The organism is Mycobacterium palustre (assembly GCF_002101785.1).
Taxonomy (GTDB): Bacteria; Actinomycetota; Actinomycetes; order Mycobacteriales; family Mycobacteriaceae; genus Mycobacterium; species Mycobacterium palustre.
In genome coordinates this window covers 1-55,198 of the sequence record NZ_LQPJ01000008.1, presented here as the reverse complement: position 1 = coordinate 55,198, position 55,198 = coordinate 1, and the positions used below count along the sequence as shown (strand labels likewise).

General features: G+C 70.4%; 59 protein-coding genes and 3 pseudogenes (1 of these 62 cut by a window edge). 28 read left to right on the top strand and 34 right to left on the bottom strand.

Annotation, left to right across the window (positions count from 1 at the left end):
• Positions 1-1,349 carry the 5' portion of a malate dehydrogenase (quinone) gene (gene mqo, locus AWC19_RS01100; RefSeq protein WP_085076260.1) on the bottom strand. 148 nt of this gene lie to the left of the window's left edge, so only the first 1,349 of its 1,497 coding nucleotides appear in the window; its start codon is at positions 1,347-1,349; its stop codon lies off the left edge, out of view.
• Positions 1,350-1,498: 149 nt separating this feature from the next.
• Between mqo and AWC19_RS01095 the strand changes: the two genes are divergently transcribed.
• Positions 1,499-2,524: an alpha/beta hydrolase gene (locus AWC19_RS01095; RefSeq protein WP_085076259.1), complete on the top strand. Its 1,026-nt coding sequence runs from the start codon at positions 1,499-1,501 to the stop codon at positions 2,522-2,524.
• Positions 2,525-2,534: 10 nt separating this feature from the next.
• Positions 2,535-3,914: a mycothione reductase gene (gene mtr, locus AWC19_RS01090; protein WP_085076258.1), complete on the top strand. Its 1,380-nt coding sequence runs from the start codon at positions 2,535-2,537 to the stop codon at positions 3,912-3,914.
• On the opposite strand, the gene AWC19_RS01085 is transcribed toward mtr, so the two are convergent.
• A complete protein-coding gene (locus tag AWC19_RS01085; protein WP_142280905.1) occupies positions 3,897-4,337 on the bottom strand; it encodes a Fur family transcriptional regulator in 441 nt (146 codons plus the stop codon). The two genes, mtr and AWC19_RS01085, sit on opposite strands and share 18 nt — an antisense overlap.
• A 166-nt stretch (positions 4,338-4,503) precedes the next feature.
• On the opposite strand from AWC19_RS01085, the gene AWC19_RS01080 reads away from it, so the two are divergent.
• The 19 genes and pseudogenes from AWC19_RS01080 (at position 4,504) to AWC19_RS00995 (ending at position 21,610) form a co-directional block, all read left to right on the top strand.
• Complete coding sequence (locus tag AWC19_RS01080) at positions 4,504-4,839, top strand: hydrogenase maturation nickel metallochaperone HypA (RefSeq protein WP_085076256.1); 336 nt, start codon at positions 4,504-4,506, stop codon at positions 4,837-4,839.
• Between the two features lie 200 nt (positions 4,840-5,039).
• Positions 5,040-5,810 (top strand): hydrogenase nickel incorporation protein HypB, encoded by a 771-nt coding sequence (hypB, locus tag AWC19_RS01075; RefSeq protein ID WP_085076275.1) that lies wholly within the window; start codon positions 5,040-5,042, stop codon positions 5,808-5,810.
• Positions 5,811-6,108: 298 nt separating this feature from the next.
• Positions 6,109-7,164 (top strand): NADH-quinone oxidoreductase subunit B family protein, encoded by a 1,056-nt coding sequence (locus AWC19_RS01070; RefSeq protein WP_085076255.1) that lies wholly within the window; start codon positions 6,109-6,111, stop codon positions 7,162-7,164.
• Between the two features lie 72 nt (positions 7,165-7,236).
• On the top strand, positions 7,237-9,036 hold the full coding sequence (locus AWC19_RS01065; RefSeq protein WP_085076254.1) for a nickel-dependent hydrogenase large subunit: 1,800 nt from the start codon (positions 7,237-7,239) through the stop codon (positions 9,034-9,036).
• 6 nt (positions 9,037-9,042) lie between these two features.
• Positions 9,043-9,918: a NifU family protein gene (locus AWC19_RS01060; RefSeq protein ID WP_085076253.1), complete on the top strand. Its 876-nt coding sequence runs from the start codon at positions 9,043-9,045 to the stop codon at positions 9,916-9,918.
• A complete protein-coding gene (locus tag AWC19_RS01055) occupies positions 9,915-10,547 on the top strand; it encodes a DUF5947 family protein (RefSeq protein ID WP_085076252.1) in 633 nt (210 codons plus the stop codon). Before AWC19_RS01060 ends, AWC19_RS01055 begins: the two co-directional genes overlap by 4 nt.
• A complete protein-coding gene (locus AWC19_RS01050; protein ID WP_085076251.1) occupies positions 10,544-11,197 on the top strand; it encodes a DUF6084 family protein in 654 nt (217 codons plus the stop codon). The genes AWC19_RS01055 and AWC19_RS01050 overlap by 4 nt, the downstream gene beginning before the upstream one ends.
• Positions 11,194-12,522, top strand: coding sequence for a hypothetical protein (locus AWC19_RS01045; RefSeq protein WP_085076250.1), 1,329 nt, complete (start codon positions 11,194-11,196; stop codon positions 12,520-12,522). Before AWC19_RS01050 ends, AWC19_RS01045 begins: the two co-directional genes overlap by 4 nt.
• 12 nt (positions 12,523-12,534) lie before the next feature.
• A pseudogene (locus AWC19_RS31475) lies at positions 12,535-12,636 on the top strand (DUF6893 family small protein); the annotation flags it as partial.
• Positions 12,637-12,672: 36 nt separating this feature from the next.
• Positions 12,673-13,170 (top strand): hydrogenase maturation protease, encoded by a 498-nt coding sequence (locus tag AWC19_RS01040; protein ID WP_085076274.1) that lies wholly within the window; start codon positions 12,673-12,675, stop codon positions 13,168-13,170.
• 3 nt (positions 13,171-13,173) lie between these two features.
• Positions 13,174-13,440 carry a HypC/HybG/HupF family hydrogenase formation chaperone gene (locus tag AWC19_RS01035; protein ID WP_085076249.1) on the top strand — a complete coding sequence of 89 codons (267 nt, stop codon included), beginning with the start codon at positions 13,174-13,176 and terminating at the stop codon, positions 13,438-13,440.
• A gap of 1 nt (position 13,441) precedes the next feature.
• Positions 13,442-15,838, top strand: a complete 2,397-nt coding sequence (gene hypF, locus AWC19_RS01030) for a carbamoyltransferase HypF (RefSeq protein WP_085076248.1) — start codon at positions 13,442-13,444, stop codon at positions 15,836-15,838.
• Positions 15,816-16,541 (top strand): hydrogenase assembly protein HupF, encoded by a 726-nt coding sequence (locus tag AWC19_RS01025; protein ID WP_085076247.1) that lies wholly within the window; start codon positions 15,816-15,818, stop codon positions 16,539-16,541. Before hypF ends, AWC19_RS01025 begins: the two co-directional genes overlap by 23 nt.
• Positions 16,538-17,215: a D-sedoheptulose-7-phosphate isomerase gene (locus tag AWC19_RS01020; RefSeq protein WP_085076246.1), complete on the top strand. Its 678-nt coding sequence runs from the start codon at positions 16,538-16,540 to the stop codon at positions 17,213-17,215. Before AWC19_RS01025 ends, AWC19_RS01020 begins: the two co-directional genes overlap by 4 nt.
• On the top strand, positions 17,212-18,312 hold the full coding sequence (hypE, locus tag AWC19_RS01015; RefSeq protein ID WP_085076245.1) for a hydrogenase expression/formation protein HypE: 1,101 nt from the start codon (positions 17,212-17,214) through the stop codon (positions 18,310-18,312). Before AWC19_RS01020 ends, hypE begins: the two co-directional genes overlap by 4 nt.
• Before the next feature lie 19 nt (positions 18,313-18,331).
• A complete protein-coding gene (locus AWC19_RS01010) occupies positions 18,332-18,604 on the top strand; it encodes a HypC/HybG/HupF family hydrogenase formation chaperone (RefSeq protein WP_085076244.1) in 273 nt (90 codons plus the stop codon).
• Between the two features lie 12 nt (positions 18,605-18,616).
• On the top strand, positions 18,617-19,744 hold the full coding sequence (gene hypD / locus AWC19_RS01005) for a hydrogenase formation protein HypD (RefSeq protein ID WP_085076243.1): 1,128 nt from the start codon (positions 18,617-18,619) through the stop codon (positions 19,742-19,744).
• A complete protein-coding gene (locus AWC19_RS01000) occupies positions 19,741-20,487 on the top strand; it encodes a DUF6390 family protein (RefSeq protein WP_264072931.1) in 747 nt (248 codons plus the stop codon). The genes hypD and AWC19_RS01000 overlap by 4 nt, the downstream gene beginning before the upstream one ends.
• 10 nt (positions 20,488-20,497) lie before the next feature.
• Positions 20,498-21,610 carry an alkaline phosphatase family protein gene (locus AWC19_RS00995; RefSeq protein ID WP_085076241.1) on the top strand — a complete coding sequence of 371 codons (1,113 nt, stop codon included), beginning with the start codon at positions 20,498-20,500 and terminating at the stop codon, positions 21,608-21,610.
• A gap of 544 nt (positions 21,611-22,154) precedes the next feature.
• On the opposite strand, the gene AWC19_RS00990 is transcribed toward AWC19_RS00995, so the two are convergent.
• The 9 genes from AWC19_RS00990 to dxr form a co-directional block, all read right to left on the bottom strand.
• A complete protein-coding gene (locus tag AWC19_RS00990) occupies positions 22,155-22,904 on the bottom strand; it encodes a gamma-glutamyl-gamma-aminobutyrate hydrolase family protein (protein WP_245848622.1) in 750 nt (249 codons plus the stop codon).
• A gap of 15 nt (positions 22,905-22,919) precedes the next feature.
• Positions 22,920-23,471, bottom strand: coding sequence for an alpha/beta hydrolase (locus AWC19_RS00985; protein ID WP_085076240.1), 552 nt, complete (start codon positions 23,469-23,471; stop codon positions 22,920-22,922).
• A gap of 64 nt (positions 23,472-23,535) precedes the next feature.
• Positions 23,536-25,035, bottom strand: a complete 1,500-nt coding sequence (locus tag AWC19_RS00980) for a cobyric acid synthase (protein WP_085076239.1) — start codon at positions 25,033-25,035, stop codon at positions 23,536-23,538.
• 4 nt (positions 25,036-25,039) lie between these two features.
• Positions 25,040-25,897 (bottom strand): type I methionyl aminopeptidase, encoded by an 858-nt coding sequence (gene map / locus AWC19_RS00975; RefSeq protein WP_085076272.1) that lies wholly within the window; start codon positions 25,895-25,897, stop codon positions 25,040-25,042.
• A gap of 178 nt (positions 25,898-26,075) precedes the next feature.
• A complete protein-coding gene (locus AWC19_RS00970; protein WP_085076238.1) occupies positions 26,076-27,893 on the bottom strand; it encodes a penicillin-binding transpeptidase domain-containing protein in 1,818 nt (605 codons plus the stop codon).
• 101 nt (positions 27,894-27,994) lie between these two features.
• Positions 27,995-28,849 (bottom strand): GNAT family N-acetyltransferase, encoded by an 855-nt coding sequence (locus tag AWC19_RS00965; RefSeq protein ID WP_085076237.1) that lies wholly within the window; start codon positions 28,847-28,849, stop codon positions 27,995-27,997.
• Between the two features lie 38 nt (positions 28,850-28,887).
• Positions 28,888-30,060: a flavodoxin-dependent (E)-4-hydroxy-3-methylbut-2-enyl-diphosphate synthase gene (gene ispG, locus AWC19_RS00960; protein WP_142280903.1), complete on the bottom strand. Its 1,173-nt coding sequence runs from the start codon at positions 30,058-30,060 to the stop codon at positions 28,888-28,890.
• Positions 30,057-31,271: a M50 family metallopeptidase gene (locus AWC19_RS00955; RefSeq protein ID WP_085076236.1), complete on the bottom strand. Its 1,215-nt coding sequence runs from the start codon at positions 31,269-31,271 to the stop codon at positions 30,057-30,059. The genes ispG and AWC19_RS00955 overlap by 4 nt, the downstream gene beginning before the upstream one ends.
• 6 nt (positions 31,272-31,277) lie before the next feature.
• A complete protein-coding gene (dxr, locus tag AWC19_RS00950; RefSeq protein ID WP_085076235.1) occupies positions 31,278-32,453 on the bottom strand; it encodes a 1-deoxy-D-xylulose-5-phosphate reductoisomerase in 1,176 nt (391 codons plus the stop codon).
• A 96-nt stretch (positions 32,454-32,549) separates the two neighbouring features.
• On the opposite strand from dxr, the gene AWC19_RS00945 reads away from it, so the two are divergent.
• Positions 32,550-32,804: a DUF2631 domain-containing protein gene (locus AWC19_RS00945; RefSeq protein ID WP_085076234.1), complete on the top strand. Its 255-nt coding sequence runs from the start codon at positions 32,550-32,552 to the stop codon at positions 32,802-32,804.
• A gap of 46 nt (positions 32,805-32,850) precedes the next feature.
• Here the strand turns inward: AWC19_RS00945 and AWC19_RS00940 are convergent, their stop codons facing one another.
• From AWC19_RS00940 to pyrH, 6 genes are all read right to left on the bottom strand, one after another.
• The gene (locus AWC19_RS00940; RefSeq protein WP_085076233.1) at positions 32,851-33,717 is read right to left on the bottom strand and encodes a cytochrome c biogenesis CcdA family protein; all 867 of its coding nucleotides are present in this window, start codon (positions 33,715-33,717) and stop codon (positions 32,851-32,853) included.
• A gap of 1 nt (position 33,718) precedes the next feature.
• Positions 33,719-34,228 carry a disulfide bond-forming protein DsbE gene (gene dsbE / locus AWC19_RS00935; protein ID WP_085076232.1) on the bottom strand — a complete coding sequence of 170 codons (510 nt, stop codon included), beginning with the start codon at positions 34,226-34,228 and terminating at the stop codon, positions 33,719-33,721.
• Positions 34,229-34,375: 147 nt separating this feature from the next.
• Positions 34,376-35,470 (bottom strand): dual-specificity RNA methyltransferase RlmN, encoded by a 1,095-nt coding sequence (rlmN, locus tag AWC19_RS00930; protein ID WP_085076231.1) that lies wholly within the window; start codon positions 35,468-35,470, stop codon positions 34,376-34,378.
• 42 nt (positions 35,471-35,512) lie between these two features.
• Complete coding sequence (locus tag AWC19_RS00925; RefSeq protein WP_085076270.1) at positions 35,513-36,436, bottom strand: phosphatidate cytidylyltransferase; 924 nt, start codon at positions 36,434-36,436, stop codon at positions 35,513-35,515.
• A gap of 32 nt (positions 36,437-36,468) precedes the next feature.
• Positions 36,469-37,026, bottom strand: coding sequence for a ribosome recycling factor (frr, locus tag AWC19_RS00920; protein ID WP_085076230.1), 558 nt, complete (start codon positions 37,024-37,026; stop codon positions 36,469-36,471).
• Between the two features lie 60 nt (positions 37,027-37,086).
• Complete coding sequence (gene pyrH / locus AWC19_RS00915) at positions 37,087-37,911, bottom strand: UMP kinase (protein ID WP_085076229.1); 825 nt, start codon at positions 37,909-37,911, stop codon at positions 37,087-37,089.
• A 304-nt stretch (positions 37,912-38,215) separates the two neighbouring features.
• Here pyrH and mbp1 point away from each other — a divergent pair, with 304 nt between their 5' ends.
• Positions 38,216-38,452, top strand: coding sequence for a microaggregate-binding protein 1 (gene mbp1, locus AWC19_RS00910; RefSeq protein ID WP_085076228.1), 237 nt, complete (start codon positions 38,216-38,218; stop codon positions 38,450-38,452).
• 213 nt (positions 38,453-38,665) lie between these two features.
• Positions 38,666-39,409: a response regulator transcription factor gene (locus tag AWC19_RS00905; RefSeq protein ID WP_085076227.1), complete on the top strand. Its 744-nt coding sequence runs from the start codon at positions 38,666-38,668 to the stop codon at positions 39,407-39,409.
• A gap of 51 nt (positions 39,410-39,460) precedes the next feature.
• On the opposite strand, the gene AWC19_RS00900 is transcribed toward AWC19_RS00905, so the two are convergent.
• Together AWC19_RS00900 and AWC19_RS00895 are read right to left on the bottom strand one after the other, a co-directional pair.
• Positions 39,461-40,393, bottom strand: coding sequence for a lysophospholipid acyltransferase family protein (locus tag AWC19_RS00900; protein WP_085076226.1), 933 nt, complete (start codon positions 40,391-40,393; stop codon positions 39,461-39,463).
• Between the two features lie 94 nt (positions 40,394-40,487).
• Positions 40,488-41,057, bottom strand: coding sequence for an MPT63 family protein (locus AWC19_RS00895; protein WP_085076225.1), 570 nt, complete (start codon positions 41,055-41,057; stop codon positions 40,488-40,490).
• 314 nt (positions 41,058-41,371) lie between these two features.
• Here AWC19_RS00895 and AWC19_RS29795 point away from each other — a divergent pair, with 314 nt between their 5' ends.
• Together AWC19_RS29795 and AWC19_RS28730 are read left to right on the top strand one after the other, a co-directional pair.
• Positions 41,372-41,548 carry a hypothetical protein gene (locus tag AWC19_RS29795; protein WP_169718059.1) on the top strand — a complete coding sequence of 59 codons (177 nt, stop codon included), beginning with the start codon at positions 41,372-41,374 and terminating at the stop codon, positions 41,546-41,548.
• A gap of 56 nt (positions 41,549-41,604) precedes the next feature.
• Positions 41,605-41,700, top strand: a pseudogene (locus AWC19_RS28730) (NAD(P)-dependent oxidoreductase); the annotation flags it as partial.
• On the opposite strand, the gene AWC19_RS00890 reads toward AWC19_RS28730, so the two are convergent.
• Genes AWC19_RS00890 through AWC19_RS00880 form a run of 3 tightly spaced genes read right to left on the bottom strand, consistent with a single transcriptional unit; the run spans position 41,685 to position 42,836 of the window.
• Complete coding sequence (locus AWC19_RS00890) at positions 41,685-41,828, bottom strand: DUF2795 domain-containing protein (protein ID WP_085076224.1); 144 nt, start codon at positions 41,826-41,828, stop codon at positions 41,685-41,687. The pseudogene AWC19_RS28730 and the gene AWC19_RS00890 overlap by 16 nt on opposite strands.
• A 44-nt stretch (positions 41,829-41,872) precedes the next feature.
• A complete protein-coding gene (locus AWC19_RS00885) occupies positions 41,873-42,286 on the bottom strand; it encodes a ChaB family protein (protein ID WP_085076223.1) in 414 nt (137 codons plus the stop codon).
• 13 nt (positions 42,287-42,299) lie between these two features.
• A complete protein-coding gene (locus AWC19_RS00880) occupies positions 42,300-42,836 on the bottom strand; it encodes a DUF1360 domain-containing protein (protein ID WP_085076222.1) in 537 nt (178 codons plus the stop codon).
• Between the two features lie 138 nt (positions 42,837-42,974).
• Between AWC19_RS00880 and AWC19_RS00875 the strand changes: the two genes are divergently transcribed.
• Entirely contained in the window at positions 42,975-43,394 is a 420-nt protein-coding gene (locus AWC19_RS00875; RefSeq protein ID WP_085076221.1) for a MarR family winged helix-turn-helix transcriptional regulator, read from the top strand.
• A gap of 1 nt (position 43,395) precedes the next feature.
• Here AWC19_RS00875 and AWC19_RS00870 read toward each other — a convergent pair whose 3' ends face one another.
• From AWC19_RS00870 to rpsB, 3 genes are read right to left on the bottom strand one after another with little or no spacing between them, the layout of a single operon-like run.
• Positions 43,396-44,796 carry an amidase gene (locus AWC19_RS00870; protein WP_085076220.1) on the bottom strand — a complete coding sequence of 467 codons (1,401 nt, stop codon included), beginning with the start codon at positions 44,794-44,796 and terminating at the stop codon, positions 43,396-43,398.
• A gap of 31 nt (positions 44,797-44,827) precedes the next feature.
• Positions 44,828-45,667 (bottom strand): translation elongation factor Ts, encoded by an 840-nt coding sequence (gene tsf, locus AWC19_RS00865; RefSeq protein WP_085076219.1) that lies wholly within the window; start codon positions 45,665-45,667, stop codon positions 44,828-44,830.
• 12 nt (positions 45,668-45,679) lie between these two features.
• The gene (rpsB, locus tag AWC19_RS00860) at positions 45,680-46,525 is read right to left on the bottom strand and encodes a 30S ribosomal protein S2 (protein ID WP_085076218.1); all 846 of its coding nucleotides are present in this window, start codon (positions 46,523-46,525) and stop codon (positions 45,680-45,682) included.
• 251 nt (positions 46,526-46,776) lie between these two features.
• Here rpsB and AWC19_RS00850 point away from each other — a divergent pair.
• Positions 46,777-47,254 (top strand): annotated as a pseudogene (locus AWC19_RS00850) (M23 family metallopeptidase); the annotation flags it as partial.
• A gap of 17 nt (positions 47,255-47,271) precedes the next feature.
• Here AWC19_RS00850 and AWC19_RS00845 read toward each other — a convergent pair.
• From AWC19_RS00845 to AWC19_RS30225, 9 genes are all read right to left on the bottom strand, one after another.
• Positions 47,272-48,168, bottom strand: a complete 897-nt coding sequence (locus AWC19_RS00845; protein ID WP_085076216.1) for a tyrosine recombinase XerC — start codon at positions 48,166-48,168, stop codon at positions 47,272-47,274.
• A 32-nt stretch (positions 48,169-48,200) separates the two neighbouring features.
• Entirely contained in the window at positions 48,201-49,364 is a 1,164-nt protein-coding gene (locus AWC19_RS00840) for an alpha-hydroxy-acid oxidizing protein (protein ID WP_085076215.1), read from the bottom strand.
• Positions 49,365-49,366: 2 nt separating this feature from the next.
• Positions 49,367-50,215, bottom strand: coding sequence for a siderophore-interacting protein (locus AWC19_RS00835; RefSeq protein WP_085076214.1), 849 nt, complete (start codon positions 50,213-50,215; stop codon positions 49,367-49,369).
• A gap of 287 nt (positions 50,216-50,502) precedes the next feature.
• Entirely contained in the window at positions 50,503-51,453 is a 951-nt protein-coding gene (locus tag AWC19_RS00830; protein ID WP_245848620.1) for an asparaginase domain-containing protein, read from the bottom strand.
• A complete protein-coding gene (locus tag AWC19_RS00825) occupies positions 51,450-52,430 on the bottom strand; it encodes an ABC transporter substrate-binding protein (RefSeq protein WP_245848625.1) in 981 nt (326 codons plus the stop codon). Before AWC19_RS00825 ends, AWC19_RS00830 begins: the two co-directional genes overlap by 4 nt.
• The gene (locus tag AWC19_RS00820) at positions 52,427-53,218 is read right to left on the bottom strand and encodes an ABC transporter ATP-binding protein (protein ID WP_085076212.1); all 792 of its coding nucleotides are present in this window, start codon (positions 53,216-53,218) and stop codon (positions 52,427-52,429) included. The genes AWC19_RS00825 and AWC19_RS00820 overlap by 4 nt, the downstream gene beginning before the upstream one ends.
• A complete protein-coding gene (locus AWC19_RS00815) occupies positions 53,215-54,042 on the bottom strand; it encodes an ABC transporter permease (protein ID WP_158090816.1) in 828 nt (275 codons plus the stop codon). The genes AWC19_RS00820 and AWC19_RS00815 overlap by 4 nt, the downstream gene beginning before the upstream one ends.
• Positions 54,020-54,970, bottom strand: coding sequence for a TauD/TfdA dioxygenase family protein (locus AWC19_RS00810; protein ID WP_085076210.1), 951 nt, complete (start codon positions 54,968-54,970; stop codon positions 54,020-54,022). The genes AWC19_RS00815 and AWC19_RS00810 overlap by 23 nt, the downstream gene beginning before the upstream one ends.
• Positions 54,971-55,081: 111 nt before the next feature.
• Positions 55,082-55,198, bottom strand: a 117-nt coding sequence (locus AWC19_RS30225) for a hypothetical protein (RefSeq protein ID WP_245848624.1), incomplete at its 5' end; no start/stop codon positions are given.

The following is a 55,198-nucleotide window of genomic DNA, read 5'->3' as shown; positions in this document are numbered from 1 at the left end:
AAGCAGCGCGCCAGCACGTCGAGCATGGCCGAAACGGCGGTCGACGCCCCCGGGGAGCCGCCCAGCAGCCCGGCGATGCTGCCGTCGGCGGCGGCGAGCACGGTCGTGTCGAAGTCGAGCACCCCGCCCCTGCGCCTGTCCCGCCGGATCACCTGCACCCGCTGGCCGGCGACCGTCAGCTCCCAGTCGGAATCGGCGGCGCTGGGGACGAATTCGCGCAGCGCGCGCACCCGGTCGGCCTCGGAGAGCCGCAGCTGGCCGATCAGGTAGTTGACCAGCCTCAGCTGGGTGATTCCAACGCCGAGCATCGACAGCGCGTTGTCCGGCCTGATCGAGCGGGGCAGGTCGCTGAAATGGCCGTGCTTCAAGAACTTCGGCGACCAGCCGGCATACGGCCCGAACACCAGCCACGCCTTGCCGTTGACGAGGCGAAGATCGAGGTGCAGGGCGCCCAGCGGCGGCGCTCCCGGCGCCGGGACGCCGTAGACCTTGGCGCGGTGGGCGGCGGTGAGCGCGGGCTTGCCGGCGCGCAGAAAGCGGCCGCCGATCGGGAAGCCGGCGAAGCCCTTGACCTCGCCGACGCCCGACCGCTGCAGCAACCGCAGCGCGTCGCCGCCGGCGCCGACGAAGACGAATCCGGCGTCCAGCCGCCGCTTTTCACCGGTGCGGCGGTTGCGAACGAGCAGGGTCCAGGTGCCGTCGGACTGGCGGGTCAGGGTGCGGACCTCGTGGCCGAAGAGCGCGGTGGCGCCGCCCCGCACGCAGAAGGCGACGAGCTGTCGTGCGAGCGCGCCGAAGTCGACGTCGGTGCCGTCGGGGGCCCAGTTGAGCGCGACCGGCTCCGAGAAGTCGCGCCCGGCGGCCATCAGCGGCAGCCGGCGCGCGAACTCGTCCGGGTCGTCGATCAGCTCGGTGCGCGCGAACAGCGGGTTGCCGGCCAGCGCCCGGCGGCGGCGCCGCAGGTAGTCGACGCCGTGCGCCCCGCGCACGAAGCTGACGTGCGGGATCGGGTTGCAGAAGCCGCGGTCTGTCAGGATGCCGTTGTCGACGGCGTACGCCCAGAACTGGCGGGTCACCTGGAACTGCTCGTTGATGCGGACGGCCTTGCCGATGTCGATCGACCCGTCGGGGCGCTGCGGGGTGTAGTTCAGCTCGCACAGCGCCGAGTGCCCGGTGCCGGCGTTGTTCCACGGGTCGCTGCTCTCCCCGGCGACGGCGTCCAGCCGCTCGATGAAGGTGATCGACCACTGCGGTTCCAGCCGCCTCAGCAACGCCCCGAGCGTGGCGCTCATGATCCCGGCGCCCACCAGCACGACGTCGGAGCGTGCCGTCCTGGCTAGCTGTGACACCGGATCGCTGGTCCTTCCCTCGCAGAACGCCGGTCCCAGGTTATCCCGCCGCGATCGGAGGCTCTGACGTCGTGCGGCCTCCCCGTGGCCAGCAACACCTTTAAGCTGGCCTCGTGACTGGCGGGGTGACTGGCGGGGCGACCGGCTGGGTGCCCGATGTGCTGCCCGACTATTGGCAGCGCACGATCCCGCTGGGGGCCGACCCGGCCGGCGAGGGCGACATCGTGGCAACGCTGGTCCGTCGCGGCGAGCCCGCCAAGGCGCGTGGCTCGTCTTGGACCCGCCACGCGGTGCTGGCCGTGCACGGCTACACCGACTACTTCTTCAACACGGCGCTGGCCGATCACTTCGCGGGCCGGGGCTTCGCCTTCTACGCGCTGGACCTGCAGAAGTGCGGCCGCTCGCGCCGCGACGGGCAGACCCCCCACTTCATCACCGACCTGGCCCACTACGACGCCGAACTTAAACGCGCCCTGTCGATCCTCCAGGAAGACGGCCCCGCCCGGGTGCTGGTGTACGGCCACTCCTCGGGCGGGCTCGTCGTGTCGCTGTGGCTGGACCGGTTGCGCCGGCGCGATCCGGCGGCGCACGCCACCGTCGGCGGCCTGGTGCTCAACAGCCCGTTCCTGGACCTGCGGGGCCCGGCGGTGCTGCGCCTGCCGGTCACCACGGCGCTGCTGGCCGGCCTGTCCCGGGTGCGGTCCAAGGGCGTGGTGCGCTCGCCCGCCGTGGGCGGCTACGGGACCACCCTGCACCGCGACTACCACGGCGAGTTCGATTACAACCTGCAGTGGAAACCGGTGGGCGGCTTCCCCATCACCGCGGGGTGGTTGCACGCGATCCGCCGCGGCCACGCCCGGCTGCATCGCGGGCTCGACGTGGGGGTGCCGAACCTGATCCTGCGCTCGGATCACACCGTCCGCGAATCCGACGATCCGGCGGCCATGCAATGCGGCGACGCGGTGCTCGACGTCGCCCAGATCGCCCGGTGGGCCGGCTGCATCGGGAACCGCAGCACCATCGTGCCGGTCACCGACGCCAAGCACGACGTCTTCCTGTCGATCGCGGGCCCGCGCGAGGCGGCCTACCGCGAACTCGACGCGTGGCTCGACGCCTACCTGCGCACCGACCGCACCGGCGACAGCCGAGCCTCGGCGCTTGCGTGGAAGGAGTGACGGCCTGGACATGGAAACCTACGACATCGCGATCATCGGAACCGGCTCGGGCAACAGCATTCTCGACGACCGCTACGCCCGCAAGCGGGCCGCGATCTGCGAGCAGGGCGCCTTCGGTGGGACGTGCCTGAACGTCGGGTGCATCCCGACGAAGATGTTCGTCTACGCCGCCGAGGTCGCCGCGACGGTTCGCGGCGCGGCCCGGTACGGCATCGACGCCCACGTCGACCGGGTGCGCTGGGACGACATCGTCTCGCGCGTCTTCGGCCGCATCGACCCGATCTCGATGAGCGGTGCGGACTATCGGCGCGCGTCCCCCAACGTCGACGTCTACCCCCAGCACGCCCGGTTCGGGCCGGTGCAACCCGACGGCCGCTACCTGTTGCGCACCGACGCCGGAGAGGAATTCGCCGCCGACCAGGTGGTCATCGCGGCGGGTTCGCGCCCGGTGATCCCGGCCGCGATCCTGGCCTCCGGCGTCCGCTACCACACCAGCGACACCATCATGCGGATCGCCGAGCTGCCCGAGCACCTCGTGATCGTCGGAAGCGGTTTCGTGGCAGCCGAATTCGCGCACGTGTTCGCCGCGCTGGGGGTGCGGGTCACGTTGGTGATCCGGGGCGCCACCATGCTGCGCCACTTCGACGACACCATTTGCGAACGATTCACCCGCATCGCCTCGACCAAGTGGGAGCTGCGCACGCACCGCAACGTCGTGGCGGCGGCGAACCGCGGCCCCGGCGTGGCGCTCGAGCTCGACGACGGTTCGGTGATCGACGCCGATCTGCTCCTGGTGGCCACCGGCCGGGTATCCAACGCCGACCTGCTCGACGCCGAGCAGGCGGGCGTCGACGTCGAGAACGGCCGCGTGGCGGTCGACGAATACCAACGGACCTCGGCGCGCGGCGTTTTCGCGCTCGGCGACGTCTCCTCGCCGCATCAGCTCAAGCACGTCGCCAATCACGAGGCCCGCGTGGTGCAACACAACCTGCTGTGCGACTGGGACGACACCGACGCCATGGTGCGGACCGATCACCGCTTCGTGCCGTCGGCGGTGTTCACCGACCCGCAGCTGGCGACCGTCGGGTTGACCGAAAACCAGGCCATCGCAAGGGGATTCGACATCACCGTGGCCATCCAGGACTACGGCGACGTCGCGTACGGCTGGGCGATGGAGGACACCACCGGCATCGTCAAGCTCATCGGCGAGCGCAACAGCGGCTGCCTGCTGGGCGCCCACATCATGGGCCACCAGGCCTCGTCGATCATCCAGCCGCTGATCCAGGCGATGAGCTTCGGGCTGACCGCCCGCGAGATGGCGCGCGGCCAGTACTGGATCCACCCGGCGCTGCCCGAAGTGGTCGAAAACGCGCTACTCGCCCTGTGCTGAGCCGCCGCCGCCCTGACACCGCGGGCACAACCCGCGCAGCGTGAGGCCCGCGGCCTCCGACAGGGCGAACGAACTGCCCGCCATCGCGTGCTCGAGCGCGGAGCTCAGCTGCCGGGCGGGCACCTCGATGATCGACCCGCACCGCGTGCACACCGCGTGGTGGTGCGGGGCGGTGGCCAGGCCGTAGGTGGTGATGCCGCCGTCGAGGGTGAGCGCGTGCAGCAGGCCCTGCTCGACCAGCGTGGTCACCGTGCGATAGATGGTCGCCACGTCGGGCGGCTGGGTGCCGGGCGGCAGGCAGGCCCGCACCCGCCGGTGGATCTCGGCCACCGGCAGGTGCCCGTTGACCGGCTCGAGCACCGCCAGCACCTGGATCCGCGACGCCATCCGCCGCAGCCCGCGGGCGCGCAGGAAGTCACCCATCCGCTCGGTGACGGCGGGGTCCAGGGCCGACGGCTTGGGCGTCACCCGTTCAGTGTCGCGCCCCGCACCCGCGATTGCCAGTTATCGCCGGAACCGTGGCCGGCCGGCCGTCGCGGTGTAGACAGTGCTCATGGGCGAAGCTTCCGGCGGGCACGGGTGAGGCGCGATGCATGAGCTGTCGCTGTGCCAGGCGATCGCCGGCGTGGTCAAAAGCCACGCCGGCGACCGGCACGTCGACGTGGTGCGGGTGCGGATCGGGGCGCTGCGCCAGGTGGTGCCGGAATCGCTGGCGTTCTGCTGGACGCTGGTCCGCGACGCCGAGGACATGCCGGACGCCGAACTGGAGCTCGAGTGCGTGGGCGCGGAAGTCAAATGCCGGTCCTGCGGGCGGCACTCGGCGATCACCTCGGCCTGGTCCATCTGGTGCCCGCGGTGCGACAGCTCCGATGTAGAGGTGTTGCACGGCAACGAGTTTCTGGTGACCTCGCTCGACGTCTCCTAGAGCACCCGCTCGCTTGAGCGTTGCCGGCGGCGCGTGGCCGTCGCTTTGTCCGCGCGGCTTCAAAGCGGTCCTGGGCCGCAGGCATTGCGTTATCGGTCACCGGGTTTCGCCGATCGGTCGGCCGGCGGACCCTCGGGGCTTTCGCCGGGCGTTAGGATTTCGGCATGCGCTTTGCGAATCCAGACTGAATGGATTGCATGATGGGTAGATTTCACCGCCACGACGACGGGGCCGTGCACACCCACGGACGCGACGAGCCGGGCCACGGGCACGGCGACCACGGCGGCTACCGAACGGGCGCGCAGCGCATCGACGTGCTCGAGGCGATCTTCGCCGAAAACGACCTTCTCGCCGAAACCAACCGGGCGGCATTCGACAGCAACGGGATCCGCACGCTGAACCTGATGAGCTCCCCCGGGTCGGGAAAGACGACCATCCTGGCGGCCACGCTCGACGAGCTGGCCGCCGAATTGGCCATCGGCGTGATCGAAGGCGACATCGCCACCGACCTCGACGCGGCCAAGCTCGGCGGCCGCGGCGCCCAGGTGTCGTTGCTGAACACCAGCAACGGGTTTGGCGGCGAATGCCACCTGGACGCGCCGATGGTCAACCGGGCGCTGCCGGGCCTCGACCTGTCCCGCCTGGACCTGGTGATCATCGAGAACGTCGGCAACCTGGTCTGCCCGGCGGAGTTCGACGTCGGCGAGCACGCCAAGGCGATGGTGTACTCCGTGACCGAGGGTGAGGACAAGCCGCTGAAGTACCCGGTGATGTTCCGGGCGGTGGATGTGGTGCTGCTGAACAAGATTGACCTGGTGCCGTACCTGGATGTCGACGTGGACAGCTGCATGGCGCACGTGCGCAAAGTCAACGCGACCGCCACCATCCTGCCGGTCAGCGCGCGCACCGGAGCCGGCATGGGCGCCTGGTTCGGGTGGCTGCGGCGCTTCGTGCGCGAGCCCGATTCCTGATGCGGCCCGGTCGCGGGATGACTTTCCTGCGAACCGCTCGCATGAGGGCCGAAGCGCCGTTGCCGTGCGGGCACACCCGTCGCCGAGCGGTGCCATCGCGCGCCGGAATCCGCTGCGGTGCAAGGGGTTGCGGCCCTCGCCGAAACCTATGGAACCGCTGTGTGGCTGCCGGCGATCCGCGGACCGTTGACAACGCTGGACGGCGGGAGTAGACCCAGATTCAGCGCTGCGCAAGTGGGCCGATGGTCGACTCCGGCGGCGCGAGGAGCCATTCAGCCCGGCTCCGGAAAGCTGCAACATGCCAACGGAAGCGGCGGTCAAAGCGGAAGAAACATTGATTCACGTTCTATGGATCAATGCGGGGCTAAGTTGCGACGGCGATTCGGTGGCGTTGACTGCCGCCACCCAACCCAGCGTCGAGGAAATCGCCCTCGGCGCGCTCCCGGGCCTGCCCAAGGTCGCGGTGCACTGGCCCCTGATCGATTTCGAGTGCGGGCCCAGCGGGGGGGCCGACGACTTTCTCGCCTGGTTCTTCAAGGCCGACCGCGGCGAGCTGGAGCCCTTCGTCCTCGTCGTCGAAGGGTCGATCCCCAACGAGAAAATCAAGGACGAGGGCTACTGGTGCGGCTTCGGCAACGACCCGGCCACCGGCCAGCCGATGACCACCAGCGAGTGGCTGGACCGGTTGGCGCCCAAGGCCACCGCGATCGTGGCGGTGGGCACCTGCGCCACCTACGGCGGCATCCACGCGATGGCCGGCAATCCGACCGGGGCGATGGGCGTGCCGGACTACCTCGGATGGGGCTGGAAGAGCAAGGCCGGCATTCCGATCGTCTGCGTCCCGGGCTGCCCGATCCATCCCGACAACCTGTCGGAGACGCTGACCTACCTGCTCTACATGGCCACCGGCCAGGCGCCGATGATCCCGCTCGACGACGCGCTGCGCCCGACGTGGTTGTTCGGCAAGACCGTGCACGAGGGCTGTGACCGTGCCGGCTACTACGAGCAGGGCGATTTCGCCCACGAGTACGGGTCCCCGAAATGCATTGTCAAGCTTGGCTGTTGGGGGCCCGTCGTGAAGTGCAACGTGCCCAAGCGGGGCTGGATCAACGGCGTCGGGGGTTGCCCCAACGTCGGCGGCATCTGCATCGGGTGCACCATGCCGGGCTTCCCGGACAAGTTCATGCCGTTCATGGACGAGCCGCCGGGCGGCAAGATCTCCAGCGCGGCGTCGGGACTCTACGGGGGCGTGATCCGCAGCCTGCGCAACATCACCGGCCGCACCCTCGACAAGGAACCGCGCTGGCGCCACAACGGCGACCAACTCACCACCGGGGCGCGCCGCACCTGGTAGGTCGGCGCCCCACCTCAGTTCGTACCGGAGCCGTCGGGCGGCACCACAGCCTAAAGCGGAGAGAAGATTGCTATGACAACCATCGTTCCCGAGCCGACACACGCCACCCGCGAACCCGGCCAGCTCGTCGAGATGGCGTGGGACCCGATCACCCGGATCGTGGGCAGCCTCGGCATCTACACCAAGATCGACTTCGAGAACAAAGAGGTCGTCGAGTGCCACAGCACGTCGTCGATCTTCCGCGGCTACTCGATCTTCATGAAGGGCAAGGACCCCCGCGACGCCCACTTCATCACCAGCCGCATCTGCGGCATCTGCGGCGACAACCACGCCACCTGTTCGTGTTACGCGCAGAACATGGCCTACGGGGTCAAGCCGCCGCACCTCGGTGAGTGGATCGTCAACCTCGGCGAGGCCGCGGAATACATGTTCGACCACAACATCTTCCAGGAGAACCTGGTCGGGGTGGACTTCTGCGAGAAGATGGTCGCCGAGACCAACCCGAGCGTGCTGTCACTGGCGGAGAAGACCCCGGCACCGCACGCCGACGCGCACGGGTACTCCACGATCGCCGACATCATGCGCTCGCTCAACCCGTTCAGCGGCGAGTTCTACCGGGAAGCCCTGCAGACCAGCCGCTACACGCGAGAGATGTTCTGCCTCATGGAGGGTCGCCACGTGCACCCCTCCACGCTGTACCCCGGCGGGGTCGGCACGGTGGCGACCATCCAGCTGATGACGGACTACATGACGCGGCTGATGCGCTACGTCGAGTTCATGAAGAAGGTCGTCCCCATGCACGACGACCTGTTCGACTTCTTCTACGAAGCGCTGCCCGGTTACGAGAAGGTGGGGCTGCGCCGCACCCTGCTCGGCTGCTGGGGCTCCTTCCAGGACCCCGAGGTGTGCAACTTCGAATACAAGGACATGGAGCGCTGGGGCAACGCGATGTTCGTCACGCCGGGCGTGGTGGTCGACGGCAAGCTGGTCACCCACTCGCTGGTGGACATCAACCTCGGCATCCGGATCCTTTTGGGCAGTTCGTATTACGACGACTGGACCGACCAGGAGATGTTCGTGCAACGCGACCCGCTGGGCAACCCGATCGACCGGCGCCACCCCTGGAACCAGCACACCAACCCGCATCCGCAGAAGCGGGACATGGACGGGGGCAAGTACAGCTGGGTGATGTCGCCGCGCTGGTTCGACGGCAAGGACCACCTGGCCCTGGACACCGGCGGCGGCCCGCTGGCGCGGTTGTGGTCGACGGCGCTGGCCGGGCTCGTCGACATCGGCTACGTGAAGGCGACCGGCGACAGCGTCAAGATCAACCTGCCCAAGACCGCGCTCAAGGGCCCGGTGGAGCTGGAGTGGAAGATCCCGAAGTACGGCAGCAACACGATCGAACGCGACCGGGCCCGCACCTACTTCCAGGCGTATGCGGCGGCGTGCGCGTTGCACTTCTCCGAGAAGGCCCTCGCCGAGATCCGCGCCGGGCGCACCAAGACCTGGGAGCGCTTCGAGGTGCCCGACGAGGCCATCGGCTGCGGGTTCACCGAGGCGGTGCGCGGGGTGCTCAGCCACCACCTGGTGATCCGCGACGGCAAGATCGCCAATTACCACCCGTACCCGCCCACCCCGTGGAACGCCAACCCGCGCGACAGCTACGGGACGCCCGGCCCGTACGAGGATGCGGTGCAGGGCCAGCCGATCTTCGAGGAGAACAGCCGGGAGAACTTCAAGGGCATCGACGTCATGCGCACGGTGCGCAGCTTCGACCCGTGCCTGCCGTGCGGTGTGCACATGTATCTGGGAAAGGGCAAGACCCTGGAGAGACTGCACACGCCCACCCAGTCCCCCGTCGGGGCGTGATTAAAGGTGGATCGCCCAGCGGCCCTTGACGAGAACGACGCGCGGTGGCGCACGGCGGGCGATCGGATCCAGACCCTCCTGGATGCCTGCGCGGCGAGTGGACCCGCCGCGCACGAACGCGCCAGTGAGCTGGTCCGCGAGGTGGTCGGGCTCTACGGGGCCGGGCTGCGGCGCATCGTCGCGGCCTGCGACGCCGGCCTGACGGAGCGGCTGGCCGCCGACGACCTGGTGGCCAGCCTGCTGCTGGTGCACGGGCTGCACCCGCACGACGTGCGCCGGCGCGTGTCCGACGCGCTGGAGCGGGTGCGGCCGTATTTGGGATCCCACGGCGGCGACGTCGACCTGCTCGAGATCGACGGGGGCACCGTGCGATTGGCCTTCACCGGGAGCTGCAAGAGCTGTCCCTCCTCGGCGGTGACGCTGGAGCTGGCCGTCGAGGACGCGATCCGCGCCGCCGCACCGGAGGTCTCGTCGATCGAGGTGGTTACCGCCGAGCCCGCGGCTGTCATCCCGGCCGAATCCCTGCTCGCGCGCGTGCGTCCTGGCGGTCCCTCCGCGACCGCCTGGCACCCCGCGCCTGAGCTGGCCGGGCTGCGCCCCGGCGAGGTGGCGGGCTTCGGCATCGCCGACACGGCGATGCTGGCGTGCCGGGTCGACGGCCAGACGTTCGCCTACCGGGACCGCTGCCCGGTCTGCGACGATTCGCTCGCCGGCGCCCGCCTGCGGGGGGCGCTGCTGGCATGCCCGCGCTGTCACACCCGGTTCGACGTGGTGCATGCCGGAGCCGCGGCGAAGGGCGTTCACCTGGAACCTCTTCCGTTGCTGACCCGCGACGGCGTGCCGTCGGTGGCGCTGCCGGTCGCCCTGGGGGCCCCGGCATGACCTCCCCGTACGACGTGCTGGCGCGCGCCACCGGCACCCGGCGGGCCGCCGAGCCCGAGGCCGAGCGGTGCGAGATGTGCTCGGAGGTCATCCCCGACGAACACCGGCACGTGGTGGACGTGCCCGGCCGGCAGCTGAGGTGCGTCTGCCGGGCCTGCTATCTGCTGTTCACCGACTCCCGAGCCGAGCTGCGCTATCGGGCGGTGCCCGACCGCTACCTGGCGTTCCCGGGCTTCGCGCTGGACCGCCGCGCGTGGGAGGCGCTGCAGATCCCGGTCGGCGTCGCCTTCTTGTTCACCAACTCCGCGCTCGGGCGCACGGTCGCGTTCTATCCCGGCCCGGCCGGCGCCACCGAGTCCGAGCTGGACCTGGACGCCTGGAACGCCATCGGCCGCGCCGACCCGCGGGCGCGGCTGCCGGCCGACGACGTCGAGGCGCTGCTGGTTCGCGTTCCCGACGACCACGACGCCGAGCCGCAAACCTATCTCGTCCCCATCGACGCCTGCTACGAGTTCGTCGGACGGCTGCGCCTGCTGTGGCGCGGCTTCGACGGCGGGCAGGAGGCCCGCGCGTACCTCGACGACTTCTTCGCCCGCATCGAGGACCGCGCGGTGGTGACGCCGCCATGACCGGGCAGCACCTGGACGTCACCTTCGCCGTCCTCGACGTGGTCCCCGAGCCCTACACGGTCAGCCCGGTGCTGACCGCCCACGTCGGCGTCGCCGTCGACGGCGAGGACCCGGTGCACGCCATCGCGTTGCGCTGCCAGGTCCGGATCGAGCCGCTGCGGCGGTCCTACTCCGACGCCGAGGCGGCCGGGCTGACCGACTTGTTCGGGAGCCGCGAACGCTGGGCGACGACGCAGCGCACGTTCCTCTGGCAGCATTGCACCGCCATGGTGCAGGGCTTCGCGGGCAACACCACGGTGGCGCTCCCGCTGGAGTGCACCTACGACTTCGAGGTGGCCGCCGCCAAGTACCTGCACGCGCTGCGCGACGGCGCCCTACCGCTGCAATTCCTTTTCAGCGGAACAATTTTCGTGAATTCGCGACGCGGCTTTTCGGTGCAGCAGGTGCCGTGGGACTGCGAGTGCCGTTACGACATGCCGGTCTCGGTGTGGCGGGACCTGATGGCGCAGCACTACCCGAACGCCGGCTGGGTGCGGCTGAACCACGAGACCGTCGCCGCGCTGGCCGCCTACAAGTCGGCGCACGGCCTGCTCGATCTCGACCACGCGATCGTCTCGCTGCTGGACGCCGAGCGGGAGGCGGCCCGATGACCTCGAACTGGGACCGGGCCCGCGCCGTCGCCGACGCGGTGCTCTATGAGGGCTACCTGCTCTACCCGTACCGCGGGACGTCGAGCAAGAACCAATCGCGTTGGCAGTTCGGCGTTTTGGGGCCGCCCGGCGCCGCGGCCGCCGGCCTGGGCGAAGACGACACCCTCGCGGCGGAGTTCCTCGTCGACGGCGCCCGCGCGATCACCGTGGTGGTGCGGTTCCTGCAGCTGCAGCACCGCGCGGCCGAGCGCGAGTTCGCGCACGGCGAGTTCGAGCCCGTCGCCGAGCTGACCACGCCGGCCGGATCGTGGCTCACCTGGGACGAGGCGGTCGAATGCGAGAGGTCCTTCGGCCCTATCGCGCTGGACGGCCGGCGGTGGACGCTTCCCGTGACGGCGGGAGCAGGAACCGACGTCGAAATCCTCGACGGCGGGCGGCTGGTACGCCGGCGGCGGGAGGTGCGTGGCGAGTTGGCGGTGACCAGCGAGCCGGACGGCGAGCTGCGCCGGGTGTCGGTGCGTGTCGGCAACGTCGGCGCCGGCGCCGGGCAGGCGGAGGGGAAAGGCTCGGTGATCGCGCGGTCCATGATCGGCACCCACGTCATCGCCGAAGTGGTTGGCGGGCAGTTTGTTTCGCTGCTCGAGCCGCCGCATCGGGCCGCGGACGCGGCGTCGCGGTGCAGCCAGCACCGCTGCTTCCCGGTGCTGGCGGGGCCGCCCGGCAGCCGCGACATCCTGCTGATTTCGCCGATCATCCTCTACGACCACCCCGAGGTCGCCGAACAAAGCGGCACCGCGCTGTACGACTGCACGGAGATCGACGAGATCCTCACCCTGCGCGTGATGACGATGACGGACCAGGAAAAGGCGCAGGCACGCGCCACCGATCCGCGGGCCGCGCGGATCATCGACCAGTGTGACGCCATGTCCCCCGAGGACATGGCCCGCCTGCACGGCGTGCTGCGCGATCCGCGCAAAGCGCCCGGCCTGGTACCCGAGATCCCCGAGGGCGTCGACTGGTGGGACCCGCTCGCCGACGGCGCCGTGCGCCCCGAGATCGACGCGGTACTGGTCGACGGGGTGCGGATCGCGCGCGGCAGCCGGGTCCGGTTGCGGCCCCGGCGCAACGCCGACGCGCAGGACATCTTCGTCGCGGGCAGGACGGCCCGCGTCGCGTCCGTGCATGAAGACGTCGAAGGCAACAAGCACGTCGGCGTCGTCGTCGAGGACGACCCCGCCGCCGACATGCACGACTGGTACGGACGCTATCTGTACTTCTCCCCCGACGAAGTAGAGCCGCTCGAAACGGGACAACCCGCAAGGTGAAAGGAAGTCGACATGGAAGCGCTGGGTTGGGTATTCATCGCGCTGGTCGCGCTCGTGCTCGCGGTCGGGATCGTGCTCGGCGTGATCTCGCTGCCCGATGCGCGCCGCTACCTGAAGTTAAGGCGGGATGTAGTCGAACCGGGCGATCACATGACAGCACGCATTCTGGTGGCCGGCATCGGCAACATCTTTCTGGGTGACGACGGATTCGGCTCCGAGGTGGTCCGCAACGCCGAGATCCCGCAGGACGGTTCCCGGGTCCGCGTCATCGACTACGGCGTGAGGGGCATGCACCTGGCCTACGACCTGCTCGAGGAATGGGACACGCTCGTCCTCGTCGACGCGGTGCCCAGCAGGGGCAACCCGGGCACGCTGCACGTATTTCAGGCAGATTGCGAATCCGATCCGCAGGCGACGGGTCTCGACGGTCACAGCATGGATCCGGCGGCGGTGTTCGCGAGCCTGCGGGCCCTGGGCGGCAGCCCGCCCTACACGGTGGTCGTCGGCTGCGAGGCCGGCAGCGTCGAGGAGGGCATCGGCCTGACCGAGCCCGTGGCCAGGGCGGTCCCGCGGGCCGCGCGCGCCGTCGAGGAGATCGTCGCGGCGTTGCAGATCCCGGCGGCGACCGCCGCAGCCGAGGACAACTGAGCCATGTGCCTGGGCATACCCGGTCAGGTGATCCAGATGCTGGACGGCTACGAGGGACAGCTCGCGCTGGTCGACGTCGCCGGCGAGCGGCGCCGGGTCAACGTCGGAATGCTTTCAGACGAGACGTTTTCGCCCGGCGACTGGGTGATCATCCACATGGGCTTCGCCGTCGAGAAGACCGACCGGGACGGGGCGCGGCAGGCGATGGCCGGCCTCGAGCTCATCGGCGGGGGCGGCTTCGATCCCACGGTGGGCCCGGGGGGCGGTTGAGATGACCGAGTCCCCCCTGATGGTGCGGCCGGACGTCCGGCAGCGCTTCAGGGTGACCGGCGTGGTCCAGGGGGTGGGGTTCCGGCCTTTCGTCCATCGGATCGCCACCGAGCTGGGCCTGGCCGGGTTCGTCGGAAACGATTCGGGCGCCGTCTTTGTCGAGGTGCAGGGCGACCGCGCGCGGGTGGACGAGTTCGGTCGCCGGCTGCGCGCGCAGGCCCCGCCGCTGGCCCGCATCTCGGCGGTCACCGTCACCGACCTCCCCGCCGACGACGGGTGCGCGCACGAGTTCCGGATCGCGGAAAGCCGGGCCGGCCGCGCGGCCGCCGGCGGCACCACCCCGATCCCCCCCGACATCGCGGTGTGCGACGACTGCGTCGCCGAACTGTTCGACCCGCGCGACCGGCGCTACCGCCACCCGTTCGTGACCTGTACCAACTGCGGTCCGCGGTTCACCATCATCCGCGAGCTGCCCTACGACCGCCCGGCCACCACCATGTCGGCGTTCGCGATGTGTGACCACTGCGCCGCCGAATACCACGATCCGGCGGACCGCCGCTTTCACGCCCAACCGATCGCCTGCCCCGAGTGCGGGCCGTCGCTGTGGTTCCGGTCGAAGGCCGGCCGGGTGGATGGATCGGACGCCGCCCTGGCGGCGACCCAGCGCGCGCTGGCCGCCGGCGCGGTGGTGGCCATCAAGGGCATCGGCGGCTACCACCTCGCCTGCGCCGTCGACGACGAGGCGGCGGTCACAGCGCTGCGGGCGCGAAAGGCGCGGGGCGCCAAGCCCTTCGCCATGCTGGTGCGTGATTTGCACGTCGCGCGCCGCTACGCCCACGTCGACGACGACGAGGCCGCCGTGCTGTGCGGCCCCGCGCGGCCGATCGTGCTGCTGAGGCGGCGTCGCGGCGCGCCGGTCGCCGCCGCCGTCGCGCCCGGCAACCCGCTGCTCGGGCTGATGCTGCCCTACTCCCCGATCCACCACCTGCTGCTGGCGCCGGTGCCCGGCGCCGCGCAGCCGGTACCCGACGCGCTGGTACTGACCAGCGCCAACCGTTCCGACGAACCGATCTGCTTCACCGATCGCGATGCCGCGGAACGGCTTCCGGCGCTGTGCGACGCCGTCCTGGACCACAACCGGCCGATCCACGTCCCGTGTGACGACTCGGTGGTGCGCGTGGTCGAAGACGAGGACGGGGCGCACGAGCTGCCGATCCGCCGGTCCCGCGGCTACGCGCCGCTGCCCGTCGATCTCGGGCGGGCCGCCCCCGCGGTGCTGGCCGTGGGCGGGGAGCTGAAGAACACCTTCTGCCTCACCGACGGCCGGCGCGCCTACCTGTCCGGCCACATCGGCGACATGGCCACCTGGGAGACGCTGCGCGCGTTCGAGCGCGCGGTCCAACAACTCGGCGAAATACGCGGCACCGCAACGCGACTGGCCGCCGACCTGCACCCCGGATACCACACCCGAAGCTGGGCGGAACGCCACGCGGGCGGCCGGCCGCTGGACCTGGTGCAGCACCACCACGCGCACGTCGTGTCGCTGCTGGCCGAGCACGGACGCATCGGGGAACCCGTCGTGGGGGTCTCGTTCGACGGAACCGGCTACGGGTCCGACCACACCATCTGGGGCGGCGAGATCCTGGCCCTCGGGACCGACAGCCAGCGTTTCGCCCGGGTCGGCCACCTGCGGGCGGTGCCGCTGCCCGGCGGCGACGCCGCGGTGCGCAACCCGTGGCGGATGGCGCTGTCCCAGTTGTGGGCGTCCGGCGTGGACTGGGCCTCGGATTTGGCACCGGTCGCGGCCGCTTCACCGGACGAATTGCTGGTCGTGCGTTCGCAATTGGAGAGCGGCGCGGGATGCGTGCCCTGTTCGAGCGTGGGCCGGCTGTTCGACGCCGTCGCCTCGCTGCTCGGGGTGCGGCACCGGATCGACTACGAGGGCCAGGCCGCCATCGAGCTCGAGGCGCTCGCCGAGACGAGCGGCGACGCGGCGCGGCCGTCGCTGCCGCTGACGGTGCGCGCCGACGGGGTGATCGATCCGGCCACCATGGTGCAGACGATGGTCGCGGCCCTGTATGCCGGCACGCCGCCCGCGTCGCTGGCCGCGGCTTTCCACGAGGCGGTCGCCGACGCCGTCGCCAAGGTGGTCGTCCAGGTGGCCGGCGGGGTTCGCCTGGTGGGCCTCACGGGCGGGGTGTTCCAGAACGTGCTGCTGCTGCGCGCATGTCGTAACCGGTTGCGGGAGGCCGGCTTTGAGGTGCTGACCCACCACACGGTGCCGCCGAACGACGGCGGCCTGGCGCTGGGTCAGGCCGCGATATCGACGCTCAAGGGGCTAGAGGGGCCGAAGGGGCCGGAAGGGGGATCGAGCGATGACCGTCACCACCGCGATTGACCGCGGGCTGGGCGCCGACTTGGCCGAGGACCTGGCCGCGACCGCCTTCACGCTGGCCAGGCGGTTCGCCGCGGGTGCCACCATGTGGTCCATCGCGCCGTCGTGGGAGCCGCACGCGCTGCACATCGCGGTCGAGTTCGTGCACCCGGTGATCGTGGGGAAACGCGCCCTGCCCGCGGTGGCGTTGACCGGTCCGGACCTGGTGGACCTGGTGCGGGTGTCGGTGCGTCCCGGCGACATCGTGATCGCGGTATCCGGCGCGGAGGACCCGCGGGTGCGCTCGGTGATGCGGCGCGGCCCGGCGTGGGGCGCCACCACCGTCTGGATCGGCAGCGGCGAACGGCCCGCCGCCGGGATGGCCGACCACGTCCTGTGGCTCGACGACCCCGACCCGCGGGTGCCGGCGACGGGCGGGTTCGTGCTGTTCTATCACCTGCTCTGGGAGCTGACGCACGTGTGTTTCGAACATCCCGGGTTGCTCAAACCCGAACGCCCCGAACCGGTTTGCGTCACCTGCGGCGACGAGGGGCGCCTCGGCGAGGTGGTGGACGCGTCCGACGACGGCCACGCGCCGGTGCGCACCGCGCGCGGCGTCGAGACCGTGGTGACCACGCTCGTCGACCCGGTCGCCGCCGGCGAGCTCGTCGTGGTGCACGCCGGCATGGTGATCAGCCGACTCGACGACAAGGACGGTCCGCGATGAGCGACGAACCCACCAACTTCCTGTACCCGTTCATCGACGCCGAGGAAGACCGCAACGACGGGGCGGCCGCGTCGCTGCTCGCCGACCTGGCCGCCTCGGCGCGGGCCAAGGCGGCCGAAAGCCTGGCGCTGCGGCGCTCGACATTGGAGGCCAACGCCGGGCCGCTGGCCGCGGCCGCCGCCGAGATGGCGCGGCGTTTCGCGGCCGGCGGGCGGATGTTCACCTTCGGAAACGGCGGCAGCTGCACCGATTCCACCACGCTGGCGCGGTTGTTCGCCCGGCCGCCGATGGGCCGGCCGCTGCCGGCGTGGTCGCTGACCGCCGACCAGGCCGTCATGACGGCGCTGGGCAACGACGTCGGCTTCGAGCTGGTGTTCGCCCGCCAGCTGATCGCCCGCGCGAAGGCGGGCGACATCGCGATCGCCATGTCGACCAGCGGCGGCTCGCCCAACCTGCTCGCCGCGCTGGCCGAGGCACGAAGGCGAGGCCTCTACACGATCGGTTTCGCCGGCTACAACGGCGGCGCTTTCGTCGACAACCCAAACGTGGACGCCTGCTTCGTCGTTCGTTCCCAAAGCGTGCACCGGATCCAGGAAGCGCAGGCGCTGCTGGGCTATCAGCTGTGGTTGAGCGTGCACGAGCGGTCGGGCGACTCGGGTTTGGGGGCCGCATGAGCGAGTATTTGGCGTCCGGCCCCCGGTTCGGCGAGGGCGAGGTGATCGAGCGGATCGAGTCGTTTCGGCGGCGCCGCCCTCGCCTGCTCGACGACCACGTGACCCTGGCCCACGGGGCCGGCGGCAAGGCGTCGGCGGCGTTGGTGGACGCGGTGTTCGTGGAAGCGTTCCGCAACCCGCTGCTCGAGCCGTTGGGCGACGGGGCGGCGGTGGCCTTGCCGGGCGGCGATCGGATGGTGATGTCGACGGACTCGTTCGTGGTGTCGCCGCGGCGTTTTCCCGGCGGGTCGATCGGCGAGCTGGCGGTGAACGGCACCTGCAACGATGTGGCGATGGCCGGCGCGGTGCCGTCGTGGATTTCGGCGGCGTTCGTGCTCGAAGAGGGCTTTCCCATAAGCGAACTGCGAACGATCGTGGCCGACATGGCCGCCGCCGCCGCGGCCGCGGGGGTGCAGGTCGTCACCGGGGATACCAAGGTGGTGCCCAAGGGTGCGGCGGACGGGCTGTTCGTCACGACCACCGGCGTCGGCATCATCCCCGACGGCCGCGCGCTGTCGGCGAGCTCGGTGCGCGCCGGGGACAAGGTGCTGCTGTCGGGGTCGATGGGTGATCACGGGATGGCGGTCATGCTGGCCCGCGGGGATCTGGCCATCGAGGCCGACATCGCCTCGGACACCGCCTGTGTGAGCCCGTTGGTGGAGTTGCTGCTGGCCGCGGCGCCGTCGACGCGGTGGCTGCGCGACGCCACCCGGGGTGGGGTGGGCACGGTGTGCAACGAGCTGGCCCAGGCCTGCGGCCTCGGCGTGCTGCTCTTCGAGGAGCGGCTGCCGGTGCGGCCCATGGTGACCGGGGCGTGCGAGTTGCTGGGCATCGATCCGCTGTATGTGGCCAACGAGGGCAAGTTCGTCGCCGTTGTCGCGCCGCAGGACGCCGAGGCGGGGCTGGCCGCGCTGCGGTCGCATCCGTTGGGCGCCGAGGCGGCCGAGGTCGGCCAGGTGGTGGCCGAGCCGGCCGAAAGCGTGGTGCTGCGAACCGGGTTCGGCGGGACGCGGATCGTGGACATGCTGGTCGGGGACCCGCTGCCGCGAATCTGCTGAAAAGACAAGGGGATTAGGGATGTGTTTGGGAATTCCGGGCCGGATCGTCGAGATCACCGACCCCGCCAACTATCTGGCGAAGGTCGATGTCAGCGGGGTGCAGCGCAGCATCAGCGTGCGGCTGCTGGAGGACGACATGCCCGGGCCCGACGACTGGGTGCTGGTGCACGTCGGGTTCGCGATGGCCAAGATCGACGAGACCGAAGCCCTGCTGACCTTGGCGGCCATCAAAAAGCTCGGTGACGCGTATTCCACCGAGATGCAAGCGTTCGACTCGTCGGCCATCGTTTGACTAGGAGCGGCAATGAAATTCGTTGACGAATTCCGCGACCCGGCCGCCGCGCGCAAGCTGCTCGGCGCCATCGAACGCTTGGCCGAAGGCGGCGAGGATTTTAAGTTCATGGAGGTGTGCGGCGGGCACACCCACACCATCTACCGCCACGGCATCGAACACCTGTTGCCCGGCAACGTGGAGCTGGTGCACGGGCCGGGGTGTCCGGTGTGCGTGATCCCGATGGGCCGCATCGACGACGCGATGTGGCTGGCCGGCCAACCCGACGTCGTCTTCACCTGCTTCGGCGACATGATGCGCGTCCCCGGCTCGCACGGCAGCCTGCTGGACGCCAAGGCGCGCGGCGCCGACGTGCGGTTCGTCTACTCCCCGCTGGACGCGCTCAAGATCGCCGTCGACAACCCCGGCAAGCAGGTGGTGTTCTTCGCGATCGGCTTCGAAACCACCGCGCCGTCGACGGCGGTGACGCTGGTGCGCGCGCGAGACTTGGGCCTGCGCAACTTCAGCGTGTTTTGCAACCACGTCACGATCGTGCCGCCGATAAAGGCCATCCTGGAATCCCCCGATTTGCGGCTCTCGGGATTCATCGGCCCCGGCCACGTGTCCACCGTTGTCGGCAACCGCCCCTACCGGTTCGTGCCCGAGGTGTACGGGAAACCCTTGGTGGTGGCCGGGTTTGAGCCGCTCGACATCTTGGCGGCGGTCGCGATGCTGTTGACCCAGATCCGCGAGGGCCGCTGCGAGGTGGAAAACCAATACAAGCGCGTGGTGCCCGAACGCGGCAACCCCGCGGCGCTGGCGCTGCTCGGGAGGGTGTTCGCGTTGCGCCCCCACTTCGAGTGGCGCGGCCTGGGATTCATCTCCCAAAGCGCGCTGCGCATCCACGACGACTTCGCCGAATTCGATGCCGAACTGCGCTTCGCGATGCCCGGCGTGCGGGTCGCCGACCCCAAGGCCTGCCAGTGCGGCGAGGTTCTCAAGGGCGTGCTGAAACCCTGGGAGTGCAAGGTGTTCGGCACCGCCTGCACGCCCGAGACCCCGATCGGCACCTGCATGGTCTCCCCCGAAGGCGCGTGTGCGGCCTACTACAACTTCGGGCGCCTGCACCGCGACGCCGCCAAGCTCGTGGGCCAAACTTGACCCGTCACCGGGGCGCGGAGATGTTCGCCCGCTACGCGTATGCCCCCAACGCGCTGGGCTACTGCGGCCCCCCGCTCGGGGCCACCCTGCGCGACGGCTCCGTCGACGAGGTGCGCCGCGCGGCGGCCAGGTTCTCCGGGGCCTGGCCCTACCTGCAAGTCCTGTCCCGGCTCACCGGCATCCCCGACCCGCTGGACCACCGGCTCGTCGAATCCTATTGGCACGGCGGCGGTATCGGCGCCGACCTGGACCCCGCCGAGTTCTTCGGCGCGCTGCTCGGCATCATCGGCCCCCGGGCGGGCCGGTACTGGTCGCACCTCACCCCGGAGCTGGCCCGGGAGGCGGCCGCCAACCACTGCTTCCACGTGTTCGGCGTCTACCCTTGGACCCGCTTTTTAGGTCTCAGGAAAAGCCCAGGCATGGACGAACACTCCCTGGCCGTCCTGGACAACTGCCGAATCACCTGGGCCACGGTCGTTTCGCGCACCGGCGACGGGGTCGAGGTTTCGTGCCGGAGGCTGGTTTGGGACGGCCGGGAACTCGCGCTGTCCGGGCCGTCGGTGCGCCCGCTCGAGGTCTGGGCCGACGGGTACAGCGCGGTGCCCGACGTCGCCGTCGGCGACGACGTGGCCGTGCACTGGGGCCGGCTGTGCGGCCGGCTCACGCGAGGGCAGGTCGGCGCGCTCGCCGAAAGCACGGACCGTCAGCTCCGGGTGACCAACCAGCGGCTGGTGCGCGTCTAGTCTTACCGTCGTGCCCGGCTCGATCTGCGACGTGCTGCCCGCCGCGGCCGCGTTGCTCGGGGCGCCGGGCGCGGTCGACCGCCTGGGGCTGGTGAAATCCGTTGGCGCGAAAGACCGCGTCGCGGTGATGCTGATCGACGGGATGGGCTGGCACCTGCTGCCCCGACTGGCCGGCAGCGCGCCGCTGCTCGCGTCCGTCCTGGCCGGCGGCGCCGGGCGGCTCAGCGAGCTCGCCTGCACCTTCCCGTCGACCACGCCGAGCAGCCTGGTGTCGCTGGGCACCGGCGCCCGACCGGGCGAGCACGGTGTCCTCGGGTTCACGCTCAACGTGCCCGGCACCGACAGGGTGCTCAGCCACATCGTGTGGCGCGACGACCCGCCGCCCGCCGAGTGGCAACCGCTGCCCACCTGGTTCGAGCGGCTCGAACGGGCCGGCATCGCCGCGCGCGCCGTGCTGCCCGCGCCGTTTCTGGGGAGCGGGCTGACCGACGCGGCGTATCGCGGCGCCCGCTTTCGCCCCGCGCACCCGGCCGACGACTACGCCCGGCAGCTGACCGACGAGCTGAACGCGGCGCCGGGCCTGGTCTACGGCTATGCCGCCGACCTGGACACCGCGGCCCACGTGTTCGGCATCGATTCCGTCCAGTGGCACGAGGCGGCGGCGCGCGTCGACGCGCTGCTGACCCGGCTGGTCGAGGGCCTTTGCCCGGGCGCGGCCCTATTGGTCACCGCCGACCACGGCGGCCTCAATGTCCCGCCGGAGGCCCGCGTCGACATCGACACCGACCCGCGGCTCGCGTCGGGGGTGCGGGTGGTCGCGGGCGAGCCTCGGGTGCGTTACCTGCACACCGAGATTGGGGCCGCAGCCGACGTGCGGGCCACCTGGAGCGAGGCGCTCGCCGGCTCGGCCCGGGTGTACACCCGCGAGGAGGCCGTCGCCACGGGGATGTTCGGGCCCGTCGACCCGAGGCATCTGGCGCGCATCGGCGACGTCGTCGTCGTCTGCACCGGCGACGCCGCCGTGTTGGCAACCGGCCACGAGCCGCCGGAATCCGCGCGGCTCATAGGTTTTCACGGCGGGGCCACGGAGGCCGAAACGGCGATCCCGTTGATCGTGTTCTGAGCCTGGCGGCTACCGGTTATTGCCGGTTATGCGAAATCGCGCCAGGTCCCGCAGCCGGCACAGGGCCTGTTGGACACGGATCCTCGCGAGCTCACAAAGGAGCGCCCCGCGGCCATGCCGGCGCGGGCGACCATCCGGCTCGCGCCGTGACGAGGCCGCCCCGGGGGTGGCATCGGCGGTCAGCCAGTGCGGCGCACCCGCCAACCCGGAAGGCATGGGTTCGTGCAAAATCCGGGCCTCGCCCCCGCCCGCGGATCCCCGGCAGTGAATGCCGTCGGGATCGCCTTCCAGTGAGCCGGCCCGCGGAACCCACAGCCCTGAAGGATGCTGGACTATGGCCCTGCCACAGTGACGGCAGGTCGCCGCGTACAAAACTCTTCCCCCTGCGATGGTTACTAGCTGCCCCGCGACGCCCCGACCGCATCGCTGGTTAGTTCAACTCTATGGTACAGACCCCGAGCCTTGAAAGGATTCGTTTTCAACACTTTCGGTGTGAAGACCCGCAAACGACTTTACCCGCTCGGGGATGCGGCCCGAGGGCTGATCAGCCGTGTCGCGGTCCTCGGCCGTCCCCGCGCGAGCGCGCCGCCTGCACCACGGCGTCGAACAGCCGCAGGTCGTCGAGCGACTTCTCCGGGTGCCATTGCACCGCGAGCACGAAGCTCTCGCCGGGCAGCTCCACCGCCTCGACGACGCCGTCGGGGTCCCACGCGCCGACCACCAGCCCGTCGCCGACCTTGTCGATCGCCTGGTGGTGATAGCAGGGGGCGTCGACAGATTCGCCGAGCAGCGAGGCGAGCCGGGTGCCCGCCACGGTGCGAACGGGAAGCCGGGCGAATACCCCGTTGCCCGCGCGGTGGCCGCTGTGGCCGAGCACGTCGGGCAGGTGCTGGTGCAGCGTGCCGCCGAACGCGACGTTGAGCACCTGGGCGCCGCGGCAGATGCCCAGCACCGGCAGCCCGCGGTCCAGCGCGCCGGCCAGCAGCGCGAATTCCCAGGCGTCGCGGTCGGCGCGGGGCGGGTCGGTGGCGGGGTGCGGCTGCTGGGCGTAGCGCTCGGGGTCGACGTCGTAGCCGCCGGTGATCACCAGGGCGTCCAGGCTGTCGAGCAGGCTGCCGACGATCTCGGGGTCCGACGGTTGCGGCGGCAGCAGCGCCGCGATGCCCCCGGCCATGGTGACGCCCTGGAAGTAGTCGGCGGGCAGGTAGCCGGCGGGGATGTCCCAGGCGCCGGTCTGGATCTGCTCGAGATAGCACGTCAGGCCGACCACGGGCCGATAGGCGTTCACAACCAATGCGTCCTCGGCCGACTACCAGGTGCTGGTGCGCAACACGATCTCGGCCGCCAGCTGCGCGGTCGACTCCTGCACACTGCGCCGCCCCAGCTCGACCACGCGGTATTCGGCGTACACGAAACGCTGGCTGGCCCTTGCCACGGAGCGGGCCGCCGCGGAGCTGACCAGCACGGTGGTGCCGATCTCCACCGGCGGGCAGTGGTCGTCGAGGACCGCGCCCCCGAGGTCGGCCACCCGCGGATGTCCGCGGTCGATCACCACCAGGCCGACGAACCGGCCCAGCCGGGTGGCCGCGAGCTCCCAGGCGAGCTCGCCGCCGGCGCGGTCGCCGACGACCACGGCCCAGCCGATGCCCAGCACGTCGAGGATGCCGACCACCGACTTGGGGGTGAGCCTCTGGTCATGCCCGATGACCACGGTGCGAAGCGACGCCGTGTGCAGCCGCTCGCACACCGCGTCGTAAGCGGCGGGGGCGCGCTGATGGTCGCCCAAAACTACGACCACGACGCCCTTTTCCGGGCCGGCCACGGCCACCGGAACTCCAAACCCGTCGAGCGTGGTCATCATGGAGGACACTCACGCACGCTACAACCATTGGCCTGCGCGCGCGAGCTTCCGCCGCCCGGGCCGCCTACGGTCGCAACCTGCTTGCGATGTGGGGCCGGCGCGGCGGCGGCCCGTCGAGCAGGCCGAGGACGGCGTCGACGTCGAGGTGGGCGGCCAGCAGGTCGGCGATCGCGTCGAGTTGGGCGTCGCGGCGCGCGGCGACGTCGGTGTCGGCCACCACGAAGCCGTCGCGACCGGCCGCCTCGGCGACACGGGCGAGCCAGGACCGACGGAAGGCGTCGTTGTCGAGCAGCCCGTGCCAGTGGGTGCCGAACACCGCGCCGCGCACGACGCCCTGCGGGTGGCCGTCGACCGCGAACCAGGTCTCCGCGGCGCTTCGCGACAGCCGTCCGTGATGGATCTCGTAGCCGCTCAACGGCGCTTGCCAGCGGCGCAAGATTTTGTCCGGGGCGAAGACGACGTCGGCATCGAGCAGGCCCAGCCCGGCGACTTCCCCCGCGCCCGATTCGACGGTGTCCTCGATGCGCCGGCACAGCATCTGCAGGCCGCCGCAGATGCCCAGCACGGGCTTGCCGGCCCGCGCGTGCTCGGCGATGGCGCCGGCCAGGCCGCGATCGCGCAGCCAGTTCAGGTCGGCGACCGTGGCCTTGCTGCCCGGAAGCACGATCAGGTCGGCGTCGGCCAGCTCGGCCGGATCGGTGGTCCAGCGCACCACCACGCCAGGCTCGCACGCCAGGGCCTCGACGTCGGTGGAGTTCGAGATCCGCGGCAGCCGGACCGCGGCCACCCGCAGCCACTCCGCGCCGCGCGGCGGCTCGGGCGTGCCGACCACGCGGCGCGCCACCACCGACAGCGAGTCCTCGGCGTCGAGCCAGAGCTCCTCGGCGTAAGGCAGCACGCCATAGGTGGGACGGCCGGTGATGGCCTGCAGCCGCTCGAGCCCCGGCTCCAACAGCGCGGGGTCGCCCCGAAACTTGTTGACGACGAAGCCGGCGATCAGCGCCTGGTCCTCGGGCTCGAGCACCGCGACGGTGCCGAACAGGTGGGCGAGCAGGCCGCCGCGGTCGATGTCGCCGACCAGGATCACCGGCAGATTCGCCGCCCGGGCCAGCCCCATGTTGGCCAAATCGGTGGCGCGCAGGTTGATCTCGGCCGGCGAGCCCGCCCCCTCGCAGATCACCGCGTCGAATTCGTCACGCAGCCGCGACAATTCGTCTTCGACGATGCGGGCGAGCCGGTCGCGATGGCGCACGTACCCGGCGGCGGCGACGGATCCGGCGACCCGGCCGCGGATCACCAGCTGCGAGGTTCGGTCGCCGCCGGGCTTCAGCAGGATCGGGTTGAACCGCACGCTGGGCGCCAGCCCCGCCGCGCGGGCCTGCAGCGCCTGGGCGCGGCCGATCTCGCCGCCGTCGGCGGTGACCACCGAATTGTTGGACATGTTCTGCGCCTTGAACGGCGCGACGCGAATCCCCTTGCGCGCCAACAGCCGACACAGGCCCGCGACCACCACCGATTTCCCGGCGTCCGAGCTGGTGCCCGCGACCAGCAGCGCGCCGGTCACCGCGTCACAGCTGGGTGAGGATCTCGGCGCCGCTGTCGGTGACCAACAGCGTGTGCTCGAATTGCGCGGTCCACTTGCGGTCCTTGGTGACGACCGTCCAGCCGTCGTCCCAGATCTCGTAGTCCAGCGAGCCGAGGTTGATCATCGGCTCGATGGTGAACGTCATACCCGGCTGGATGATCGTCGACACGGCGGGCTGGTCGTAGTGCAGCACGACCAGCCCGTTGTGGAACGTGGTCCCGATGCCGTGTCCGGTGAAGTCACGAACGACGTTGTAGCCGAACCGGTTTGCGTACGACTCGATGACGCGGCCGACGACCGAGAGCGCGCGGCCGGGCTTGACCGCGTTGATCGCGCGCATCGTGGCCTCGTGGGTCCGCTCCACCAGCAGCCGGTGCTCCTCGGCGACGTCGCCGGCCAAAAAGGTGGCGTTGGTGTCGCCGTGCACCCCGTCGATGTAGGCGGTGACGTCGATGTTGACGATGTCGCCGTCCTCGATCACCGTCGAGTCCGGGATGCCGTGGCAGATGACCTCGTTGAGCGACGTGCAGCACGACTTCGGGAAGCCCTTGTAGCCCAGCGTCGAGGGGTAGGCGCCGTTGTCGATCATGTACTCGTGGGCGATCCGGTCGAGCTCGTCGGTCGTCACGCCGGGGGCCACGGCCTTGCCGGCCTCGGCCAGCGCGCCCGCGGCGATCCGGCCCGCGACGCGCATCTTCTCGATCACCTCGGGCGTTTGCACCCAGGGTTCGCTGCCTTCCCTGGCCGTCGGCTTGCCGACGTATTCCGGACGTTCGATGCGGCTGGGCACCGGCAGCGTCGGGGAGATGACTCCGGGGGAAAGCGCGCTGCGAGTGGGCATGGCGACCAGCATAATCGCGCGGCGGGGGCACCTGCTTCGTCTCTCGTGTGAATCCGCGGCCTTCACTGTGAGCATGGGGCGGCGACACGCCGCGATCCCCCGCCGTCGGCTCACACGCAAAGCCGTCAGCTCACACTCACCGCCACCAGCGCACACGGGAAGCGGGCCGGGACCGCCCCTACGCCAGGTAGTCCCGCGGCAGCGATTCGAACATCACCTTGGTCATCCGGACCGCGTATTCCGAGCTGCCGCCCCCGACGATGAGCGCCGCAAAGGCCAGGTCGCCGCGGTATCCGGCGAACCAGGAGTGCGAGCCGCCGGGGAACTCGGCCTCGCCGGTCTTCCCGTACACCTCGCCGCAGCATCCGGAGATCTCCTTGGCGGTCCCGTTGGTCACCACCAGCCGCATCATCGGCCGCAGCGCGTCGACCATCTTCGGCGAGATCGGGGTGTTGTCGCCCTCGACCGTCGTGGGCCGCCCGGCGATCAGCTGCGGCACCGGCATCTTGCCGGCCGCGACGGTGGCCGCCACCAGCGCCATGCCGAAGGGGCTGGCCAGCACCTTGCCCTGCCCGAAGCCGTCCTCGGTGCGCTCGACGAGGTCCACGGTCGGCGGCACCGACCCCGTCACGGTGGTGATGCCTTCCACCTGGTAGTCCAGCCCGATCCCGTAGCGGGTGGCCGCCTGCGTCAGGCCGCGCGGCGGCATCCTGCTGCTCAGCTCGGCGAACGTGGTGTTGCAGGAGCTGGCGAACGCCCGCGACATCGGCACCACGCCCAGGTCGAAGCCGCCGTAGTTGGGGATGGTGCGGTGCCCGATGTCGATGTGACCGGGGCAGCCCAGCATGGTGTTGGGCGTGGCCATCTCGCGGTCGACGGCCGCGCCCGCCGTGATCATCTTGAACGTCGACCCGGGCGGGAACAGGCCGGTGGTGGCGGGCAGGCCGTCGGCGTCGGCGGCCTTATTCTGCGCGATCGCGAGGATCTCCCCCGTCGACGGCTTGATCACCACGATCATCGCCTTGCCGCCGCGGGTGTCCACCGCGTGCTGGGCGGCGTTTTGCACCGAGCGGTCCAAGGTGATCGACACCGACGGCGCCGGCGAGCCCTCGACCTCCTGCAGCACCGCGACGTCGACGCCGTTCTGGTTGACGCTGACCACCCGCCAGCCCGCCTGACCGATGAGTTGGTCCGTCACGGCCTTTTTCACCGCGTTGACGACGGCCGGCGCGAAATGCGGGTCGGTGGGCAGCATTTCGGCCTGGGGGGTGACGACGATGCCGGGCAGCCTGCCGATCGCCGGGAAGACCTTGTCGTTGTCGTCGGGGTGCAGTGTGACGCCCAGGTCCAGCGGCTCGGACGCCGAGCTGGCCTGCTCGGCGAGCAGCTGCGGGTCGGTGAGGGTGTTGTTGAACGGCCGCAGGACGTCGACGATCGCGTGGGTCGTCCCGATCAGTGCGGGCCCGGCCTGGGTGGCGTCGAGCGTGTAGTGGTACAGGTAGCCCGGCGTGAGCACGTCGGTGCCGCCGAGCTCGTTCACCGAGGCGCGCCGCGGCGGGTCGGACCGCAGCGCGAACGTCTGGTGCTCACCGAGCTTGGGGTGCAGGTCGGTGCTGGCCCACCGGACCTCCCAGCGTCCCTCGTCGCGGGCCATCTTCAGCTGGCCGTCATAGCTCCAGGTCCGGTTCTTCGGCAGGTGCCAGGTGAAGCGGTAGTCGACGGTGCCGGTGTCCTCGGCGTACTTGGCGCTGAGGATCTGCGCGTCCAAGTGGGTGGCCTGCAGCCCGGCCCACGCCGCGTTCAGCGCCGCGCGCGCCTCGTTGGGGTCGTCGCTGAGCTGGGCGGCCGTCGCGGTGTCGCCGATCGACAGGGCGCGCAGGTACTTTTCGGCGGCCGGGCCGGGCCCGTCGGGCCGCGGCGTGCATCCGGACAGGGCGATCGCCCCGACGAGCGCCAGGCTCGTCGCCACCGATACCAATGGGGTGTTTGTGACCATCGGTACAGATGTTATGAATGTTCACTGTTGCGGGGCCGCCGACACACCGAGACGAAACCGTGACGTCGGCGTGCGTAACGCACCGCGGGCGAAAGGCCGCGTCAGTCGAGCAGCACCGTGGCGAAGGTGCCGACCTCCTTGAAGCCGACCCGGGTGTAGGCCGCGCGCGCGACCGTGTTGAAGTCGTTGACGTAGAGGCTGGCGATCCGGCCGGCGCCCACGATCACGGCGGCCACCGTCGCGGTGCCGGCGGTGCCCAGCCCGAGGCCGCGCCGCTCCGGGTGCACCCACACCCCCTGGATCTGGCCGACGCCGGGAGACTGCGACCCCACCTCGGCCTTGAAGACGACCTGGCCGTGCTCGAAGCGGGCCCACGCCCGCCCGGCGGCGATCAGGCTGGCCACCCGGCGGCGGTAACCGCGGCCGCCGTCCCCGAGCCGCGGATCGACGCCCACCTCGCCGATGAACATGTCGACGGCGGCCACCAGGTAGGCGTCCAGCTCGTCCGGCCGGACCTGGCGCACGCCGGGGTCGATGTCGCAGTTCGGGTGGCTGGTGAGCGCCATCAGCGGCTGGTTGTCGCGCACGTCGCGCGCCGGGCCCCACGCCGACTCGAGCCGCTCCCACATCGGCATCACCAGGTTCGCCCGGCCCACCAGCGACGAACAGCGCCGCGTCCCGCTCATCGCCTCGTCGGCGAAGGCGATCAGGTCGGCCGGGCCGCCGCGCAGCGGGATCAGGTTGGCGCCGGCGAAGCACAGCGACTCCTCCGGGCCGCGGCGCGTCCACAGCTCCCCGCCGATGGCATTGGGTTCGATGCCGTGGTCGGCGACGCGGGCCGCGACCATGCAGGAACCGACCGGGTCGTCGTCGAACACCCGCCAGACCGCGGCGGCGTCGCGCACCACGGACACCCGCCGCTCGCCGACAAGGCGAAAGAGGGGCGGAGCCGACATGTGGCGAACTCTCTGTGGTGCGAACTAAGGGATCAGAATCAGCTTACGGTCACAACCGGCGAACCGCTCGTTTCTTTTCCGGGACCCCCGTCGCCCATCTGCGAGGCGAGCCGCATGGCCTCCTCGATCAGCGTCTCGACGATCTGCGCCTCGGGCACGGTTTTGATGACCTCGCCGCGAACGAAGATCTGGCCCTTGCCATTTCCCGACGCGACGCCGAGGTCGGCCTCGCGGGCCTCGCCCGGACCGTTGACGACGCAGCCCATCACGGCGACCCGCAGCGGCACGTCGAGGCCGTCCAGGCCGGCGGTGACCTCGTTGGCCAGGGTGTAGACGTCGACCTGCGCGCGACCGCACGACGGGCAGGACACGATCTCGAGGGAGCGCGGCCGCAGGTTCAGCGACTCCAGGATCTGGATGCCGACCTTGACCTCCTCGACCGGCGGCGCCGACAGCGACACCCGGATGGTGTCGCCGATGCCGCGGGACAGCAGCGCGCCGAAGGCCACCGCGGACTTGATGGTGCCCTGAAACGCCGGGCCGGCCTCGGTGACGCCCAGGTGCAGCGGATAGTCGCACGCCGCGGCCAGCTGCTCGTAGGCGGCGACCATGACGACCGGGTCGTTGTGCTTGACGCTGATCTTGATGTCGGAAAAGCCGTGCTCGGCGAACAGCGAGGCCTCCCACAGCGCCGACTCGACCAGCGCCTCGGGGGTCGCCTTGCCGTACTTCTGCAAAAACCGCTTGTCCAGCGAGCCGGCGTTGACGCCGATGCGGATCGGGATGCCGGCCGCGGCGGCGGCCTTGGCCACCTCGCCCACCCGGCCGTCGAATTCCTTGATGTTGCCCGGGTTTACCCGCACGGCGGCGCAGCCGGCGTCGATGGCGGCGAAGATGTACCTGGGCTGGAAGTGAATGTCGGCGATCACCGGGATCTGGCTGTGCCGGGCGATCTCGGCCAGCGCGTCGGCGTCCTCCTGGCGTGGGCAGGCCACCCGGACGATGTCGCAACCGGCGGCGGTCAGCTCGGCGATCTGCTGCAGCGTCGCGTTGACGTCGTGGGTCTTGGTGGTGCACATCGACTGCACCGAAATCGGGTGGTCGCTGCCGACCCCGACGCCGCCGACCGTGAGCTGCCGGGTCTTGCGCCGCGGCGCCAGCGTGGGCGCCGGGGCGGTGGGCATGCCGAGGCCGACGGACCCGGCGCTCATTGGAACAGCCTGATCGGGTTGACCAGATCCGCGGTCACGGTCAGCAGCATGTAACCGGCGACGAACACCAACACTACGTACGTCGCGGGCATCAGCTTGAGGTAGTTCACGGGCGCGGCGGCGACCATGCCGCGGGCCGACCGGATCAGGTTGCGGATCTTCTCGAACACCGCGATGGCGATGTGGCCGCCGTCGAAGGGCAGCAGCGGCACCAGGTTGATCGCGCCCAGGATGAGGTTCAGCTGGGCCAAAAAGAACCAGAACGCCACCCACAGCCCGTGGTCGACGGTGTCGCCGCCGATGATGCTGGCCCCGACCACGCTCATCGGCGTCTGCGGGTCGCGCTGGCCGCCCCCGATGGCGTGCACCAGCGCCCCGACCTTGGTCGGGATGGTGACCAGCGCCTTGCCCACCTCGACGGTCAGGTCGCCGGCGAAGGCGACGGTGGCCGGTATCGCCGAGAGGACGTTGTAGTGGGCGGGCGCGACCTTGACGGCGCCGACGCCGATCGCCCCGACGGTGGCGGCCTCGGGCTTGCCGTTCTGCCCCTTGGTCAGGTAGCGCTGGGTGGGCGTGACGTCGACGTAGGTGGTGACGGTGGTGCCGTCGCGGTCGACGACCACCGGCACCATGCCGCGCAGCTTGCGCACGGCCGCGGCCATGTCGTCGAACGTGGACACCGGGGTGTCGCCGACCTTGACGACGACGTCGCCGGGGCGGATCCCGGCCAGCGCCGCCGGGCCGGGACCGGTGCAGTCGCCGACCTTGCCCGGAGCGACTTCCGGTGCCACGCAAGCGGTTTCGCCGACGATTGCCTTGGTGGGGGGGTGCAGGTTGGGCAGGCCCCAGACGAGCGCGATGCCGTAGATCAGCACCAGGCAGATGACGAAGTTCATGCCGGGGCCGGCGAACAGCGTCGCCACCCGCTTCCAGGTCGCCTGCTTGTACATGGCCCGCTCGGCCTCGTCGGGCGCCAGGTCCTCGACGGGGGTCATGCCGGCGATGTCGCAGAAGCCACCCAGCGGCACCGCCTTGACGCCGTATTGCGTCTCACCCCGCCGGGTCGACCACAGCGTCGGGCCGAAGCCGACGAAGTAGCGGCGCACCTTCATGCCGGTCGCGCGGGCCACCCACATGTGGCCGCATTCGTGCAGCGCCACCGAGATCAGGATGGCGAGCGCGAACAGCACAATGCCGATTGCGAACATCATTCGTCGCTAGGACCTTTCTAAAACCATTTCGGAAACCTCGCGTCGCGCTTGCGCACGGGCCCAGCGCTGCGCCTCGAGTACGTCATCCACGGTAGCGGGTTCGACGGCCCATTGGTCGGCAGCGCGCAGGACCTCGGCGATGGTGCGCACGATCGCGGGGAAGCCGATCCGCCCGGCCAGGAACGCCTCGGCGGCTTCCTCGTTGGCGGCGTTGTAGACCGCGGTCATGCAGCCGCCGGTCTCGCCGGCGTGCCGGGCCAGCTCGACGGCGGGGAAGACGCCGGTGTCCAGCGGCTCGAACTCCCAGGTCGCGGCGGTGCGGAAGTCGCAGCTGGCGGCCGCGCCCGGGACTCGGCGGGGCCAGCCCAGCGCCAGCGCGATGGGCAGCTTCATGTCCGGGGGGCTGGCCTGGGCGATCGTCGAGCCGTCGACGAAGGTGACCATCGAATGAACGATCGACTGGGGGTGCACGACGACCTCGATGCGGTCGTACGCGATGCCGAACAACAGGTGCGTCTCGATGAGCTCCAGCCCCTTGTTGACCAGCGACGCCGAGTTCAGCGTGTTCATCGGGCCCATCGACCACGTGGGATGCGCGCCGGCCTGCTCGGGGGTGACGTCTTCCAGGTCGGCCGCCGACCAGCCGCGGAACGGGCCGCCCGAGGCGGTCAACACCAGCTTGGCCACCTCGTCGGGGGTGCCGCCGCGCAGGCACTGCGCCAGGGCGGAGTGCTCGGAGTCGACGGGCACTATCTGGCCCGGCCGCGCCGCCCGCAACACCAGCGGGCCGCCGGCCACCAGCGATTCCTTGTTGGCCAGTGCCAGCCGGGCCCCGGAGTTGAGCGCGGCCAGCGTCGGCCGCAGGCCCAGCGCCCCGACCAGCGCGTTGAGCACGACGTCGGCCTCGGTCTCCTCGACCAGCCGGGCGGCGGCGTCCGGCCCGCTGAAGGTGACCCCGCCGGCGCGCTGCGCGGCGCCCTCGTCGGCGACCGCGATGTTGGTGACGCCGGTCTCGGCGCGCTGGCGCGCCAGCTCGTCCACGTTGGCGCCGCCGGCGGCCAGCCCGACAACCTCGAAGCGGTCCGGGTTGGCGGCGATGACCTGCAGCGCCTGGGTGCCGATGGACCCGGTACTGCCCAGCACCAGCACGCGCAGGCGGCGCTCGGCGGTCGGGTTGCTCACCCACCCATTGTGCCCCGCTCGGCGGTGCCGAGGGGTCCCGCGGCGGGTGTGCCAGAATCACCCATACCAGCCGATCCGATCCGGAAGGGATTCGCCGTGGCCAGTACCGAGGTGGAGCACTACAACGGCGTCGACGTCGCCGAGGTGCCGTCGGCAGCGTGGGGGTGGAGCAAGATCAACGTCCGCACCTGGCGCATCACCGGGGCGGTCATCGTCATATTCCTGCTGGCCATGCTGCGCGGCAACCACGTCGGCCACATCGAGGACTGGTTCCTGATCGCTTTTGCCGCCCTGACGGTGTTCGTCCTCGGCCGCGACTGGTGGGGCCGCCGGCGCGGCTGGATCAGGTAGCGGGCACGCTCTCGCGCGGCCGTCCGACGGCTGCCGCGCCGACGCGCTAACGCCGGGCGCGGCGATACCGGCCGCCCGCGAACGCGCCGGCCGCCACCAGCCCCAGGGCGAGCGCCCAGGGCCAAGCGCCGTGCTGGTGCACCCACCCGGCCAGGGCGCCCTGCAGGCGGCCGGCCGCCGCGATGACGGCGTCGTGGGGGTTCGCCCGGCCGCCGAAAAGGCGCAGCTCGTAGACCCCGTAATAGGCGACGTACAGCCCGACGGGCACCAGCAGGGCGCCCCCGATCCGGTTGACGAACGGCAGCGCCCGGCGGAACCGGTCGGCGAGGGCGGACGCGGCCCCGGCCAGATCCGCGGCGGCGACGGCCAGCACCCCGACCACCAGGCTCAGGCCCGCGACGTAGGCGAGGTAGATCGTCGCCGCCGTCAGGACCGACCCGGCCCGCAGGCCGGCGGCGGTGACGGCCAGAAACGGCCCCACGGTGCAGGACAGGGAGGCGACGGCGTAGCCGACGCCGTAGGAGTACATCGAAACCAGCCTCGCGTCCGGCGCCCACCGGGCGCCCGGCCGCCGCGGCGTCAGCGCCGTCAGCTCCCGCCCCGCCAGCAGCCAAAGCCCGAGCCCCACCAGGACGGCGCCGATCGCCGCGGTGCCGTACGGCAGGTAGCGCTGCACCGTCGCGGCCGCCGATATGGTCAGCGCGCCGAACAACCCGAACACGGTCACAAAGCCGAGCGCCATCCCGAGGGTGGCCGCCAGCGCCCGGCGCAGCGCGGCGGGCCCGGCCCGCCCGCCGGCTTGCTGGCCGCGCACGACGAGGAGCAGGTATCCCGGCAGCATGGCAAAGCCACAGGGGTTGAGGGCCGCGACCAGTCCGGCGGCGAACGCCAGGCCGATGAGAGCGCCGTCCACGTCAGGACGTCAGCGCGGCGACCCGGCCGGACAGCTCCTGGGCCGACATCGCCGAGGTCGGGTTGTTGACGAACGTCGAGCTGCCGTCCGGCCGGTAGAACACCCACGCCGGCTGCCAGGGCACGTTGTAGCGGGCCCAGATCGAGCCGTCGGCGTCGTTGAGGGTGGTGAAGTTCAGGCCGTATTTGGAGACGAAGCCCTGCATCGCCCCGACGTCGGAGTGCGCCGCGACGCCGACGAACGTGACGCGCGGGTTGGCGGCCGCCACCTGGCTGACGCCGGGGGCTTCGGCGTTGCAGAACGGGCACCACGGCGTCCAGAACCACAGGACCGCCGGCTTCCCCTGCAGGCTGGCGCCGCTGAACGGCGCGCCGCTGAGCGTGGTCCCGGTGAATTGCAGGCGCTCGTCGGCGGCCGCGGCCCGGGGCGGCTCGGCCAGCCCGAAGATCAGGACCGCCGCGAACACCGCGGCGGCAAACAACTTGAACGGAGACAACAAGCGGACAATCATGGCTCACCTCGTTTGCTGGTGTTATGCCATAACGACGTTCGAGCCGGCTCCGCGGTTCATCTCGGTTCAGGCGATGACTCGCCGAACGTGCAGCCAGTGCGAAAAACTCGCGAAAAACTCGCAACAGTTGCACGCTCGGCGCAGCTACTACCCGCTTCCGGCGGCCAGCTGTCCACAGGCGGCGCTGATCTCCCGGCCCCGCGTGTCGCGCACCGTGCAAGACACGCCCTGAGCGCGGACCCGCCGCACGAACTCCCGCTCCACGGCCTTCGGGCTGGCGTCCCAGTCGCTACCCGGCGTGGGGTTGAGCGGGATCAGGTTCACGTGCACCAGCTGCCCGAGCGCCCGGTGCAGCCGCTTGCCCAGCAGGTCGGCCCGCCAGGGCTGGTCGTTGACGTCGCGGATCAGCGCGTATTCGACCGAGACCCGGCGGCCGGTCGCGTCGGCGTAGTGCCGGGCCGCGTCGAGCGCCTCGGCGACCTTCCACCGGGTGTTGACCGGGACCAGCGTGTCGCGCAGCTCGTCGTCGGGGGCGTGCAACGACAGCGCCAGCGTCACCCCCAGTCCCTCGTCGGCGAGTTTGCGGATCGCCGGGACCAGACCGACCGTCGACACCGTCACCGACCGGGCAGAGATGCCGAAGCCCCGCGGCGGCGGTTCGGTGATGCGCCGCACCGCGGCCACCACCCGCGCGTAGTTGGCCAGCGGCTCCCCCATGCCCATGAACACCACGTTGGACAACCGGTCCCCGAAGTCGTCGCGCAGGGCCGCGGCGGCCGACCGGACCTGCTCGAGGATCTCGGCGGTGGACAGGTTGCGGGTCAGCCCGCCCTGGCCGGTGGCACAGAACGGGCAGGCCATGCCGCAGCCGGCCTGCGACGAGATGCACACCGTGTTGCGGTGCGGGTAGCGCATCAGCACCGACTCGACGGTCGCGCCATCGAGGGCCCGCCACAACGTCTTTCGGGTCTGGCCGGCGTCGCAGCTGACGTCGGCGGCCGCGGTGAGCAGGGTCGGGAACATCGCCTCGGCGATCACCGATCGCACCGACGCCGGGAGGTCGGTCATCTCCCGGGGATCGGCGATCAGCCGGCCGTAGTACTGGTGCGCGAGCTGCTTGGCGCGAAACGGCGGCAGGCCCAGCTCGGCGACGGCCGACGCGCGGCCCGCCTCGTCGAGGTCGGCCAGGTGCCGCGGCGGCCGGCTGCGGCGGGGCTCGGTGAAAACCAATTGTTGGGCCATGACGGTGTCCAGTATCGGCCCCGTCGGGACGCCCCGGAAAACCTAGGGAAGCAGCGTCAGCACCGTCCAGGCGGCGACCGCCGACGGCAGCACCCCGTCGAGCCGGTCCATCAGGCCGCCGTGGCCGGGCAGCAGCCGGCCCATGTCCTTGATCCCGAGGTCGCGTTTGACCTGCGACTCCACCAGATCGCCCAGCGTGCAGGTCAGCACCAGGACGACGCCCAGCACGGCGCCGATCCACGGCGGCTTCTCGGCCAGGAACGTCGCGGCCAGGATCGCGGCCGTGATCCCCAACACCAGCGACCCGGCGAAGCCCTCCCAGGACTTTTTCGGGCTGATCGCCGGGACCATCGGGTGCTTGCCGAACAGCACGCCCACCGCGTAGCCGCCCACGTCGGACGCGACGACGGTGAGCATCAGGCAGAACACCCGGCCGGCGCCGTCGTGCGGGTACACCAGCAACGCGCCGAAGGAGGCGAACAGCGGCACCCACGCGGCCAGGAACGCGGTGGCCGACGCGTCCCGCAGGTAGTTCGCCGAGGACGAACCGGCGAACGGCTCGGGCCGTTTGCTGTTGTCCTGCATGAACAGCCGCCAGAAGTTGCACACCACCACGGTGACGCCGAAGCCGGCCAGCGCGCCGGCGGCGTGGAACGGCCAGGTCAGCCAGACGGTCAGCTGCCCCCCGGCCAGCAATGGGATGACCGGAATGACGTACCCGGCCTCGCGGAGGCGCCGCACCACCTCGTGGCTGGCCACCAAGATGGCCGCGGCGACGAGGGCGACCCAGAAGCGGGGCGCGAACAGCAGCGTCACGACGAGCACCCCGCCGATGCCCGCCCCCACCGCGATCGCGGCGCGCAGGTCGCGGCCGGCCCGCGACGCCTTCTTGGCCGGCTCCCGGGCCGCCTCGTTGGGGCCGCGCGCGGGCTCGTCGGGCGGGGTGCCTGCGCCGGTGGTTGCCACGGGACCTGGATGGATGTGCTGCTGGGCGGCCACTAGACCTCCAGCAGCTCGCCTTCTTTGTGTTTGACCAGCTCATCGATCTGGGTGACGTACTGGTGCGTGGCCTTGTCCAGATCCTTCTCGGCGCGGCCGACCTCGTCCTCGCCGGCCTCGCCGTCCTTGCGGATCCGGTGCAGCTCCTCCATCGCCTTGCGGCGGATGTTGCGCACCGACACCCGGGCTTCCTCCCCCTTGTGCTTGGCCTGCTTGACCAGCTCCCGCCGGCGCTCCTCGGTCAGTTGCGGCACCGCCACCCGGATCAGGGTGCCGTCGTTGGTCGGGTTGACGCCCAGGTCGGAGTTGCGGATCGCGGTCTCGATGGCGTGCAGCTGGCCGGCTTCGTAGGGCTTGATGACGACGAGCCGCGCCTCGGGGACGTTGATGCTGGCCAGCTGGGTGATCGGGGTGTGGGTGCCGTAGTAGTCGATCGTGATCCGGGAGAACATGCCCGGGTTGGCGCGACCGGTTCGGATGGTCGCCAAGTCGTCACGGGCCACCGCCACGGCCTTCTCCATTTTCTCTTCGGCGTCGAAGAGAGCCTCGTCAATCATTTGCGCCGCTCCTCCTCATCGCTTCACTGCATCGTCGCCGGCGGCGATCATGTCTTCCCCTCAGGTGGTGACCAGTGTCCCGATTTTCTCACCGGCCACCGCGCGGGCGATATTCCCATTGGTCAACAGGTTGAACACCAGGATCGGCATGCCATTGTCCATGCACAGGCTGAACGCCGTGGCATCGGCCACTCGCAGGCCGCGGTCGATCACCTCGCGATGGCTGATGGCGGTGAGCAGCTCGGCCTCGGGGTTGAGCCGGGGATCCTCGGAGAACACGCCGTCGACCGCCTTGGCCATCAAAACCACCTCCGCGCCGATCTCGAGAGCGCGCTGGGCCGCCGTGGTGTCGGTGGAGAAGTACGGCAGGCCCATGCCGGCGCCGAAGATCACCACCCGGCCCTTCTCCAGGTGGCGGACGGCCCGCAGCGGCAGGTAGGGCTCGGCGACCTGGCCCATCGTGATCGCCGTCTGGACCCGGGTGACGATGCCTTCCTTTTCCAAGAAGTCCTGCAGCGCGAGGCTGTTCATGACGGTGCCCAGCATGCCCATGTAGTCCGAGCGGGTGCGCTCCATGCCGCGCTGCTGCAGCTGCGCGCCGCGGAAGAAGTTGCCGCCGCCGATCACCACGGCGACCTGAACGCCGTCGCGCACCACCTCGGCGATCTGGCGGGCGACCTGGGCCACCACGTCGGGATCCAGCCCGACCTGGCCGCCGCCGAACATCTCGCCGCCGAGCTTGAGCAGCACCCTGGAATACCTGGATCGGCTCCCCGACCGGCCGGAAGTTTCCCGGGCTGTTGCCGATACGCCGTTGGTGCGGGTGGTCGGCTCCGGCCGCGGCGCCGCCGCGTCGGCGACCCGGCCCTCGCTGGACTCCGTCATCAGACTCCTCGCATGCAAGCGCCATCCCGGGCGACCTCGTCCGGAACGGCATTTCACATCCTGCCTCATCGCAGCACAATGCGGTCCCGGAGGGGTGCAATATCTGCGCGGCGGGTGATGCGCGCCACCGGACCCGCGATGTTTGTGGGCGTCGGCAGCGGGAATACGCGCCAACGCGGGGCGGCGAACACGGTCTTGAGCAACCAAGGACCAGCGGCGCCCTGTGAACAAGACCGACCGTTGGTCGGTCGCCGTTGGGCGGGGATCGCTCAACTTAGCTACGCCACTGAGGAGGAATAAATCCATGGCGGACAACAAATCGGGACCTGCCGAAGCCGTGAAGGGCGTCGTCGAGGACGTCAAGGGCAAGGCCAAGGAAGCCGTCGGTGCGGTTGCCGGTCGGGACGATCTCACCCGCGAGGGCCAGGCCCAGCAGGACAAGGCGGAAGCGCAGCGTGACGCGGCGAAGAAGGAAGCCGAGGCGGAGGCCGCTCGCGGCGGCGCCGAGGCGGCCGAGGAGCGCCAGAAGAAAAACCAGTAGCTTGTCGCGAAGACGGGTCCGGTCCGTGCGAACGGGCCGGACCCGTCGGCTTTTCCGGATCGGAGCAACGCAAAGGCCGTTGATCCCCTGACGCGGGGATTTAGACTTTGCATAGGTTCGCTCCGAGCCGGTATTCAGCGACGCGCCGCAGACATGTCCCGGTGAGGTGCCTACGAGGTCGGGGGCGAGGGTAAAGCCTCACGAGGGTTGGAGATGTCGTTGGACGTTGTAGTGCTGACCGACGAAGACGACGTCGCATCGGCCCTCCCGACGTTGACGTCGTTCACCCATACGCTGCGGCGCGTCCCCCTGGCCCACGACATCGCGGGGCTCGGCGCTGCCGACGTGGCGATCATCGACGCCCGCGCGGATCTCGAGGCGGCGCACCGGGTGTGCCGCCGATTGCGCGCCGACGCGCCCGGCATCGCCGTCGTGGCCCTGGTCGCCCGCACCGACTTCGCGGCGGTCGACGTCGATTGGAACTTCGACGACGTGCTGCTGCCGGCCGCCGGGGCCGACGAGTTGCAGGCGCGGTTGCGGCTGGCGGTCGCGCGACGGCGCAGCGCGATGGACGGCACCCTGAAGTTCGGCGACCTGATGCTGCACCCGGCCAGCTTCACGGCGTCGCTGGGCGGCGCCGATCTGGCGCTGACCCTTACAGAGTTCAAGTTGTTGAATTTCCTTGTGCAGCATGCGGGCCGGGCGTTTTCCCGGACCCGCTTGATGCACGAGGTGTGGGGTTATGACTGCAACGGCCGCGTCCGCACGGTGGACGTTCACGTGCGACGGCTGCGGGCCAAGCTCGGGGTCGAACACGAATGGATGATCGACACTGTCCGCGGTGTCGGTTACATGGCGGCCACGCCGCCGCAGCCGGAGTGGGTTCTCACCGAGTCGGCGCTGACCCCGGTGTGGACGTCGACGGCGCGACCGGCCACCGACCCCGTCGCGCGGTGATGGGGTCGGCCTGAGTTCGAAAGCCGTTGCGGCGCCAAGCTTTTGGCGGAGTTAGCCGAAGAGCGGCAAGGCGCGCTTGCGGGCCAGCGCATCCATCCCCTGCTGGATGGCGTCTTGCACCTCGTGATATTTGCGCTCGACGTAGTCGTCGTCGTCGGCGCGGGCGGGATCGTGGTCGAGCTCGACGGCCGGCATGAACCGGGTCCGGATCTTGGCGGGCAGCGGCAGCTGGGGCAGCGCCGCCGGGGCGATGCCCCAGGGCAAGGAGACCGCCACGGGGAAGACCTTGAGCCGCAGCAGCCGATCGAGCTTCAGCGCCTTGGAGAGGCGGTCCCCGCGGATCAGCACCGGCATCGCGTCGGCGCCCCCGACGGTGGCGATCGGCACGATCGGCACGCCGGCACGGATCGCCATCTTGACGAAGCCCTTGCGGCCGGCGAGGTTGGCGCGGTCGCGCTCGACCCACGGGCGCAGCGAGTCCACTTCGCCCCCGGGCCACAACGCGACGTCGCGGCCCTCCGCCAGCGCGGTGGCGATCGCGTCGGGCGCGGCCGGCAGCACACCCATCGAACGGAAGTAGCGGCCGAACAGCGGGATGGCCATCAGCGCGTCGTGCGCCGTGCCGTGCAGCGGGCGGTCCTGACCGAACCGCCGCCACCACTGCAGGCCGACGGTCCACGCATCCCAGACGAACGGGGCACCGGAGTGGATCCCCACCAACAGCACCGGGGGCCCGGGGATGTTTTCCCATCCGTCGATCTCCATGCGAAACCAGTAGTCCACCAGGAGGTTCCACAGGTACTTCTGCCGCTGCAGCGTCGTCTCGTCCTGGCCGCTGAGGTCCCAGCGGCCGGCGCGCTCGGCGACCCAGCCGCTGAGCCCGCCTTCCTGACCGCTGCGCAGCTCCTCCATCTGGGTCCGCGCGCGCTCGGCGTGGCGCTGCGCTTGGGCACGTACATCGGCTGGCCTGTGATCGGGGCTCATGGGTGTCGCATACCCGGTTCACGCGCTCGGGATGCCCCCAAGCGCAAATCTCCCCGCGTCACCGGGTGACGCGGGGAGATTGTGTGCAACCGGATTAGGCCGCCGGGGCGGGCAGCGCACCCGGGGACGGGCTCGCGTTGGGAGCGCCCGGGGTGTTGGGCGCGCCAGGCGTCGAGGCCCCCGGAACGTTCGACGTCCAGATCAGGATGTCTTGCGCGCCGTCGTTGTAGGCGACGCCGTTCGGGGGCGCGCCGGTGACGTCGAAGTACAGGACGCCGGTCGATTCCTGACCCTGCGGAATCGGCGCCGGGTTGAGGCCGTTGGGAACCGGGTGCTTGTCGACCACGCGGTAATTCTGGCCGTTGGGCCCGCGGGCGATGAAGTCGTTGACCATCGGGGTCACGACCCCGCCGTCGGAGCGGACGGTGACGTCAGCCTGGTACAGCGTTCCCTTGGGGGTGTAGCCCGGGATCGTGGCGTTGCTGGGCTGCAGATTGCTCACCGTGTAATTGGTGATCATCGGCCCGTCGACGAGTTGTTCGCTGGTTCCGAATCCCTGAATGCTGGGCGGGGCAGCGGAAGCGGTTGCCGCAGCGAAAACGCCGGCCGCCGCTATACCCCCGGCAGCAATGGCTGTCTTAACAGCGGTGGTGTTGAACTTCATAATATTCCTTTCGTGTCGAACAATCGCTCCCACGCAGGGCGATATACGCACGAAAGAGGGCATAACCCGTCGGCTCCCGGGCTAAACGCGGATTAAACCGAAAACTTTCCGGACGGCGGCGTGCCACCTGCGCGAATGGCGCCGCGATCGTTTTTGCGCCGCAGCCACTTTCGCGTCACAAAATTCACAATTGCACCACAGTCATCACGCGGACGCTTTCCCGCGCCGCGCATAATCCCGGTCGCAGCGGGTAGCCCGGAGGCGTACACGTAGCCGGTTAAGGCAACCCGCAAACCGAACGATGGGGGCCGTCGATGGAACGCGGAAACGCCAAGCACAGTCCACGCGAAGACGACGAATTGAAGCAGGAATTGAGCGGCACCATCCGCGGCAACAGGTCCAGTCGCGGCGAGGAATGGCGCGACCCGGAGCCGCCGGCCGACGACGATTCGGACGTCGGCACGGCCGGCCCGCCGACCCGCGAATCCTGAACCGGTTTTCTGCACCCGCCGGCCGAACTCACTCGAATCACGAAGGGCCACCCGCAATGAGCTTTCCGCCGCAGCAGCAATCCGTTCCCGGCGTGCAGTCGCAAATGAACCCCGTGCCCGATTGCGGCGAAAACAGTTACCGCGGGTCGGGAAGCGCGCGGGCGGTCTCCGCGTCGCAGCCGTTGCGGTCGGCGGCATCAAGCAGCTCCTGCTTGTTGGCCGGAAAGTCGACACCGCTGAGGCATTTTCGGAGCTGACTGGCGGTAGTGGAGGCAACCATGGGTTGCGGGGTGCCCACCGGTAGCCGGGCCAAACGCGGCGCGGTCAGCGGCCCCGGACCCGCCGGTTCTCCTTCTTGATGGCCTCGACCAGCTCCGACTTGCTCATCGTCGAGCGGCCCCGCACGTCGAGGCGGCGCGCCACGTCGAGCAGATGCTTCTTGCTGGCGTTGGCGTCGACGCCCTCGGCGGACCGGCCGCTGCTGCGCGGGCCGCCGCCCTCGGCCAGCTCGTCCGAGGGCCCCTTCTGCTCCTTGGGCTCCCAGTGGTCGCCGACCTTTTCGAAGCCGTGCTTGACGGCGGAGTACGCCACCCGGTGGGCGCGCTCCTCGCTGCCGTACTGTTCGGCGGCCGAGTCGTGGGCCTTGGCGAACGTGCGCTGCGCCTTGGCGTCGGAACGCTGCAGGGTGCTCGGCAGCTCGCCCTGCTTGGGCTTGCCGCCCTTCGTCGTCTTGGGCATCGAACCTCCTCGCTCAGCCCTCGGTCATCTGCTGCGCCTTGGCGTAGGCCAGCTGCAGAAAGTCCGCGCCGGCCAGGGCGGTGAACGTCCCGGCGACCAGCCGGGTGAGTCGGGGCACGAAGATCAACCCGATCACAAAGCCCGTGGCCACCCACATGTCCAGGCAGAAGGGGCAGGTCAACAGCTCGCCCACGCTGTGTCGCAGGGCGCTGCCCTGCCGGGTTTCCTCCATCACCTCGGCCGGTCCGCCGGTGCCCGAGTAGTGTGCGAACGGCGCCCGCAACGGGCTGGTCACCGCGTCCTTGGAGATGGTGCGCGACAGCTTGTGGGTGCCGACGGCGACGGTCAGCAGGTCCTGGACGGCCCAGCGCTCGGGCAGCTTTCGGCCGGTGGCCGCGACGATGGCGCCGGTCACGGCGACCACAAGGCCGTAGATCGCCATGACGATGGAATAGCCCTTCAGCGGTCGCGGGTTGTCGCCGCGATACGCGTCGCCCTCCCGCCGCGCACGCTCGGCCACCTCTTCGGTGAGTTGCGTTGCTTCGCCCATCGGCGCTCCTTTTACGTCTGGATCCTCTGTGGGTTACCCCTTCGGGCGCGCGGAAACCACGACGGGCGGCCAAACGCCGTGAGGCCGCGCCGCGAGCGGTGCGCCGGCGCGCGCCCCGGATATGTCAATATCGTTGACATGATCCAGGCCGAAGACCCTCCGCTGGGCTACCTGCTGTACCGGGTCGCGACGGTGCTGCGGCCGGAGGTGTCGGCCGCGTTGAGCCCCCTGGGGCTGACGCTGCCCGAATTCGTGTGCCTGCGCATCATTTCCGCGTTCCCCGGGCTATCCAGCGCCGAACTGGCGCGCCACATCAACGTCACGCCGCAGGCGATGAACACGGTGCTGCGCAAGCTGGAAGACGTCGGCGCGGTGGAACGCCCGGCGTCGGTGTCCTCCGGGCGCGCGCTACCGGCCACGCTGACCGGTCAGGGACGGGCGCTGCTCAAGCGGGCCGAAGCGGCGGTGCGGGCCGCCGACGCCCGCATCCTGAGCAAGCTGACCGGCGCGCAGCAGCGAGAGTTCAAACGCATGCTCGACAAGCTGGGATCGGACTGACTCAGGCGTGGATCCGGGCCCAGGGTCGGGCCTCTTCGAGCTCGTAGGCCAACTCCAGCAGCAGCGATTCCTGCCCGAGGTCGGCGGACAGCATCATGCCCACCGGCATCCCGGAAGCCGATTGGGCCATCGGCAGCGAGATCGCCGGCTCGCCGGTGACGTTCTGCAGCGGCGTGAATGCCACCCAGTCGATCAGCCGGTCCATCACCTGCCGGTAGTCGGTGGGCGCCAGGTACCCGATCTGGGGCGTCTCGTCGGCCAGCGTCGGGGTGAGCACCGCGTCGTAGGTGCGGAAGACCTCGGCGGTGCGCCGCCGCAGCCTGCGCAGCCGCACGATCGCCATCGGTAGGCGGTGGATGTTGCGGCCGCTGTGCCGCTCCAGGCCGAGCGTCAGGCTGTCCAGCCGGGTGCGGTCGAACGTGTGCCCGAACAGCCGACGGCCGCCCCGCACCTGCGCGAACGCCAAAAAAGCCCAATACAGCACGAAGTCGTCGACGAAGCTGGCCGGCACCGGCGGCTCGTCGAGGTGTTCGACGCGGTGGCCCAGCTCCTCGAGGAGCCCGGCCGATTTCAGCGCCAGCTCGCGCACCTGGGGGCTGCATTCGCGCTGCACCGAGCGGGTCAGGACGGCGATCCGCAGCCGCTGGCGTCCCGGTCCGGTCACGTCGCCGATCGGCGCCAGCTTGGGGTTGCGCCAGATTCGCTCGGCTTCGCGGTAGAACGCCGCGGTGTCCCGCACCGACCGGGTCAGGACGCCGTTGGCGACGATGCCCACGGGCATGCGCCGATGCACCGGGTCGAGCGGCAGCCGGCCGCGCGACGGCTTGAGCCCCACGAGCCCGTTGCAGGCGGCCGGGATCCGGATCGAGCCGCCGCCGTCGTTGGCGTGGGCGATCGGCACCACGCCGGCGGCGACGAACGCGCCGGATCCCGACGACGAGGCCCCCGCGGTGTAGTCGGTGTCCCACGGGTTGCGGACCGGCCCGAGCCGCGGGTGCTCGGCCGACGCGCTGAACCCGAACTCCGACAGCTGCGTCTTGCCGAGCGAGGTCAGGCCGGTGCCCAGAAACACCGTCGTGAAGACGCTGTCGGCAGGGGCGTTGAACGGCGTCCACGCGTCGGAGCCGTGCATGCTCGGCTGCCCGGCGACGTCGACGTTGTCCTTGACGAACGTCGGCACGCCGCCAAAGAAGCCGCTGGCGGAGGCCGCCGCGGCGGCCCGGGCCTGGTCGAACGCGGCGTACGCCAGCGCGTTGAGGGCCGGGTTGACGGCCTCGGCCCGCGCGATGGCGGCCTCGACCAGCTCGGCCCGGCCGACCGAACCCTCGCGGATCGCGTCGGCCAGGCCGACCGCGTCGAGGTCACCGAGGGCATCGTCGCCGAAAGCGTGCACGCGTCGCATAGCACAGACGCTAGCCGCTACCGGCCGCCGGTTAAGCCTGGCCCACCTCGAAGCGGACGAACCGCGTCACCGTCACGCCGGCCTCGTCGAGCAGGGCCTTGACGGTCTTCTTGCTGTCGGACACCGACGGCTGCTCGAGCAGCACCGCGTCCTTGAAGAACCCGTTCAGCCGGCCCTCGACGATCTTGGGCAGCGCCTGCTCCGGCTTGCCCTCGGCCTTGGCGGTCTCCTCGGCGATGCGGCGCTCGCTGGCCACGACGTCGGCGGGCACGTCATCGCGGGACAGGTAGCGGGCCTTGAGCGCGGCGATCTGCAGCGCGACGGCGTGGGCCGCCTCCTTGGCCCCCGCTTTGTCCGAGCCGGTGAACTCGACCAGCACGCCGACGGCCGGCGGCAGGTCCGCGGCGCGCTTGTGCAGGTAGGTCTCGACGTTGCCGTCGAAGTACTGCACGCGGCGCAGCTCCAGCTTCTCGCCGATCTTGGCCGACAGGTCGGCGATGGCCTGCTCGACCGTCTTGGTCGGCGATCCCGAAGAAATCGGGGCGGCCTTCAGGGTGTCGACGTCGGTGGCCTTGGCGGCCAGGGCGGCGCCGACGACCTGGTCGGCCAGGGCCTGGAACTCGGCGTTCTTGGCGACGAAGTCGGTCTCGGAGTTGAGCTCGATCAGCGCGCCGTCCTTGGCCGCGACCAGCCCCTCCGCGGTGGCCCGCTCGGCGCGCTTGCCGACGTCCTTGGCGCCCTTGATGCGCAGCGCCTCGACGGCCTTGTCGAAGTCGCCGTCGGTTTCGGCCAGCGCGTTCTTGCAGTCGAGCATGCCGGCGCCGGTGAGTTCCCGAAGCCGCTTGACGTCGGCGGCGGTGAAGTTCGCCATGTCAGCCTTCCTCTAAGAGGGGTCGGTGGTCGATTCGGTGGTGCCCGCAGCGGCGTCGGTGGGGGCAGCGAGGGTGGCGCTGGCCGTCGCCGAGGCGAGCAGCTCCTGCTCCCATTCGGCGAGCGGCTCGGCCGCCTCGGCCTCGGGCTTGCCGTCGCCGCGGCCCAGCCCGGCGCGGGCCTGCAGGCCCTCGGCGACCGCGGAGGCGATCACCTTGGTCAGCAGCGCGGCCGAGCGGATCGCGTCGTCGTTGCCCGGGATCGGGTAGTCGACCTCGTCGGGGTCGCAGTTGGTGTCCAGGATCGCGATGACCGGGATGCCCAGCTTGCGGGCCTCGCCGACGGCGATGTGCTCCTTGTTGGTGTCGACCACCCAGATGGCCGAGGGCACCTTGTTCATGTCCCGGATGCCGCCGAGGCTGCGCTCGAGCTTGTTCTTCTCGCGGGTCAGGCCCAGGATTTCCTTCTTCGTGCGGCCCTCGAAGCCGCCGGTCTGCTCCATCGCCTCGAGTTCCTTGAGGCGCTGCAGCCGCTTGTGCACGGTGGAGAAGTTGGTGAGCATGCCGCCCAGCCAGCGCTGGTTGACGTACGGCATGCCGACGCGGGTCGCCTCGGCGGCGACGGATTCCTGCGCCTGCTTTTTGGTGCCGACGAACAGCACGGTGCCGCCGTGGGCGACGGTTTCCTTGACGAACTCGTAGGCCTTGTCGATGAACGTCAGGGTCTGTTGCAGGTCGATGATGTAGATGCCGTTGCGGTCGGTGAAGATGAACCGCTTCATCTTGGGATTCCAGCGACGGGTCTGGTGCCCGAAGTGGGTGCCGCTGTCGAGCAGCTGTTTCATGGTCACGACGGCCATGCGGGTGCCTCACTTGTTGTCGGTTGTCGCCCGGCATCGGGTGAGCCGGGCCCTGGCGCCTGTCAAGTGCCGCGCCCGCCTCGGGGACACCGGGACGGGACCGCACGGCAATCGGTTGGCTGCAGACGCGCGAAGTCAGCCCGCAAGCGAGCTGCGACCAGCAGTTTACACCGACTCAGCAGGTGGTTTTTCCACAGCGGTGAGTGGCGCGGTCGCGCGGGCCCCGCTGTACTCGCCGGGTGCGGCGGGCGATGCTGTTGATCCTGGCCCTGCTGTGTGCGTCGCCGGCGCGGGCCGACGGCGTGCGGCTGGACTGGCCGCTGCGGCCGCCCCCGGCCGTCACCCGCGGGTCCGACGCCCCGTCACCGGACTGGCAGCCCGGCCATCGCGGCGTGGATTTACCGGGCTCCCCCGGTCAGCCGGTGTATGCCGCGGGCCCGGCGACCGTGGTGTTCGCCGGGTTGCTGGCCGGGCGGCCGGTGGTGTCGCTGGCCCATCCCGGGGGGTTACGCACCAGCTACGAGCCGGTCCGGGCGGCGGTGCGGGCCGGCCAGGCCGTGACGGCCGGGACCGTGATCGGCGAGCTGGTGGCCGGGCATCGCGGCTGCCCGGCCACCGCGTGCTTGCACTGGGGCGCGATGTGGGGCCCGGCGTCGCGGGCCGAGTACGTCGACCCGCTGGGGCTGCTGAAGTCGACGCCGATCCGGCTCAAGCCGCTGAACGGGTGAGGGGACGCTCGCCGAATATCAGGCCCGCGGGTGGGCCCGCTCGTGGACCGCGCGCAACCGCGACACCGCGACGTGGGTGTAGAGCTGGGTGGTCGCCAGGCTGGAATGGCCGAGCAACTCCTGGACCACCCGCAGGTCGGCGCCGCCCTCGAGCAGGTGCGTCGCCGCGCTGTGCCGCAGCCCGTGCGGGCCCATGTCGGGCGCGCCGTCGACCGCGGCGACGGTCTGGTGCACGACGGTGCGCGCCTGGCGCACGTCGAGGCGCCGGCCGCGCGCGCCCAGCAGCAGCGCCGGGCCCGACTCCGCCGTCGCCAGCGCGGGACGCCCGTCGGCCAGCCAGACGCTCAGCGCTTCGGCCGCCGGCGCCCCGAACGGCGCGGTGCGCTGCTTGTTGCCCTTGCCCAGGACCCGCACCAGCCGATGGCCGGTGTCGACGTCGTCGACGTCCAGGCCGCACAGCTCGCTGACCCGGATGCCGGTGGCATACAGCAGCTCGACGATCAGCCGGTCCCGTAGGGCCAGCGGATCACCTTGCTGCGCACCGGATTTCGCCGCGGCCATGGCCTGCAGCGCCTGGTCCTGGCGCAGCACCGACGGCAGCGTGCGGCGCGCTTTGGGCACCTGCAGCCGCGCGGCCGGGTCGCCGGTGAGCAGCCCGCGGCGCGCCGCCCACGCGGTGAACGCCTTGACCGCCGAGGTGCGCCGGGCCAGCGTGGTGCGGGCCGCGCCCGCTCCCGCCGCCGTCGACAGCCACGCCCGCAGCACCGGCAGGCTCAGCCCGTCGAGGCCGACCCCGCGCGAGTTCAGGAACTCCGCCAGCGAGCGCAGGTCGCCGAGATAGGCCCGACGGGTGTGCGCGGAACGGGCGCACTGCAGGTCCAGGTACTGGTCGAACTCGGCGAGGATCGCGTCCACGCCTCCACGTTGGCAGGCGCAGCGGGACCGGGTCAGTCGACGCGCCGAAGCGTGTCCGGGGTGAGATCTTTGAGCGCGGGATAGCCGTCGACGGCCATGATCAGGTCCGCTTCGGCCAGCAGCATGCGCAGCACGTGGACGATGCCGTCGACGCCCCCGAGCGCCAGGCCGTAGGCGTACGGGCGGCCGACGCCGACCGCGGTCGCGCCCAGCGCCAGCGCCTTGATGACGTCGGCGCCGCTGCGGACGCCGGAGTCGAAGAGCACGGGCAGGCCGTCGGCCGCCTCCACCACGCCGGGCAGGCAGTCGATCGCGGGCAGGCCGCCGTTGGCCTGCCTGCCGCCGTGGTTGGAGCAGTAGATGCCGTCGACGCCGCCGTCGCGGGCGCGGCGGGCGTCGTCGGGATGGCAGATGCCCTTCACCAGCAGCGGCAGGTCGGTCAGCGAGCGCAGCCACGGAAGGTCGTCCCAGGTGAGAGCGTTTCCGAAGACCTGAACCCAGCGCAGCACGGCGCCCTGCGGGTCCTCCTCCGGCGGGCGCGCCAGGCCGGCGCGGAACACCGGGTCGCTGGTGTAGTTGGCCAGGCAGTGCCCGCGCAGCTGCGGGAAGTTCGACGTGGCGAGGTCGCGCGGGCGCCAGCCGGTGACCCAGGTGTCGAGGGTGACGACGATGCCCTTGAAGCCGGCCGCCTCGGCGCGGTGCACGAGGCTGGCGGCCAGCTCCCGGTCGTTCGGCGTGTACAGCTGGAAGAACCCCGGCGTATCGCCCAGGGCGGCGGCGACGTCCTCCATCGGGTCGACCGTCAGCGTGGAGGCCACCATCGGGACGCCGGTGCGCGCGGCCGCCCGCGCGGTGGCCAGGTCGCCGTGGCCGTCCTGGGCGCAGATGCCGATCACGCCGATCGGCGCCATGAAGATCGGCGACGGCAGGCTCAGGCCGAACAGGTCGACGGACAGGTCCCGCTGCGCCGCGCCGACGAACATGCGCGGGATCAGGCCCCACCGCTCGAAGGCGGTGCAGTTGGCCCGCTGGGTGCGTTCGTCGCCGGCCCCGCCCGCGACGTAGGACCAGACCGACGGCGGTAGGGCCGTGGCGGCCTTGGCCTCCAGCTCGGCGAACGCCATCGGCAGCGGCGGCACCACTCCGGCCAGTCCCTGCAGGTAGATCTCGTTCTGGTAGTCGCCGAAATGCGCCATTCCTAGGCCTTGGCCTCCGCCTCGGCCAGCTCCTTTTTCCACTGCCGGAACATCTCTTCGGTGCGGCCGCGCCGCCAATAGCCCGAGATCGACGACGCCCACTTCGCGTCCACGCCGCGCTCCTTGCGGATGTAGGGCCGCAGGTTGTGCATCACCGTTTGCGCGTCGCCGTGGATGAACACGTGCACCTGGCCGGGCAACCACAGGGTGGTGGTGACGGCCTCGATCAGCGGCGCGAAGTCCCCGGCGCGGTCCTCGGGGACCAGGTCGGCGCGGCCACCGCGATAGACCCAGTTGATTTGCACGGACTCCGGCGCTTCGAGCGGGATTTCGTCGTCGGGGCCGGCGACCTCGATGAACGCCTTGCCGACCGCGTTGGGCGGCAAGGCTTCCAGCGCCGCGGCGATGGCCGGCAGCGCCGACTCGTCGCCGGCCAGCAGGTGCCAGTCGGCGGCGGGGTCGGGGGTATAGGCGCCGCCGGGGCCCATCAGGTAGATCGGCTGCCCGGGTTGGGCCGTCGCCGCCCACATGCCCGCGATCCCGTGCTCGCCGTGCACGACGATGTCGAGGGTGAGCTCGCGGGCCGCGGGGTCGACGTGGCGCACCGTCATGGTCCGCACCGAAGGCCGCTTCTCCGGCGGCACCTCGGCGAAGCTGTCCAGCGTCAACGGCTCGGGCAGCGCGGCGACGTCCACGTCGTCCGGGACGAAAACCAGCTTGACGTAGGAGTCGGTGAATTTGCTCGGCACGAAGCTGTCGAACTGGCTGCTCGCCAGCACGACTCGGACCATGTGGGGGGTGAGTTGCTTGGTGCGGACAACTTCGAAGCTCTGCAAAGGTCGACCGGCCACTTATCCTCCTGTCCAGACCCGACCCCCGTCGACTATACGAGGCGCTTCTACCGCGCGGTTTTTCGGCGTTAAGCGGTGCGGCGTATCGCCGAGGCCGACAATGAGGGAATGAGCGAGGCCTAAGACTTGCCGATCCCGCCGTTGGCGCCGTCGCCGCGACCGCTGTCACCGGGCATCAAACCGCTGCTGCGCGCCGAGGCGCTGACGGCCGAAGCGCTGCGGCGGGGCGTTGTGGCCGGTCGCGCTGATCACCACGGCGGTGGCGGCGCTTGGTGTACTGGGCCTGATTATCGGGCCTCTGCGACCACCAGGGCTCGCAGCCCCTCCACATCGCGCCCCTGGGCGATCCCCAGCGTGACCAGCAGCCGCGCCCGGTGCGGCGACAGACCCGGAGCCAACACCGCCCCGCGGGCGGCCAGCGCGGCGCCGCCGCCCGGATAGCCGTACCGGCCGGCCACCAGGGTGTCGGCCGCGCGTGTCGTAATGACGACCAGCACGCCGCGCTCGATCAGCGCCGCGGCGGCCGCCGCCTGGGCGGGCGGCAAATTCCCGGCGCCGTTGGCCGCCACCACCACCGCCGGGTGCGCGGCACCGGCCGCCGTCAGCAGCGCGCCGTCATCACCCAGCGCGGCGACGACGATCGGCGCCGGGCGAACCGGGCCACCCGGCGGGCCGTAGGCATTCCCCCGCGGCGGCAGCCGATGCCACCGCACCTCCCCGTTGCCGACGATGCCCAGCGGCCCGCGGCCCGGCGCGTCGAAGGCGTCACGTGCCAGCCCGGAGATCTTCACCGCCTCGCGGCCGGAATAGATGCGGCCGCCGAACACCACGACCGGGTCGAAAAGCGCGGGGTCGGCGGCGACGGCCCGGGCGTCGGCGAGGTTGGCGGGACCGTCGCTGTCCGGGCGCGCACCGGTGACCATGGAGCCGGTGACCACAACGCGAATCGGCCACTGCGCCCGGTAAGACAACCATGCCGACACCTCTTCGATCGAGTCGGTGCCGGTGGTGACGACCACGCCGTCGACGCCCTGGTCAACCAGGCGGTCCAGGGCCGCGACAAGTTGTTCCAGGATCGCGAAATCGATCTCGGACCCGCCCAGCACCGCGACGTCCTGGGCGCCGTCGAAACCCCCTGCCCACGTGGCTAATTGGGCAGCACTGGCAGCCGGAATCGCGCCTTGCGCCGTCTCTTTCATGGAGATGGTCCCGCCCAGGCCGACCAAGTGGACTGTCACTGCGCCCCTTGTAACGAAGCCGGCGCGATGATGGATCGATAGTCGGGGATAACGGCGTCGGCGGGGATACGCCCCAGCGCCTGTGCCCAGTGCGCGCGATCCGCCAGATCGGCGGGCAGATCAGGGCCGAGATCGGTACGAAACACGAACTCGCGCAGCACCCCGGTGATCAGGCGCTCATCGAGCTTCATGGCCCGCGCGACCGCGGACACCGCCGGCGGTTCTTGAGCGCTGAGCGGCCCGTCGGCGCGGCGGATCGCCCCCAGAAACTTGGATAATTCGAGTTTCTTTGTGGCTAGCGTGTTTTCGTTCGTCAGATACATGCTGTGTTGGTTGTACTTAGGTGATCCCTGCAATTCTACTGAGTCGCCGTGCAATTCATCGACGGCCTTGGCGAGCTCGGGCTGGAACACCGCGACCACGTCGACATCGTGGTTGGCGATCGCCGATGGGATTTCGCCGGGTCCGGTTTGGATGAGTTGGGAATTGATGGCGCTCGCGGCGAACCCAGCCTGGGAAAGGAATTTCGTCGCGAAGTAGTGCGCGCTGCTGCCCAGCGGAACCGCGATGCGCCGCCCGGCCAGGTCCGCTATCGAGTTCACTCCGGCCGACTTCCGGGCGACGAAACGGCCGCCGTCCCAGCGTGACCCGTCCGCAACGATCCGCAACCGGGTGTTCTTCAGCGCCGCCGCTGCGGTGGGGACGTCACCGCCGTTAGCGACGTCGACCGCGCCGCCGACGAGGGCCTCCAGGGCCGCCGCGCCGGTTGGAAACGGAACCACCTTGACCTTCACCCCGGCGCCGGTGAAGTAGCCCAGGTCTGCGGCCACCGGCACCTGTGACCAGCAAGGGTCGACCACCCACGCCAGGGTGAGTTGACCCGCACGCGACGGTCCCGCTCCTGCGCACCCAGACACGGCGCAGGCCAGTATCGCCGCTGACAGCAGCGCAACCAGCGAGAAACGTTGCGGCGTCATGGCTTGGCCTGGCATGTCGCAATGATCTCCGGAGCGGGTCGCAATTGATCGTGCAACTGGCGGCGCAGCGCCGGGTAGCCGGCGAGTTCGGCCAGGGCACCGGACGAGCGCGGCCACGGCAATGGATTGTCGATCTGATCAAGCAGGACGCCGTGTTGATTCATCACGACGATCGACGAGGCGATGCGCACCGCCTCGTCGACGTCGTGGGTGACGAAGACGACGGTCGTCCCAGACCGCCGCCAGAGTTCAACGACCAGATCCTGCATTTGCGAACGGGTGAGCGCGTCCAGCGCGCCGAAAGGCTCGTCCATCAGCAGAACTTCCGGATTGCCCGCCAGCGCGCGGGCGATGCCCACGCGCTGGCGCATACCGCCGGAGAGTTCGTGCGGCAGCCGGCCGAGCAGTGACGGCGAAAGCCCCACGTCCTCCAGCAACTCCACCGTTCGTTTGTGACGTTGCGCGCGTGGCACTTTCGCCGCACGCAGCGCGAAGCCGATGTTGGTCTGCACCGACGCCCAGGGGAACAGCACGTCGCGCTGGAACACCACACCGCGTTCGGCCCCCGGTCCGGTCACGGGCGCGCCGTTGAACTGCACCACGCCGGCCGCGGGTCGCACGAAACCGGCAATGGTATTGAGTAACGTGGATTTTCCGCATCCGGACGGACCGAGCAGCGCGAGGAAAGATCCGCCGTCGACCACCAAGTCGACGCCGCGCAGCACCGCCGTGGCGCTACCCCGGTAGCTGACGGTCAGCCCGGATACTTCGATGCGCCCGCCGGTCACGCTTGCTCAGTCGCCCAGCGCACATACCGCCGGGTGGCACGGTGGAAGACCTGGTCGGTGAGCGCCCCGAGTATCCCCAATGCGGCCAAACAGGCGAGCAACCGATCGGGCTGGCTGAACAACCGCGACTGGTCCAGGCGGAAGCCCAAACCCTCTGTCACACCGGCTTGTTCGGAGGCGACGATCAAGATGAGCGACATCGCGATGCCCTGACGCAGACCGGTAAGGATGAACGGCAGCGCCGACGGCAGCACCACCCAGCCGAACACCTGGCCGCGGGTGGCGCCGACGGACGCGGCCACCCGGAGATAATCCGTGCGGGTCGCGGCGATGCCGGCATGAGAGTTGACCCAGACCGGAAAGAACACACCCACGCTGGTGAGGAACAGCTTTGATTCCTCGCCGATACCGAACCACAGGATGGCCAGCGGCACCAGGGCGATCGCGGGGATGGGGCGCAACACCTGAATGACCGGCTCCAGCAGTGCCCTTGCGACAAGACTGGTCCCCGTCAGCGCCGCGACCACGATCGCAACCGACGAGCCCAGGGCGAAACCGGACAACGCGCGCCGGAAACTGGCGGCACCATCGGCTAACAGCGTTCCCTGATCGGCCATCTGGCGGGCGGCCTGAATGACGTCCTCCGGTGCGGGCAGCAGGCTGGGCGAGAACATGCCGGATCGCGCCGCGACTTCCCACCCGGCGACGATGACGACGAGGCTCAGGGTGGCTAGCAGCGCCGGAAAGCGACCGCCCGATACCGGGTTCAGCCGGCCCGCACGGTTGGCAGGGCCGCGGCCATCAGGCAGCACCGAAGAACTCACCGGCCAGCGACTCTGATTCGCGTCCGTCCGGACCCACCGGGACATCGCCGACGAGCGTGACCCGGTGCAGCACCCGCTCGTGGTCGAGGTGTTCGAAATCGCGTGGCGCCAGGTGCAACGTGGCCCGGTTATCCCAGAACGCAACGCTTCCCGGCTCCCACTTGAATCGCACCGAATACTCCGGACGGGCGATCTGCTCGAACAACAAGTCCAGCACGTAGCGGCTTTCACGCGGCGACAGGTCAACGATCTCGCGGGTGAAGAACTGATTGACGTAGACCACCCGCTCCTGCGTCTCGGGGTGCACCCGGACAACGGGATGGATGGACGCCAGCGGCTTGCTGCGAACCAGATCGCCGATTTTCTCGGCGCTGCGTTCGTAAGACAACGTGGCGCCGAATCGGTGTTCGGCGCGCAGTCCGTCAATAAAACCCCGCACCGACGGTGAAAGTCCTTGGTAGACAGCAGCAACGTTGGTGAACACTGTGTCACCGCCATAGGGCGGCACCACTTCGGCGCGAAGTATCGAATGCGACGGCGGATTGATCAGCGGTGTCACATCAGCATGCCAGTTAGGCCCGTTCCAGCCCTCCCGGTGCCGGTACCCGGATCCGTACCGGCGGTCGTAGGCGGCCGGTGACACGGTGTGGATTTGTGGGAAACCCGGAGGCGCACAATCGCCCTCGTAAGGATGAGCCGGTGTGACCTCACCGAACTGCGCGGCGAACGCGATCTGCGCGGCATGGTCGAGGTGCTGCCCGCGAAAGAACACCACCTTCCATCGGTGCAAGGCGGCCCGGATGGCGTCCTTGTCGGCACCGCTGAGCGGCCTCGAGATGTCCACGCCCTCGATCAGGGCTCCGGTCCACCCGGACAGCGGGATTACCTCGATATCGGTGGCACCGGCCGTCACATCGGTCGTCGTCAACAGACAAAGTCCCCGTCAATCGTCGAAATTACCTGCGGTGTCGACTGTTTGAGGGTAACGACGATTCTTCGGTTTGATAGCGTTTGAATCGGGTTGAAGGAAAAGCCGGTATTAGGGTCGCGGCGCTCCCAGCCGGTACACCCGCCAGCCGGCCTCCCGCCAGCGGGCGTCGTCGAGGCAGTTGCGGCCGTCGACCACGACTCGCGCCCGCACCCGGCCGGCCAGGTC

Bases quoted from the DNA above. Each gene is read 5' to 3' on its own strand.
- AWC19_RS00900 (WP_085076226.1), bottom strand. From the start codon at position 40,393: ATGAGCCCCGATCACAGGCCAGCCGATGTACGTGCCCAAGCGCAGCGC.
- dsbE (WP_085076232.1), bottom strand. From the start codon at position 34,228: ATGATTGTCCGCTTGTTGTCTCCGTTCAAGTTGTTTGCCGCCGCGGTG.
- AWC19_RS01080 (WP_085076256.1), top strand. From the start codon at position 4,504: ATGCATGAGCTGTCGCTGTGCCAGGCGATCGCCGGCGTGGTCAAAAGC.
- AWC19_RS29795 (WP_169718059.1), top strand. From the start codon at position 41,372: ATGGAACGCGGAAACGCCAAGCACAGTCCACGCGAAGACGACGAATTG.
- AWC19_RS01085 (WP_142280905.1), bottom strand. From the start codon at position 4,337: ATGGGTGACTTCCTGCGCGCCCGCGGGCTGCGGCGGATGGCGTCGCGG.
- ispG (WP_142280903.1), bottom strand. From the start codon at position 30,060: ATGAGCGCCGGGTCCGTCGGCCTCGGCATGCCCACCGCCCCGGCGCCC.
- AWC19_RS01035 (WP_085076249.1), top strand. From the start codon at position 13,174: ATGTGCCTGGGCATACCCGGTCAGGTGATCCAGATGCTGGACGGCTAC.
- AWC19_RS01010 (WP_085076244.1), top strand. From the start codon at position 18,332: ATGTGTTTGGGAATTCCGGGCCGGATCGTCGAGATCACCGACCCCGCC.
- AWC19_RS00880 (WP_085076222.1), bottom strand. From the start codon at position 42,836: ATGGGCGAAGCAACGCAACTCACCGAAGAGGTGGCCGAGCGTGCGCGG.
- AWC19_RS01025 (WP_085076247.1), top strand. From the start codon at position 15,816: ATGACCGTCACCACCGCGATTGACCGCGGGCTGGGCGCCGACTTGGCC.
- AWC19_RS00895 (WP_085076225.1), bottom strand. From the start codon at position 41,057: ATGAAGTTCAACACCACCGCTGTTAAGACAGCCATTGCTGCCGGGGGT.
- rpsB (WP_085076218.1), bottom strand. From the start codon at position 46,525: ATGGCCGTCGTGACCATGAAACAGCTGCTCGACAGCGGCACCCACTTC.
- hypF (WP_085076248.1), top strand. From the start codon at position 13,442: ATGACCGAGTCCCCCCTGATGGTGCGGCCGGACGTCCGGCAGCGCTTC.
- AWC19_RS00825 (WP_245848625.1), bottom strand. From the start codon at position 52,430: ATGACGCCGCAACGTTTCTCGCTGGTTGCGCTGCTGTCAGCGGCGATA.
- hypB (WP_085076275.1), top strand. From the start codon at position 5,040: ATGGGTAGATTTCACCGCCACGACGACGGGGCCGTGCACACCCACGGA.
- AWC19_RS00885 (WP_085076223.1), bottom strand. From the start codon at position 42,286: ATGCCCAAGACGACGAAGGGCGGCAAGCCCAAGCAGGGCGAGCTGCCG.
- AWC19_RS00985 (WP_085076240.1), bottom strand. From the start codon at position 23,471: ATGATGACCACGCTCGACGGGTTTGGAGTTCCGGTGGCCGTGGCCGGC.
- AWC19_RS01040 (WP_085076274.1), top strand. From the start codon at position 12,673: ATGACAGCACGCATTCTGGTGGCCGGCATCGGCAACATCTTTCTGGGT.
- pyrH (WP_085076229.1), bottom strand. From the start codon at position 37,911: ATGACGGAGTCCAGCGAGGGCCGGGTCGCCGACGCGGCGGCGCCGCGG.
- AWC19_RS01020 (WP_085076246.1), top strand. From the start codon at position 16,538: ATGAGCGACGAACCCACCAACTTCCTGTACCCGTTCATCGACGCCGAG.
- AWC19_RS00955 (WP_085076236.1), bottom strand. From the start codon at position 31,271: ATGATGTTCGCAATCGGCATTGTGCTGTTCGCGCTCGCCATCCTGATC.
- frr (WP_085076230.1), bottom strand. From the start codon at position 37,026: ATGATTGACGAGGCTCTCTTCGACGCCGAAGAGAAAATGGAGAAGGCC.
- AWC19_RS01055 (WP_085076252.1), top strand. From the start codon at position 9,915: ATGACCTCCCCGTACGACGTGCTGGCGCGCGCCACCGGCACCCGGCGG.
- AWC19_RS01065 (WP_085076254.1), top strand. From the start codon at position 7,237: ATGACAACCATCGTTCCCGAGCCGACACACGCCACCCGCGAACCCGGC.
- AWC19_RS00870 (WP_085076220.1), bottom strand. From the start codon at position 44,796: ATGCGACGCGTGCACGCTTTCGGCGACGATGCCCTCGGTGACCTCGAC.
- tsf (WP_085076219.1), bottom strand. From the start codon at position 45,667: ATGGCGAACTTCACCGCCGCCGACGTCAAGCGGCTTCGGGAACTCACC.
- AWC19_RS00965 (WP_085076237.1), bottom strand. From the start codon at position 28,849: ATGTCGGCTCCGCCCCTCTTTCGCCTTGTCGGCGAGCGGCGGGTGTCC.
- map (WP_085076272.1), bottom strand. From the start codon at position 25,897: ATGCCCACTCGCAGCGCGCTTTCCCCCGGAGTCATCTCCCCGACGCTG.
- AWC19_RS00875 (WP_085076221.1), top strand. From the start codon at position 42,975: ATGATCCAGGCCGAAGACCCTCCGCTGGGCTACCTGCTGTACCGGGTC.
- mtr (WP_085076258.1), top strand. From the start codon at position 2,535: ATGGAAACCTACGACATCGCGATCATCGGAACCGGCTCGGGCAACAGC.
- AWC19_RS01045 (WP_085076250.1), top strand. From the start codon at position 11,194: ATGACCTCGAACTGGGACCGGGCCCGCGCCGTCGCCGACGCGGTGCTC.
- AWC19_RS01050 (WP_085076251.1), top strand. From the start codon at position 10,544: ATGACCGGGCAGCACCTGGACGTCACCTTCGCCGTCCTCGACGTGGTC.
- rlmN (WP_085076231.1), bottom strand. From the start codon at position 35,470: ATGGCCCAACAATTGGTTTTCACCGAGCCCCGCCGCAGCCGGCCGCCG.
- AWC19_RS00890 (WP_085076224.1), bottom strand. From the start codon at position 41,828: ATGGTTGCCTCCACTACCGCCAGTCAGCTCCGAAAATGCCTCAGCGGT.
- AWC19_RS01070 (WP_085076255.1), top strand. From the start codon at position 6,109: ATGCCAACGGAAGCGGCGGTCAAAGCGGAAGAAACATTGATTCACGTT.
- mbp1 (WP_085076228.1), top strand. From the start codon at position 38,216: ATGGCGGACAACAAATCGGGACCTGCCGAAGCCGTGAAGGGCGTCGTC.
- AWC19_RS00905 (WP_085076227.1), top strand. From the start codon at position 38,666: ATGTCGTTGGACGTTGTAGTGCTGACCGACGAAGACGACGTCGCATCG.
- hypE (WP_085076245.1), top strand. From the start codon at position 17,212: ATGAGCGAGTATTTGGCGTCCGGCCCCCGGTTCGGCGAGGGCGAGGTG.
- AWC19_RS00840 (WP_085076215.1), bottom strand. From the start codon at position 49,364: ATGGCGCATTTCGGCGACTACCAGAACGAGATCTACCTGCAGGGACTG.
- AWC19_RS00970 (WP_085076238.1), bottom strand. From the start codon at position 27,893: ATGGTCACAAACACCCCATTGGTATCGGTGGCGACGAGCCTGGCGCTC.
- hypD (WP_085076243.1), top strand. From the start codon at position 18,617: ATGAAATTCGTTGACGAATTCCGCGACCCGGCCGCCGCGCGCAAGCTG.